The sequence below is a fragment of the Streptomyces sp. KPB2 genome (assembly GCF_003950055.1).
GTDB classification, from domain to species: domain Bacteria; phylum Actinomycetota; class Actinomycetes; order Streptomycetales; family Streptomycetaceae; genus Streptomyces; species Streptomyces salinarius.
In genome coordinates this window covers 2,865,706-2,923,376 of sequence record NZ_CP034353.1, presented here as the reverse complement: position 1 = coordinate 2,923,376, position 57,671 = coordinate 2,865,706, and the positions used below count along the sequence as shown (strand labels likewise).

The following is a 57,671-nucleotide window of genomic DNA, read 5'->3' as shown; positions in this document are numbered from 1 at the left end:
CCGCGACCGGCCTCGACGTCGTCGCGCTGACCGACCACGACACCACCCGGGGCCACGCCGAGGCGGTCGCCGCGCTGCCCGAGGGGCTCACCCTCGTCACCGGCGCCGAGCTCTCCTGCCGCCTCGACGGCGTCAGCATGCACATGCTGGCCTACCTCTTCGACCCCGAGGAGCCCGCCCTGCTCGCCGAGCGCGAGCTGGTCCGGGACGACCGGGTGCCCCGGGCCCGGGCCATGGTCGCCAAGCTCAACGAGCTGGGCGTGCCGGTCACCTGGGAGCAGGTCGCCAGGATCGCCGGGGGAGGCTCGGTCGGCCGCCCGCACGTGGCCTCCGCCCTCGTGGAACTGGGCGTTGTACCGACCGTGAACGACGCCTTCACCCAGGACTGGCTGGCCGACGGCGGCCGGGCCCACGTGGAGAAGCACGAGACCGACCCCTTCGAGGCGATCCGGCTGATCAAGGGCGCGGGCGGGGTTGCCGTCTTCGCGCACCCGGCCGCCGTCAAGCGGGGCCGGACGGTGTCCGAGGCCGCGATCGCCGACCTGGCGGCCGCCGGGCTCGACGGCATCGAGGTCGACCACATGGACCACGACGCGGACACGCGGACCAGGCTGCGCGGGACGGCGAAGGAGCTGGGGCTCCTGGTGACCGGTTCGAGCGACTACCACGGCAGCCGGAAGACCTGTGTGCTCGGCGAGTACACGACCGACCCCGAGGTGTACGGGGAGATCACGCGCCGGGCGTTCGGGGCGTTCCCCGTGCCGGGGGCCGGCGGGGCCTGAGTCCCACTCCCGCGCGCCTGTGTCGCCCTTCCCCCGGGCCTCCTTCCCCTCTTTCCCCTCCTCCGCAAGGCCAGTAGCACACCCATGTTCGACGTCGCCGTCTTCGGCTCTCTCTTCCTGACCCTTTTTGTCATCATGGATCCCCCCGGGATCACCCCGATCTTCCTCGCGCTGACCGCGGGCCGTCCCGCCAAGGTTCAGCGCCGGATGGCCTTCCAGGCCGTCTGCGTCGCCGGTGGTGTGATCACGGTGTTCGGTCTGCTCGGGCACCAGATCCTCGACTACCTGCACGTCTCCGTGCCCGCCCTGATGATCGCGGGCGGACTGCTGCTCCTGCTGATCGCCCTCGACCTGCTCACCGGCAAGACGGACGAGCCGAAGCAGACCAAGGACGTCAACGTCGCCCTCGTACCGCTGGGCATGCCGCTGCTGGCCGGGCCCGGTGCGATCGTGTCGGTCATCCTGGCCGTGCAGAAGGCGGACAGCGCGACCACGCAGGTCTCGGTGTGGGCGGCGATCCTCGCGATCCACGTGGTGCTGTGGCTGGTGATGCGCTACTCGCTGCTGATCATCCGGGTCATCAAGGACGGCGGCGTGGTCCTGGTGACCCGCCTGGCCGGCATGATGCTCTCCGCGATCGCCGTGCAGCAGATCATCAACGGCGTCACGCAGGTGATCCAGGGCGCGTGAAACGACCGCAGGGCCCCCGCACGGTGTCGTTCCGTACGGGGGCCCTGCGCATGTGTGAAGGGTCCGCGCTACAAGGCCGAGGTGTCGGCGGGGCGGATCCACAGGCGCTGCCCGATGGCGGCGGCCTGCTGAACGATGCGGTTCACGGAGGCGGCGTCCACGACAGTCGTGTCCACGGGGGTCCCGTCGACGTCGTCGAGTCGCATGACTTCAAAGCGCATGGCCTCTCCCTTGATCTGGTCATCCTCCTGCGGAGAACTACTGGTGTGGTTCCTGGGTCGTCGGTGCCCGGGCTTCCGTAGTGGTCAACGGGATGCCCTCTGCAAACATTCCCTACGCTAAGGAAATTTTTCGCACGACTAATTACTGACAAGTAAGTCGCTTGTTACGGGGCGATGGGCGAGGGAGGGAGTGGTTCGGGTCGATAGGTGTCTGATACAAGACTGACCGGGACCGGTTGTGTTCGTAGCGTGACGGCCGGGACAATGGGAAGCGATGAACGACGACCTCGCGCCCCTCCACGCTCGCATCGATCGCACGAACGAGCTGCTCCAGCGCATGCTCGCCGAGGTGGCGAAGACTCCCTCGACCCACGCGATCTTCGTGGACGCCGGCTACCTGTACGCGGCGGCGGGGCGGCTGGTGGCCGGGACCGAGGACCGCAGGGCCTTCGACCTGGACGCCGAGGCCCTGATCGAGGCGCTCATCGACAAGGCCCGCAGCGTCTTCGCGGACAGCCGTCTGCTGCGCGTGTACTGGTACGACGGCGCCCGGCGCCGCATCCACACCGCCGAGCAGCAGTCGATCGCCGAGCTGCCGGACGTCAAGGTCCGCCTGGGCAACCTGAACGCGAACAACCAGCAGAAGGGCGTCGACTCCCTCATCCGCTCGGACCTGGAGTCCCTCGCCCGGCACCGCGCGATCAGTGACGCGGCCCTGCTCGGCGGCGACGAGGACCTGGTGTCGGCGGTCGAGGCCGCCCAGGGGTACGGCGCCCGCGTCCACCTGTGGGGCATCGAGGCCCCCGAGGGGCGCAACCAGGCCGACCCGCTGCTCTGGGAGGTCGACAGCCAGCGCACCCTCGACCTCGACTTCTTCAAGCCGTACGTCTCCCGGCACACGACCCACTCCGTCGAGGGGACGGTCGCGCTGCGCCCCGCCCGCGAGGACGTCCGCTTCGTGGGCGCGCAGATCGCGGCGAAGTGGCTGGCGGCGCGGGGCCGCGACGCGCTGCTGGAGCTGCTCCCCGGCCACCCCTACCTCCCCGGCTCGGTGGATCAGGACCTGCTGGTGGAGGCCGAGGGGCTGCTCCAGTACTCGCTGCGCGGCCAGGCCGACCTGCGACGGGCACTGAGGGACGGCTTCTGGGAGCACCTGCGGGCGCAGTACTAGCGCCTGCCAGTCGTCGCGGGGTGGCGCGGGGCGGGGCGGGCATGGCCCATGACCGGCCGGGCCCCGGGGACGCGTCTCAGGGGGCGTGCGGCAGCCGGGCCCCGGGGGACGTGTCTCAGGGGGCGTGCGGCCGGTCCGGCGCGGGGTGGTCGTCCCAGAAGTCGGCGAGGGCGCGGGCGGTCGGCAGGGGCTGGTCGGTGTTGGGGGAGTGCTCGGCCCCCGCGACGACCGTCCGGCGCGCGTCCAGTCGTACGGCCATCTCGTCCAGGAGCGGCACGGGCCAGGTGTCGTCGTAGGCGCCCGACAGCACGTGGAACGGCAGCGGCACGGCGGCGAGCTCGGCGACCCGGTCCGGCTCCGTGCACAACTGGTGCCCCGTGGCGAGCAGTTGCGCCGGCCTGGTGCCCAGCCAGCGGTCGCGCAGCCGTACCGGATCCTCCGGGCCGTGGGCGGGGGCCGGGGCGCCCGCCTCCTCCGGCGGCCCCATGGCCTGCATCACGTCCCAGACCTCGGCCATCGTCATCGTGGCCAGCGCGTCGCGCAGCAGCTTCACCCGCTGACGCTGGGACTCGGAGATCCGCGCCGGGCCCGAGGACATCAGCGTGAGGGACAGGAACGGCGCGTGGTCGAGCAGGACGGCGGCCCGTGCGATCTGACCGCCCAGCGAGTGCCCGACGAGATGCACGCGCGTCCCAAGGGCGGCGACCTGCGCCAGCACGTCCCGGGCCAGCTCGGGCCGGGCGTACGCGGCCTCGTCGTGCTCGGGTCCGGCCGACTCGTACTGCCCCCGTCCGTCCACGGCGACCGTGCGGTACCCGCGCGCACCCAGCGGCCGGTGCAGCAGCGTGAAGTCCTCCTTGCTCCCCGTGAACCCGGGCAGCATCACGACCACGCCCTTCGGCGCGACTCCGTCGGCCACCGGCGAGTCGACGACGGCGAACTCGCCGCGCGCGGTGCGCAGCCGGTACGCGCGGGCGTCCGGGGGCGGGCTGAAGGCGGCGTTCCTGCTCACGGGCAGAGGTTATCGGGCGGAGACCGCCGGACGGAGGCACGGGTGCGGCGCGACGACGCCGTCGGCCCGGCCCCGCGTGGATCGCGGGACCGGGCCGACGGTGCGGGACAAGCGGCGTGGATCAGCTCTCGCCGGCCTCCGCCGACTGCGTGGCGGCCGTGGCCGCCTTGCGGGTGCGGCGGGCCTTCGGCTTCGCCTCCGCCGTGTCGGCGGCCTCGGCGGGCGCCTCGACGGCGGCCGCGGCCTTACGGGTCCGGCGCCGCGGTGCGGCCTCCGGCTCCTGCGAGGCCTGCGCCGGAATCTCGGCGGCGGCCTCGGTGGCGGCGGTCTTCCGGGTACGGCGGGCCTTGGGCTTGGCCTCCGCGCCCTCGGCGGTGTCGGCGGCGCCTTCCGCGGCGGCTTCGGCCTTGGCGGCGGCCGTCTTGCGCGTGCGACGCGGCTTGGCCTCGGCCTCGGTCCCGGCCTCCGGAGCCGGTGCGGCGGCCTCGGTGGCGGCGGTCTTCCGGGTGCGGCGGGCCTTGGGCTTGGCCTCCGCGCCCTCGGCGACGGCTTCCGCGGCGGCGTCGGCCTTGGCGGCGGCCGTCTTCCGGGTGCGGCGCGGCTTGGCCTCGACCGCTTCCGGAGCCTGGGCCGCGACGTCGACCGCGGCCTCGGTGGCCTCGGTGGCCTTGCGGGTGCGGCGGGTCTTCGGCTTGGCCTCCGTGCCCTCGGCGGTGTCGGCGGCGGCCTCGGCGGCCGTTTCGGCCTTGACCGCGGCCGTCTTGGCGGCGGCGGTCTTCCGGGTGCGGCGCGGCTTCGCCTCGGCCTCGGCCGTGGCCTCGGCCTGCGTCTCCGAAGCCGGTGCGGCGGGCTCGGCGGCCTTGCGGGTGCGGCGGGTCTTCGGCTTGGTCTCCGCCGACTCGGTCGCGGGCTCGGTCGCTCCCTCGGCCGTGTCGACCGTCGCCTCGGCGGTCGTGGCCTTGCGGGTGCGGCGGCGCGGCTTCGCGGCGGGAGCCTCGGCAGCCGGGGCCTCGACGGCCACCGATGCCTCGGCAACCGCCGGGACCTCCACGACGGCCTGGGTTTCCACGGCCGTCGACTCGGTGCCGGCCGGAGCCTCCGCGGACTTGCGGGTGCGGCGGCGGCGCGGCTTCGCCGGGGCCTCCACGGCCTCGGCGGCCTCCGTCACCACGTCGACCGCGGCCTCGGCAGGCGCCGGCGCGCTGTCCTCGGCGGACTGCGGCGCGGGAACGTCGGTCGTCGTGGCCGACTCGGGGTGGCGCGACGGCTCGCCGCCGCGCGTACGGCGCCGGCGGCGCAGCGTGCGGGGACCCTTGGCGGCGTCGGTGCCCGCGTCGGCGGCGCTGTCCGCACCGCCGGTCACGGCCTCGGCGGTCGCGGGGCTCGCGGCGGCCTCCGCGTCCACCGGCGCACCGCCGCGCATCCGACGGCGGCGGCGCGGCGTACGGGACGAACGGTCGCGCTCGCGGTCACTGGAACGCGAGTCGTCGCGCCCGCCCCGGCCACCGCGGTCACCGCGACCGCGGCCACCGCGGCCGCCCGTCTCGCCCAGGTCCTCCAGCTCCTCCGCGTCGAGCCCGGCGCGGGTGCGCGCGGAGCGCGGCAGGACACCCTTGGTGCCCTCGGGGATGCCGAGGTCGGTGTACAGGTGGGGGGAGGTGGAGTACGTCTCCGGCGGGTCGTTGAAGCCCAGGTCCAGCGCCTTGTTGATCAGCTGCCAGCGCGGGATGTCGTCCCAGTCGACCAGCGTGATCGCCGTACCCTTCGCGCCCGCGCGGCCGGTGCGGCCGATGCGGTGCAGGTACGTCTTCTCCTCTTCCGGCGACTGGTAGTTGATGACGTGCGTGACGCCCTCGACGTCGATGCCGCGGGCGGCGACGTCGGTGCAGACGAGCACGTCCACCTTGCCGTTGCGGAAGGCGCGCAGGGCCTGCTCGCGGGCGCCCTGGCCGAGGTCGCCGTGGACGGCGCCGGAGGCGAAGCCGCGCTGCTTGAGCTGGTCGGCCAGATCGGCCGCCGTGCGCTTGGTGCGGCAGAAGACCATGACCAGGCCACGGCCGTCGGCCTGCAGTATGCGCGCCACCATCTCGGGCTTGTCCATGTTGTGCGCGCGGTAGATGAACTGCTTCGTGTTCGCGACCGTCGCACCAGCGTCGTCCGGCGAGGTGGCGCGGATGTGCGTGGGCTGCGACATGTAGCGGCGGGCGAGTCCGATGACCGCGCCGGGCATGGTCGCCGAGAAGAGCATGGTCTGGCGCCGGGCCGGCAGCATGTTGATGATCTTCTCGACGTCGGGCAGGAAGCCCAGGTCGAGCATCTCGTCGGCCTCGTCCAGGACCAGGCACTTGACGTGCTTGAGGCTCAGCTTCTTCTGGCCGGCGAGGTCCAGCAGGCGGCCCGGGGTGCCGACGATCACGTCGACGCCCTTCTTCAGGGCTTCCACCTGCGGCTCGTAGGCCCGGCCGCCGTAGATCGCGGTGACGCGGACGTTGCGCACCTTGCCGGCGGTCAGGAGGTCGTTGGTGACCTGCTGGCACAGCTCGCGCGTCGGGACGACGACGAGGGCCTGCGGGGAGTCGGTCAGGGACTCGGGCGCCGCGCGGCCCGCCTCCACGTCGGCGGGGACGGTGACGCGCTCGAGGAGCGGAAGGCCGAAGCCCAGCGTCTTGCCGGTGCCGGTCTTGGCCTGGCCGATCACGTCCGTGCCCGACAGGGCCACGGGGAGCGTCAGCTCCTGGATCGGGAAGGGAGTGGTGATGCCGACGGCTTCGAGGGCTTCGGCGGTCTCGGGGAGGATCCCGAGGGATCGGAACGTCGTAGTCAGGGTGCTGCCTCTTCTGTGTACGTGGTGCGAGGCGAGCGCGCGGGTCGTGCCGGACCGTGTCGGGGACGTCGGCTGCCTTACGGATGAGCCGTAGGACACGGGACCTCTGTCGACGCTCCAGCGCTCGTACCACTGAGGGTCCCCCTCCGGGCTCCGTACGCAGTTCGGCGTACGGCAGGAGGGCTGTCGGGTCGGAGCCGATCGGGCCACCGACCGGGCATCCTCATGCGTGCGGCCCGACGACGATGTCACGTACCCGTACGTCACATACTCGGCAGGCGCATTACCACCATACCCCGGATTCGCGCACATGCGATGGCCGATTTGCTCACGTAGTCGTCGTCACACTGACTGACCAGGGCCTTACCACCGCCGGGGAGCGGGCTATTGTGCGCTGCATGACGAGCTCTGACAAGCCTGGCACCGCCGCAGACGCACCCACCGAGACCGCTGCAACCGACGGAAACGCCGGTACCGCCGCAGCCACCCCGGTCGCCGCCCGCGACTGGGAGTCGGCCGCGGCCGACCCGCAGTACCGCGCCGCGGTCGTGGACCTGCTCGGCGCGCTCGCGTACGGCGAGCTGGCGGCGTTCGAGCGGCTCGCGGAGGACGCCAAGCTGGCGCCCACGCTGGCGGACAAGGCGGAGCTGGCGAAGATGGCGTCCGCGGAGTTCCACCACTTCGAGCGGCTGCGCGACCGGCTGGCCGAGATCGGCGAGGAGCCGACCGGAGCCATGGAGCCGTTCGTGGCCGCCTACGACGGCTTCCACAAGCAGACCGACCCCTCCGACTGGCTCGAAGGGCTCGTCAAGGCCTACGTCGGCGACTCCATCGCCAGCGACTTCTACCGCGAGGTCGCCGCCCGCCTCGACACGGACACCCGCGAGCTGGTCCTCGCCGTGCTCGACGACACCGGGCACGCCGGTTTCGCCGTGGAGAAGGTGCGCGCGGCGATCGACGCCGACCCGCGGGTGGGCGGACGGCTCGCGCTGTGGGCCCGGCGGCTGATGGGGGAGGCGCTCTCGCAGTCCCAGCGGGTGGTGGCCGACCGGGACGCGCTGTCGACGATGCTCGTGGGCGGGGTCGCGGACGGCTTCGACCTGGCGGAGGTCGGCAAGATGTTCTCCCGGATCACCGAGGCGCACACGAAGCGGATGGCGGCGCTGGGGCTGGCCGCCTGACCTCCGTCGCCTCTGCCGCCCCCGGACCTCGATCCGCCGCGGGCGGCTGCGTCAGCGGGTCGCCGAGCTGCGGCGGCTGCGTCAGGCGGTCGCCGAGCTGCGGCGGAGTCTTCCCGCGGGGCGCAGCAGCAACGACAGCGAGGCCGCGCAGAGCGTCGCCGAACCCAGGAGAACCAGCAGGAAGCCCCCGGCGCCCAGCGCGGTGTGCGTGACGAACGCCCCGAAGAGGGCCCCGGCGACACCGGTCGGCAGGACCAGGAGGCGGGCGGGCAGGCGGTGGGGCAGACGGTGCGCGGCGGCCCATGCCAGGGCAAGGCCGAGGATTGCGGCGCTGAGCGCTTCCAAGAGCATGTCGGGGTCCCTCCCACATGGCCGGCCTGCCCCAAACGGTCACAGCCGACTTACCCCTGACCTGCGGAACACAATCCTCCCCCTGTGGGTGAACTGTGCTCGGTCCGTGGACGGGAGTGGGTACCGGCACGGGAACGCGGAAGCGGGTGGGGCCCGGCGGAGATCTCCGCCGGGCCCCACCCGCCTGCGTGTGTCGTCCGCGTCGCCGACTACAGAGCGCCGAAGCCCACCTTGCGCGGAGCCGGCTCACCGATCTCGACGTAGGCGAGACGGTCGGCCGGCACCAGGACCTTGCGGCCGTGCTCGTCCACGAGGCTCAGCAGCTGCGACTTGCCGGCCAGCGCCTCGCCCACCACGCGCTCGACCTCCTCGGCGCTCTGACCGCTCTCCAGAACGATCTCGCGGGGCGCGTGCTGCACGCCGATCTTGACCTCCACGGCTATGTCCCTCCGACGGTCATCAAGTGCGCGATCTTCCGCGCCGTACCAGCACACATTAGCCCGGTGAGGGGACGTACACGCGGCGCCGGAGAACGCCAGGAGCGAACAGCCGGCGGGAACAGAACCCGTCCTCCGCGCTCAGTGCTGCTCGGTGCCGTGCAGCGGGAAGCCCGCGATGCCCCGCCAGGCCAGCGAGGTCAGCAGCTGGACCGCCTGGTCGCGGGGGACGCTGCGGTCGCTGTGCAGCCAGGAACGTGCCACCACCTGCGCGAGGCCGCCCAGCCCCGAGGCCAGCAGCATCGACTCGGCGCGCGAGAGGCCGGTGTCCTCGGCGATGACGTCGCAGATCGCCTCGGCGCACTCGTTGGTGACCTTGTCCACGCGCTCGCGCACGGCGGGCTCGTTGGTCAGGTCCGACTCGAAGACCAGGCGGAAGGCGCCGCCGTCGTCCTCGACGTACGCGAAGTACGCGTCCATCGTCGCCCGGACGCGCTGCTTGTTGTCGGAGGTCGACGCGAGCGCGCTGCGCACGGACTGGATCAGCGCCTCGCAGTGCTGGTCCAGCAGGGCGAGGTAGAGGTCGAGCTTGCCGGGGAAGTGCTGGTAGAGCACCGGCTTGCTGACGCCGGCGCGCTCGGCGATGTCGTCCATCGCGGCCGCGTGGTAACCCTGGGCGACGAACACTTCCTGTGCGGCGCCCAGCAGCTGGTTGCGTCGGGCTCGGCGGGGAAGGCGTGTGCCCCGCGGGCGTACCGCCTCTGTCTGCTCGATGGCTGTCACGCCGCCTCCCATAGTCGTCCTCGTGCGGTGTGCGCCGCGTCGACATCGTACTTTTCGGTAACCGTGGTGTGGGTGCTGCGAGCGCAGAATTTCACGGACCGGACGGTGGCGAAAGCCGCACAACAGGTTTCAAAAGGACTCAGGCCGGGCAAAGATCGGCCTCCCTTGCTGTCCGACGAGACCGTCCGGCGGGGCCCGTCTCAGCGGTAGTCGTCCTCGTCCTGCGAGACGACCCGGGCCTGCTCGGCCAGGTCGGCCTCGTTGGCGCGGTCCGGCTCGACGCCCGTCAGCGGTTCGTCGCGCTCCTGTCCGACGTCCGCCCGCTGCTCGGCCGTGTCGGCGTCCGGTGCCTCCACGTCGCGTTCCTCCGCTTCCGCTGCCTCGTGGTCGAAGGTCTCGGGGTCGGTCGGGTCGACGGTCATCCTGGGCTCCCTTCCTACGAACGTCCCTGGGATGCAGGGGCCACACGCGGGTGCCCACTTCACGAGCGTAGGAGACACCCGATCCGGACGCCATGCGTCGCCAGGTATCCGGACGGCATGCGTCGCCGGTATCCGTACCCCGTCCGTACCCCGTCCGTGCGCCGTCGCGGCATCACCTGTGACTGCGAACACATGAGCCACTGCGTGATCGTCTCGTAACATTGGCACATGCCTTCGACCGAGCCGCCGTCCGTGCCGCCCGCCAACGCGCTGCCGAAGGTCGCGGCCGTCGGGGTCGCGGACGGGGAGCGGCTGCGGTCGGTCCGCCTCCCCGGAATCACCCTGACGGTGCGGTCGAGGCCGCCCGCCCGGGAAGGCCTGCCGCCGGCTCTCTACGTCCACGGCCTCGGCGGCTCCTCGCAGAACTGGTCCGCGCTCATGCCGCTGCTGGACGGCGTCGTCGACAGCGAGGCCCTCGACCTGCCCGGTTTCGGCGACTCCCCGCCGCCGGACGACGGCGACTACTCGATCACGGGCCACGCGCGCGCGGTCGTCCGCCATCTCGACGCGGCCGGGCGAGGCCCCGTGCACCTCCTCGGGAACTCGCTCGGCGGCGCCGTCGCGACCCGTGTCGCCGCGGCACGGCCCGACCTGGTGCGGACGCTGACCCTCGTCTCGCCCGCGCTGCCGGAGATCCGCGTGCAGCGCAGCGCCCTGCCGACGGGACTGCTGGCAGTGCCGGGGGTGGTGCAGCTGTTCAACCGGCTCACCCGCGAGTGGACGGCCGAGCAGCGGGTCCGCGGCGTGAGGGCGCTCTGCTACGGCGACCCGGGGCGGGTGACGCAGGAAGGTTTCCGTGCTGCCGTGGAGGAAATGGAGCGGCGGCTGCGGCAGCCGTACTTCTGGGACGCGATGGCGCGTTCCGCCCGCGGGATCGTCAACGCGTACACGGTGGGCGGCCAGCAAGGACTGTGGCGACAAGCCGAGCGGGTTCTCGCACCCACGCTCCTGGTCTACGGTGGACGCGACCAACTCGTCGGCTACCGCATGGCCCAGCGGGCTGCCCGCGCGTTCCGCGACTCCCGGTTGCTGACCCTGCCGGACGCGGGACACGTGGCGATGATGGAGTATCCGGAGGCCGTGGCCACGGCGTTCCGTGAGCTCCTCGCGGACACCGCGACGGCCGCGACCACCGCGGACGCCGCGGACGGCTCGGGTGCCGTGGACAGCGGGAATCCGGCGGGTGGCGAGAGGACCGACGGGGCCGTCGACGGCGAGCCCGCCAACCAGACCACAGGAGGCTGAGGCGCGACGTGGGACGCCACAGCCGTCGCGGGCCCGCCCCCAAGGCCGACGCGGCGGACGACGCCGCAACACGCCGGAACCGGGCCGCGCGGGCCCCTGACCCGCGGCGCCCGGACGGGACGCCGCAGCAGCCGCAGGGGGCGCACGGGCCCCAAGGGGCCAACGGGTCGCATGAACCGTACGGGCCGCGCGAGCCGCAGAGGTCGCGCGAGCCGCTTGGACCGCATGGGCCGCAGGAGTCCTTTGGGTCCTACGGGCCCCGCGGGGCGCAGGGACCGCACGCGAGGTTTCCCGACGGTACGCCCGCCCGCGGCGTACCCGGGTACCCCGACGGCACCCCGGCGCAGGGTGTGCCCAGGGTGCGGGGCGGTCACCCCGAGCAGCGTGAACCGGGGGGCGGCTGGGGCGAGTTGGGCGGCCGGACCGGTCCGGGGCACGGAACCGGGACGGGGCCGCGCGCCGGCGCCGTCCCCGGGTCCTTCGCACCGGCGTCGCCCCAGGGGCCGTCCGCTCCGTCCGCGCCCTTCCCGCGGCAGCGGCAGGCGCCCCAAGGGGGGCCGCGGCAGGACTACCTCGACGCCTTCGACGAGGGCGACGACGTCTTCGCGGCCCGCCCCACGCGTCGTACCCCCGGCGTGCCGCCCGCCGATCCGTACGCCTCCGTCACCGACTGGAGCGCCGCCGACGCGGGCTCCGACGGGCACGGGGACGGCGGCGGCGGGGTCGCCGACGATGCCGACGACCCGTCGCCCACGGGTGAGCCCGCGCCGACCAAGGGCGCCAAGGGCCGGACCTTCACCGGTATCGCGGCGGCCGCCGTCACCACCGTGCTGGCCGTCGTCGTGGCCGGCCAGGTGGCCGACGGGTCGGACGGGGACGACATGCGCTCCCAGTCCGCCGCCGAACAGGCCCGGGGCGCCCACGACCCCGCGTCACGGGACGACGAACGGCCGACGCCCTCCGCGTCGGCGTCCGCGAAGCCGCTGACGTACGAGCAGAAGATGGGCCGGACGTACCCGCTCAGCGCCACGCTCAAGGGCTCGGGGAAGTTCGACGCGATCCCGGGCATCGCCAAGGGGACCGGGAAGGGGGAGCGGTACACCTATCGCGTGGACGTGGAACAGGGGCTCGGCCTCGACGGCCAACTCTTCGCTGACGCCGTGCAGAAGACGCTCAACGACAACCGGAGCTGGTCCCACAACGGCGCCCGCACCTTCGAGCGCATCGAGTCGGGGCAGCCCAGCTTCGTCATCACGCTGGCCAGCCCCGGGACCACCGCCGAGTGGTGCGCCAAGTCCGGCCTGGACACCACCGAGGACAACGTGTCCTGCGACTCGGCCGCCACCCAACGGGTGATGATCAACGCCTACCGGTGGGCGCAGGGTGCCGAGCCCTACGGTGACGCGATCTACGCGTACCGCCAGATGCTGATCAACCACGAGGTCGGTCACCGCATCGGGTTCAACCACGTGACCTGCGACAAGGACGGCGAACTCGCCCCGGTCATGCAGCAGCAGACGAAGTTCATCGACCACGACGGAATCGACTGCCGTCCGAACCCCTGGGCCTTCCCCAACAGTTGACCGGACGGGTCGGGCCTGGGCATCACATTAGGTGACCACATGATCTCTTAGCGCGACCGAACGCGTATCGCACGGGAAAGTTACGACCGTTCACCCCTTTTGGTGGCGCGATGGACAACCGTCCATCGCGCCACCTCCTTGTCCGCATACGTTCGTCCCGCTGCGAGCCGCCGGGCCAACGGCGGCTCCCCAAACGGGAGATCGGGGGTGCGCGCGTGCGCATCGGACTGCTTACGGAGGGTGGCTATCCGTATGTGAGCGGTGAGGCCGGGCTCTGGTGCGAGCGGCTCGTGCGCGGGCTGGAGCAGCACGAGTTCGACGTCTACGCCCTCAGCCGCAGTGAGCGGGAGGAGGCCGAGGGCTGGGTTCCGCTGCCGCCGCAGGTCGGCCGGGTGCGCACCGCTCCGTTGTGGGAGACCGTGGACGACGGGATCGTCCACGGACGGCGCGCGCGTCGGCGCTTCGCCGAGTCCTACGGCGAGCTGGCCATGGCCCTGTGCACCGGCGCCCCCGGTGACCCGTCCGCAGGTCTGCCCGGAGACCCGGGCGCTCGCCTGTCCGGAGACCCGGGCGCTCGGCTGGGCGGAGGCCGGGGCGACGGCCCGGGCGGGGAGTCGGCGGAGGCGTCGGAAGACCGGTCGGCCCTTGAGGCGGACCGTTTCGCCAGTGCGCTGTACGGCCTCGCCGAACTCGCCCGCGACGAGGGCGGGCTGCCCGCCGCACTCCGCTCGGAGACCGCCGTACGCGCCCTGGAGCGCGCCTGTCGCGCGCCCGGCGCCCACCGCTCGGCACGCGAGGCGCGCGTTCCCGACCTGCTGACCGTCGCCGCCCGCCTCGAACGCGCCCTGCGCCCCCTGTCGCTGGACTGGTACGAGGACGACGACCTCGGCTCGGTGGACCTGTGCCACGCGGCCTCCGGCGGCACCGCCGCCCTGCCCGGCCTGCTCGCCCGGCACTTCTGCGACGTCCCCCTGCTCGTGACCGAGTACGGCGTACGGTTGCGGACGCACTACCTGACGGAACCCGATTCCTCGCCCGCGATACGGGCCCTGCTCGCCGCCTTCCACGGTCGGCTGGCCGCCGAGACCTACCGCCGCGCGGCCGTGATCACCCCCGGGAACACGCACGCACGCCGCTGGCAGGAGCGGTGCGGGGCCGACCGCGCCAAGCTCCGCACGGTCCACCCGGGTATGGACGCGACCCCCTTCGCGGAGGCCGGAGAGTTCCCGGAGTGCGCCGACCCGCAGACCCTCGTCTGGGTCGGACGCGTCGAGCCGGCCAAGGACCTGGTCTCGCTGCTGCACGCCTTCGCGGAGATCCGCAGGGCGGAGACCGCGGCGCGCCTCAGGATCGTCGGCACCCCCTCCGGGCCGGAAGGCGCCGCCTACCTCGCCCACTGCAAGGGGCTGGCCGCGCAGCTCTTCCCCGACGAGGCCGACGGCCCGCACGCGGTAGGCCGCAACCCGGTCTCCTTCGAGGAGATCGGAGGGCCCGAACTGCCGTCCCGTGCCGACGCGTACGCGGCGGGCGCCCTGGTGGTGCTCTCCAGCGTCGTCGAAGGGTTTCCGTCCGGGCTCGTCGAGGCCATGTTCTGCGGCCGCGCGACCGTGTCGACGGACGTCGGCGCGGTGGTGGAGGCCATCGGCGGCACCGGACTCGTCGTGCCCCCGCGCAACCCGCGGGCGCTCGCCGAGGCGTGTGTCGCGCTGTTGCGCGACCCCGAGCGCCGGGAACGACTGGGCGCCGCCGCGCGTGCCCGCGCACTGGAGCTGTTCACCGTCGAGCAGAACGTCGCGGCATTTCACGGCATTTACCTGGAGATCCTCTCGCGTACCCCGGTACGCCGAGTCGTCCTCGACGACACCGGCGAGCCCCTGCCCTTCGGTGTCCCCGCCGAGGCCCACGTCCCCGGCCGCTGGAGCGATCCCGTGGCCCGGGTCGCGGCCAGGGGTGGTGCCGGTGAGCCCCGGAACGGTCCTCCGGGCTGGGCCACGGACGGCCCGGTCCGCGCCACGGCTCCGGTACCGGCGCCCGAGGGGGCGGCCCGATGAGCGGCATCGGCCGCTCCGCCGCGGACCCCGTCAAGGGGCTGCTGCACCGGCACCGCGACCTGTGCGAACGCGCCGTGGACCCGCTGGAGATCGCGGCGGGTCTGGAGGCGCACGGCGTCACCGACCGCACCGCCGCGCGCTTTCGCCACCGGGACGTCTTCTCCCTCGCCGAGGAGATGTACGCCCGTGTCCCGCGCGACGGCGACACCCCGGCCCGCACCGAGGACGCACCGGCGCCCCGGCCGAGCGGGCCACGTGCCGCCGGGTTCGTCCTCGCCGTGCTGCCCGGCGTGGTGTGCGCCGCCGCCGTGGCCGGCCTGCGCCTCAGTGACGGCAGGCCGCGCCTGATCGCCGCCGCCGTCGGCGTCCTCGCGGTGGCCCTGGTCCTCGGCGCGGCACTGCGGCGCGGGCCGCTGAGTTCCGCGACGCGCGGCACCAGCGCCTGGACCTGCTGGCTCGTCGGCTACGCCCTCCTCGGCGACGGACTCCTCCGCAACGCCGTCACCGGCGGACCCGACGGCCTCCCCAACGGCTCCGCCGCCGGCCCGTGGCCCGTCACCGTCGTTCCCGTCCTGGCCCTTGCGCTGTCCTACGCGCCCGCGGTCGGATGCGCCCACCTCTTCGTCGCCGGCGCACGCCGCAAGCTGGCCTCCAGCCGGGGCCTGGCCGACTTCTCCGCCTCCGTACGGCCCCTGCTGCTTGGGGCGTTCGCCCTGTACACGGGAGCCCTCGCGGCGCTGCTCGCGCTGACCGGCGCCGCGCTCGGCGAGCCCGCCGCCCATCCCCAGGCCCTCACCCTGGGCGCCCTGCTGCTGCTCGCCCGGCTGCTCACCGTGCACGGTCACGCCCACGCCGCCACGCTCGTCCTCACCGCCACGGCCGCCGCCGAGGCGGCCGCCCTGGCCACACTCTTCGCCGGCCGCCTTCCCGGCTTCGGCCTCCTGAGCGCCCCCGTGGAGGCGCTGGTCGCCGCCTGCGGCGTCGCCGGCGTCCCGACGGCCGCCTGCGGGATCGGCGCCCTGACCCTGCTGGTCCACGCGTCCCGTCGGCTGACCAGGGCCTCGGCCCACGCGCCGACGGAGCGAACGCCGTGAGCGTGCGCACCGACCGCCACGCACACGTCCTCGAAACCCTCGCATCCCCCCCTTGAAGGAGCCCCCAGATGACCACCTCCCGACCCGACGCCTCGGCACCGGGAGCCGCCCGATGAGAGTCCTGCTGATCGGAGCCAACGGCTACATCGGCCGCTTCGTCGCCGACCGTCTCCTCGCGGACCCCGCCGTCCAGCTCACCGCGCTCGGCCGCGGTGACGACGCCGACGTCCGCTTCGACCTCGCCACGGGCAGCCCCGGCGCCCTCACGCGGTTCCTCGACGCGGTCCATCCCGGAGTGGTCGTCAACTGCGCGGGCACCACCCGGGGCGGGGCCCGCGAACTCACCCGGCACAACACCGTCGCCGTCGCCACCGTCTGCGAGGCCCTGCGCCGCAGCGGCTGCGGCGCTCGCCTCGTGCAGGTCGGCTGCAGCGCGGAGTACGGCCCCAGTCAGCCCGGCTCCTCCACCGCGGAGGACGCCGTGCCCCGCCCGGGCGGCCCCTACGGCGTCAGCAAACTCGCCGCGACCGAACTCGTCCTCGGCTCCGGTCTGGACGCCGTGGTCCTCCGTGTCTTCTCGCCCGCGGGTCCCGGCACGCCCGCCGGCTCCCCACTCGGCCGCCTCGCCGAGGCCATGCGGCGTGCGATGCAGTCGGGCGACGGAGAACTGCGCCTCGGCGGCCTCGGCGCCCAACGCGACTTCATCGACGTCCGCGACGTCGCCCGCGCGGTGCACGCGGCCTCGCTCTCGGCCGCCCAGGGCGTCATCAACATCGGCTCCGGCCGGGCCGTCCGGCTGCGCGACGCCGCCGCCACCCTCGCCCGGGTCGCCGGCTACGGCGGCGCCCTGCACGAACTCGACGGACCTCCCGGTGCCCTGCGGCCCACCATCGGCCACCCCCGCGCCGAGTCCGTCGGCCACCGCGTCGACGCCCTCGGCCACCACCGGGCCGACGGCCTCGGCCACCACCGCCCGGACGCTCTCGGCGGCCGCGGCGAGCGCAGCGAGCCCGAACACGCGGCACCGGCACCCCACCCGTACCCCGACGGCTGCGGCAGCTGGCAGCAGGCCGATGTGCGCACCGCACGCGACCGGCTCGGCTGGCGGCCCCGGATCGCCCTCGAAGAGTCCCTCGCCGACATCTGGATGGAGGCGGCATGCCGCATCTGACCAGCACCAACACCGGTACCACCGGCAGCACAAGAACAGGCGTCGCGAGCACCGGCGTGCGTACCGGGTTCGGTGTGCCGGGACTGGCCCACCCCCTCGTCGCCCCCGACGAGTGGGCCGGCCTCACCTGCCCGGGCACCCCGCTGCACTGGGTCGTCCTCAACGTCGCCGACGGGCCCGGCGCCCACCCCGACCCGCGCTGCCTGGAGGCCACCGGCCGTCTGCGCAACGCGGGCGTGCGCGTCCTCGGCCATCTCGACGCCGCCTACGGAGCCCGCAGCCTCGGCGAACAGATCTCCGACGCCCGCCGGTACCTCGACTGGTACCAGGTCGACGGCTTCCTCCTCGACCGCTGCCCGTCGGAACGCGCAGCCCTCCCCGAGGTCCGCCGCACGGTGAGCACCCTCCGGGCGATCCGTGACGATGCCCACATCGTCCTCGGTCACGGGACCCACCCGTACCCCGGCTACGCCGAGAACGCCGACCAGCTCGTCACCTTCTCCGGAACCTGGGCCGACTACCGCTGGTCCCAGGCGGCCGAGTGGAGCGCGGACTATCCGCCCGACCGCTTCTGCCACTTGGTCCACGGGGTGCCCCGCGGGCACCTGGAGGAAGCGCTGCGCATCGCCCGCTGGCAGGGAGCCGCGACGATCTACTTCACCGACCGCACGGACTGCGGCGGTCGCGCGGACCCCTGGGACACGATGCCCGGCTACTGGGACGAAATCGTCTCGCGAGTCGGGACGGGTGTCTCGGAATGAAAAAGGCCGTGGCAGTGTTACAGGCAGAACAACCGTAATTACTGACCGATCAACGGAGTCCCCGTGTCGCTGCCACCCCTGGTCGAGCCGGCTGCCGAGCTCACCGTAGACGAGGTCCGCAGGTACTCCCGCCACCTGATCATCCCCGATGTGGGGATGGACGGGCAGAAGCGGCTGAAGAACGCGAAGGTGCTCGCCGTGGGCGCGGGCGGCCTCGGCTCGCCGACTCTGATGTACCTGGCGGCAGCCGGTGTCGGCACGCTCGGCATCATCGAGTTCGACGAGGTCGACGAGTCGAACCTGCAGCGTCAGGTCATCCACAGCCAGGCCGACATCGGCCGGCCCAAGGCCGAGTCCGCCCGTGACACCATCAAGGGCATCAACCCGCTGGTGGACGTGGTCCTTCACCAGGAGCGGCTCGAGGCCGACAACGTGATGGACATCTTCAGCCAGTACGACCTGATCGTCGACGGTACGGACAACTTCGCGACCCGCTACCTGGTCAACGACGCCTGCGTGCTGCTGAACAAGCCCTACGTCTGGGGCTCGATCTACCGCTTCGACGGCCAGGCCTCCGTCTTCTGGTCCGAGCACGGGCCCTGCTACCGCTGCCTGTACCCGGAGCCCCCGCCCCCCGGCATGGTCCCCTCCTGCGCCGAGGGCGGCGTGCTGGGCGTGCTGTGCGCGTCCATCGGGTCCATCCAGACCAACGAGGCCATCAAACTCCTCGCGGGCATCGGCGAGCCGCTGGTCGGCCGCCTGATGATCTACGACGCCCTGGAGATGACCTACCGCCAGGTCAAGGTCCGCAAGGACCCCAACTGCGCGGTCTGCGGCGAGAACCCGACCGTCACCGAGCTCATCGACTACGAGGCCTTCTGCGGCGTCGTGTCCGAGGAGGCCCAGGCGGCGGCCGCCGACTCCACGATCACTCCCAAGCAGCTCAAGGAGTGGATCGACGACGGCGAGAACATCGAGCTCATCGACGTCCGTGAGCCGAACGAGTTCGAGATCGTCTCCATCCCGGGCGCCCGGCTGATCCCGAAGAACGAGTTCCTCATGGGCTCCGCCCTCGAGAGCCTTCCGCAGGACAAGAAGATTGTCTTGAACTGCAAGACGGGTGTCCGCAGTGCGGAAGTCCTCGCGGTCCTCAAGTCCGCCGGCTTCTCGGACGCCGTCCACGTCGGCGGCGGCGTGATCGGCTGGGTCAACCAGATCGAGCCGGAGAAGCCCGTCTACTGACCGGCTCCCGGATCCGCTTCCCGGACGGCGGGGGTTTCGCGCACCGCAGGTGCCCGAAGCCCCCGCCGCCGTCATGAGCAGACCTTGCCGTCCTTCGGCACCGTCCCCTTCAGCAGGTAAGCGTCCACCGTCGAGTCGACACAGTCGCTCCCGCTCCCGTACGCGCCGTGGCCCTCGCCCTCCCAGGTCAGCACCACTCCGACGTCCTTGCCCAGCTCGTCCGCCATCCGCTGGGCGCCCTCGTAGGGCGTGGCCGGGTCGCCCGTGTTGCCGACCACCAGGATCGGGGCCGCGCCGGGCGCGCTCACCTCCGGGGTCTCGTGCTGACCGGCCACCGGCCAGTCGTGGCACCATCCGGCCGTGTCCCAGCCGAGGAAGGCGCCGAAGACCGGCGAGACCTCCTCGAATTTCGGCAGCAGCTTCTTCGTCTCCGTCACGGTCGGCCGCTGCTTGTCGTCCAGGCACGATATGACCCGCTGCGAGTGGGTCGTCGTGCCGTAGCGCCCCGAGGGATCGCGCTCGTTGTAGCCGTCGGCGAGCGCCAGCAGCTCGGAGCCGTCGCCCTTCTCGGCCGCCTCCAGCGCACTGGTCAGCGCCGGCCAGCCGCTCTCGCTGTACAGCGGCAGCACGATGCCGGTGAGCGCGAGCGTCTGGGTCAGCTCGCGCCCCGGCGAGGAGGTGGGCAGCGGCTCCGCGTCCAGCCGCTTCAGCAGGTCGGCGATCTTTCGTGATCCCTGCTCGGGCTCCTGGCCGGTCGACTTCAGATAGTCGTCCAGCGCGCGCTGGAAGCCCCTGGCCTGGTTCTCGGCGTGGCCCATCGTGTCGGCGCTCGGGTCCACCACGGCGTCGAGGATCACGCGTCCCACGTGCTCGGGGAACAGGTGGGCGTAGACGCCGCCGAGTTCGGTGCCGTAGGAGATGCCGAAGTAGTGCATCTTCTCGTCGCCCAGGACGTGGCGCATCAGGTCCATGTCGCGGGCGGTGTCCGTGGTCGAGACGTGCTCCATGAGCTTGCCGGCGGCCTTCTCGCAGCCCTTGCCGAAGTCGGCGGCGTCCTTCAGATACGCCTGCTCCTCGGACGGGGTGTCCGGCGTGGAGTCCACCGACTCGGCGGCCTCGATCGCCTCGTCGGAGCGGCAGCGGACGCCCTCGCTGGCCGCCACTCCGCGCGGGTCCCAGCTCACCAGGTCGTACCGCTCGTGCAGAGAGGAGACGGTGTCGGCGTAGGACGGCATCATCGAGACGCCGGAGCCGCCCGGGCCGCCGAAGTTGAACAGCAGGGAGCCGATGCGGTCGTCCCCGCTCGCCCTGGACCGGATCAGCGCGAGATCGATCGTCTCGCCATCCGGATCGGACCAGTCGAGCGGCGCCTTGAGCGTGGCGCACCGCCAGTCGCCGTCCGGCGCCGGTGCGTCGTCGCTGCCCTTGCAGCGGGTCCAGTCGAGCGTCTGGGACGCCAGCGCCTTCGGCACTCCGGACGGCGCCGCCGCCGTGGGTCCCGCGCTGCTCCTGCCCCCGTCGTCCTTGTCCTCGTCGGACGAACCGCCGCCGCAGCCCGCCGTCAGCAGTGCCGCTGCGGCCGTCAGAGCCGTCCACCTCGTGAGACGCGCCATGTCCTCTCCCCCCTGGCAAGCCGTCCGCACCGTGCGGCGGACGGCATGGATGCCATGGTAGGTGGAGCGCGCAGCGTCCGCCGAAGCCTGTGGATAACTTTCTGACCTGCCATTTCACCGATTCGCCGGCGTCGTCCGCGGTCAGGAGCACACGGTTCCGGCCGCCGGTACCTTGCCGTCGAGCAGATAGCCGTGCACCACGTCCTGCACGCACCGGTTCTTGCTGTCGTAGGCTCCGTGGCCCTGGCCCTTGTAGGTCAGTTCCACGCCGACGCCCTTGCCCAGCGCGTCCGCCATCCGGCCCGCGCCCTCGTAGGGCGTCGCGGGGTCGCCGGTGTTGCCGATCACCAGGATCGGCGGCGCACCGGCCGCGCCGACGTCCGGATGGTCGGCGGCTCCGGCGACCGGCCAGTCGGTGCAGCTGAGCATGGACCAGGCGAGGAAGTCGCCGAACAGCGGGGACGCGTCCCGGAACTCGGGCAGCTTGCGTTCCACGTACGCGGTGTCGTACCGCGGCTTGTCGTCGGCGCAGTTGATGGCGACGTTGGCCGCGGTGATGTTGCTGTACTGGCCGTCCTCGTTGCGCCCGTTCAACGCGTCCGACAGGACCATGAGGACCCGCCCGTCCCCGTCGTACGCCTGCTCCAGGCCCTCGGTGAGGTACTCCCAGAAGTCCTTCGAGTACAGCGCCTGCGCGATGCCGCCGGTCGCTGCGGTCTCGGTGAGTTCGCGGGGGAAGACGCCCGGGATCGGTTTGCGGTCGAGGTCCTTCAGCAGTCGTGCGATGCGTGCCTTGACGTCGTCCGCCGTGTCCCCGATGGGGCAGTCCTCCGTCTTCGACACACAGTCCTCGGCGAAGTTGTCGAGCGCCAGCTGGAACCCCTTCGCCTGACCCAGCGAACTCTGCTCCGCCGTCTGCGTCGGGTCGACCACCGCGTCGAAGACGGCACGGCCCACGTGCTTGGGGAACAGGTGGGCGTAGACGCCGCCGAGTTCGGTGCCGTAGGAGATGCCGAAGTAGTACAGCTTCTCGTCACCGAGTACCTGGCGCATCAGGTCCATGTCGCGGGCGGCGTCCGTCGTGCGCACATGCGGAAGGATCTTCTTCGAGTTCTTCTCGCAAGCGGCGTTGAACTTCTCCGTGTTGTCCACCAACTCCGTGCGCTCGGCCCGGTCGTCGGGGGTGGCGTCCTGCTGGAAGTAGGTGTCGAGCTGCTTGTCGTCCAGGCACTCCACGGGGTCGCTGCGGCCGACACCGCGCGGATCGAAGCTGACCAGGTCGTAGCGGGTGCGCAGTTTCGCGTAGTCCTGGCCGAACGCGGGCAGTGTGGTGACGCCCGATCCGCCCGGCCCGCCGAAGTTGAAGACGAGCGAGCCGATCCGCCGGTCCGCCTCGCCGTCTGCCCCGGCCCGGATCAGCGCGAGGCCGATCGTGTCGCCCTCGGGATCGTCCCAGTCGAGCGGCGCCCTCATGGTGGCGCACTGCCACTCGTCGCCGTCCGGCAGCGGGGACGGGGCGGCGCCGCCACCCTCGGCCTCGGACGGTGCCGGGCAGTCCTTCCAGTCGAGCTTCTGGCCGGCCAGGTCCTCGTCGTCCTCCTGGGCTCCTCCGCCGCAGCCCGCCAGCAGGACGGACAGCGTGACGGCGGTGGCGGTCAGGGCGGCGGCGCGCAGCCGGGCGGGAATCGGCATGCGTCCATCGTGCGGTCGCGCGGGAGCACCTGCTCGGGGCCAGGGCCGTACGGGGTACGGAGCGCCTCTCCCGCGTCCGGTTACAGCGCCTCTTTGCGCGTGAGGTGGTTGAAGAACAGCCAGCCCGGCAGTACCGGCAGCCACAGGGTGAGCAGCCGGTAGAGCAGCACCGCGGGCGCGGCGACCTCCTTGGGGAGGCCGACGGCGATCAGACCGACCGTCAGCGTCGCCTCCACCGCGCCCACACCTCCCGGCGTCGGCGCGGCGGATCCCAGCGCGTTGCCCGCGAGGAAGACGACCGCGACGCTCGCCAGACTGATCGACGAGGAGTCGTCGCCGAAGGCGCGGATCGAGGCGTCCAGGCACATCACGAAGCAGGCGGTGAGCAGCAGCATGCCGCCGATGCCGGTGACCAGCTTCTGCGGTCGCTGGAGCACGTCCAGCATGCGCGGCACGACCCCGGCGAAAAGCGACCGCACGCGCGTGACGACGAATTTGCGCAGGAACGGCACGGACGTCACCACGAGGACCAGCACCGCCACGGTCAGCAGGCCCGCGATGACCGTCCGGGACGGCGACAGCGACGGCGTCTTCTCGGTACCGGTCAGATAGCCGAAGGACAGCAGCATCAGGATGTGACAGCCGAGCCCGAACAGCTGGGACGCGCCGACACTCGCCACCGCGAGCCCGGGGCGCACGCCCGCACGCTGCAGGAAGCGGGTGTTCAGGGCGACGCCTCCGACCGCCGCGGGAGCGACGATCTTCACGAACGACCCGGCGACCTGCGCGGCCACGGTCCGCAGGAAGGGCACTCGCTCGGGTACGAAGCCCAGCAGTGCCATCGCCGCCGCGACGTAACTCGCCGCCGAGAACAGCACGGCCGCGGCGACCCAGCCCCACTGGGCGTTCGAGATCAGAGGGCCGAACTCGATGTGCGTGAGCTGCGTCAGCAGGAAGTAGGCGCCGATCGCGCCGGCGATGAAGCTGATCAGCGTGCGCGGCCGCACCCGCTCCAGGCGGGCCGGTTCGACGGGAGCCTGCGGCCTGATGCGCAGCACCGCGTGGCGGATCAGGGTGAGCAGATCCTCCTCGCGAGCCTCCTCGATGGCCTCGTCCACGGCCCGCTTCTCGGCCCGCTGCTCGGCGCGTACGGCCTTCTTGTCCGGCTTGTCGGCCTGAGTCGACTTGTCGGTCTTCCCGGACGCGGGGCCCGTGGCGTCGTCGGCAGCCTCCGCGCGGGCCAGCTTGGCCTGGCGGGACGACTCCAGGACCGCCTCGCGCTCGCGCTGGGCCCGTTCCCGCGCCAGCCTGCGCAGGGTCGCGCGCGTGGAGCGGCTGAGCGCGATGGGCTGGAGCATGGGCAGGCAGTCCGCAACGGTGTCGGGACCGAGCACACCCACCGCCGACGCGACCGCCCGTTCGGCACCGACCCGCAGGCCGAGCGTCACCAGGAGCTGGGAGACGTCCATGCGCAGCAGCAGGTCGCCGGCGGCGATCTCGCCGATGCGCAGATCGGTGAGGATCACCGTGCCGGAACGATCCACCAGGATCGCGTCGCCCACCAGCCTGCGGTGCGCGATGCGCCGGGACTGCAGGGCCCGCACCTGCTCCCAGGTGTCGCGCAGCAGGTCGTCGGTGATCTCCTCGTCCGCCAGCGAGTCCAGGGAGCGCCCGCCGGTGTGCTCGTAGACCAGCATCACGGCGTCGGGACCCAGCTCCGACGTCGCGATCAGCTTGGGGGCGTTGGCACCGGCCGCGATGGCCGCGTAGGCGAGCAGCGCCTCCTGCTCCAGGGCCTGCCGCAGGGAGGGAAGGCTGCTGCGGGTGGCGAAACCGCGCAGGGTCAGATTGCGCCACGCGCGGTAGAAGAAGCCCTGCGCCTGCTGTTCCCGGTCGACCACCGTCACGTCGAGCGGCCGGCCGTCCTCCAGGGTGACGAAATAGCGGCGGCCGCGGTCACCGGTCTCGACGCTGTCCGACGGCGCCTCCTGCCGGGCGGCGGTCACCGGCCGGAAGCCGACGTGCCGCAGGCCCGCCATCAGCGTCCGGCCGGTGGGGCGGACGTTGGGGGAGCCGACGGCGTACAGGGTGCCGTAGGCGACGGTCCAGCCGATGAGGACGGTCAGGATGATCGAGAACGGCGTCGTGTACCCGGTGACGAGCATCGAGAAGGCGTCGAGGAGCAGCACGATCCACAGCACCGCGCGCCAGCGGGGTCTGCGGGACATGCCGACCGCCGTCATGTACGCGATGACCGGGGCGAGGTAGCCGTGCACGGGGTCGGTCAGCGCGTGGATGTCGCCCGGCGACGGCTGGGTGAGCGCCTCCTGGATCGAGCCGGGGGCGGCCTTGGCGACCCACAGGTCGGTGGCGAGGGTCACTCCGTGCGCGAGGACCGCCGCCAGCACGCCGTCGGCGATCCGCAGTCCGTCCCGTTTGATCAGCCGCTCGATCGCGAAGGCGACCGGCACCAGGAGGATCGCGATGCTGGAGGCCAGCCCCGCGATCTTGATGAGCAGGTCGGGGGCCTGCCCGGTGCCCTTGTTGATGTCCTGTTCGAGGCCCGAGGTGGTGCCGTGCGCGAAGGCGGCGATGGCGAGGAGCACGGCGACGGCGAGCACGCCCACCAGGAGGCGTACCAGGTCGGAGGGGCGGTGCACGCGCGCGGGGAGCAGCGGTTCGTCGCCCTCGACCTCGTCGATGTGGGCCACGTCCTCGGGGTCGGCGGCCGTCGCAGACGGGCCTTCGGCCGTCCGCTGGCCGGCCTTCCCGCCGTCCGCGTCCGCGGTGTCCGGGCGCGACGAAGAGTCAGAGGTGCCCTCGGCGTCCTCGGGGTGCACACCCTGCTGTCTCATCGCCTCTTCTTGCTCTCGTATCACTGGTCACCGCCCGCACGATGGTGGCATGCCGCGTCGGCCTCGGCAGGCATCAGGGTGCCCGTGCGGGCCGCACAGTCTGCCCGAAGCGCCGCTTCCGGGCGAGGGACGAGGGCCCTCGGGAGTGCGTCGCGTTGTCGGCGGAGTGCGGCACCATGGGGCGGATGAGCGAGCAGAGCCTTCCGGACGGCGTCCGTCCGGAGAACGCGGACGCGCTGCCCGAGTACGCCGAGCGGGTCCTCGACGTGACGGAACTGATTCCGCCCGGCCGTGTCATGACCTACGGAGACGTGGCCGAGTACCTGGAGGAGGGGGGACCCCGCCAGGTCGGCCGGGTGATGTCCCTCTACGGCGGAGGTGTCCCCTGGTGGCGTGTCGTCCGGGCGGACGGAGTCCTGCTCGCGGGGCACGAGCTGGAGGCGATCGACCGCTACCGCGAGGAGGGCACGCCCCTGAAGGAGGCGAGCAGGGCCGCTGAGGGGCACCTGCCGCGCCTCGACCTGAAGCGGGCGCGGTGGGACGGCGGCACGAGCGTCCAGGGGCACGGGGGACGTGCACCGGGGAACAGCGGACGCGCACGGGGTCACACCTGACAGCTTCCGCCATGCGACCGGCCGGTGTGTGACCTGTGATCCGTACGAGGTAAAGCGGGCGCTTCGGGCATGTCCGTGGCATGACGTACGTTCGTGGGGCAGGGGACGTCCGCGCCGCGAGTGACGAGAGGGAAGAAGGGGAAGCGCTGCTTCCGCCTCTTCCGTCGGCGTAGCGTCGGCCGCACGCGTCCCCCTCATCCCGCGGCCACCGCCCCGCCCGCGGCGCGGACGGCCCACCAGCACACCCACCAGGACCGGCGAACCACGTGAGCTCCTCTTCCTCCAGCGGACACCCGCCGCACCCCCAGGTGCGGCGGGGGAGCCGTGGCGCTTACCGACTGGTGCGTACCCCGCCGGCGCGCGTGGACCCCCCTCGTCTGGACGCCGCACAACGCGCCGTGGTTGACCACCGGACCGGACCGCTGCTCGTCCTGGCGGGGCCGGGCACCGGCAAGACCACCACCCTCGTCGAGTCGGTGGCCGACCGGATCGCCAGGGGCGGCGACCCGGAGCGCATCCTGGTGCTGACGTTCAGCCGCAAGGCGGCCGTCGAACTGCGCGACCGGATGGCAGTGCGCATCGGCGCCGCGCGGGCCCCCCGGGCGACGACCTTTCACTCCTTCGGCTACGCCCTGGTCCGCGCCCACCAGGACAACGACCTGTTCGTGGAACCCCTGCGGCTGCTCTCGGGCCCCGAGCAGGACGTGACGGTGCGCGAGCTGCTGGCCGGGCAAGCCGACCTGGAGCGGCTCGGGCTCGCCCACGTGCGCTGGCCCGACGAACTGCGCGCCTGCCTGACCACCCGCGGTTTCGCCGACGAGGTCCGCGCGGTGCTCGCCCGCAGCCGCGAACTGGGACTGGGCCCGGACGCGCTCGGGGCCTTCGCCCGGCGCATCGGCCGCCCCGACTGGCGTGCCGCCGCCGTCTTCCTCGCCGAGTACCTCGACGTCCTCGACCTCCAGGGCGTGCTCGACTACGCGGAACTGGTCCACCGCGCGGTGCTCCTCGCCCGCCGTCCCGAGGTCGCCGCGCGCCTGACCGCCCAGTACGACGCGGTGTACGTCGACGAGTACCAGGACACCGACCCGGCCCAGGTCAGGCTGCTGCACGCCCTGGCGGGCGGCGGGCGCACCCTCGTCGCCTTCGGCGATCCCGACCAGTCGATCTACGCCTTCCGGGGCGCCGACGTGAACGGCATCCTGAACTTCCCGGCCGCCTTCCCGCGCGCGGACGGCAGCCCGGCGCCGGTCGCGGTGCTGCGGACCTCACGCCGGTCCGGGGCCGCCCTGCTGGCCGCCACCCGGCTCCTGACCCAGCGCATGCCGCTGACCCGCCTCCCCGCCGACAAGGTCCGCGCCCACCGCGAGCTGACCCCGGAACGGGACGGCGGGCGCGTCGAGGCGTACACGTACCCGACGTCCGGCACCGAGCTGGACAACATCGCCGACATTTTGCGCCGGGCGCACCTGGAGGACGGCGTCCCGTGGCGGGACATGGCGGTCCTGGTGCGCGCCGGCGCACGCACCATCCCCACGCTCCGCCGCGCCCTCACCGCGGCCGGTGTCCCCCTGGACATCGACGGCGACGACCTTCCGCTGCGCCACGAACCCGCGGTGGCACCCCTGCTTACCGCACTGCGAGCCGTGGCGGAGGCGGAGACAGCGGCGGGGACGGGATCGGGGGAGCAGCCCGGGGCGGGCGCGGGCTCGGCGGGTGACGTGCTGCCCGACCCGGCCACGGGCACGCGCGACCTCGGCGAGGCCGCGCCCGCGGACCGTGCCGCCAACGCGCCGGGGACGACGGGTGCGGACGCATCGGGCACGACGGGTGCGGACGCGCCGGGTCGGACGGCTGCGGACGCGCCGGGCACGACGGGTGCGGACGCATCGGGCACTACGGCTGCGGACGTGCCGGGCACGACGGACGCCGATGCCGCCCCCGGCACGGCCGCGCAGGCCGAATCCGTACCCGTCCCCGCCTCCCACACCGACGCCGGCACCGAGGTGAAGCCCCCGCGCGGTGAACGCGAACACCGCGCGGACGATCCGTGCTGGCTCCCCACCGAGACCGCCCTCACCCTGCTCACCTCGCCCCTCGCCGGCATGGACGCCGCAGACCTGCGCCGTCTCGGCCGTGCCCTGCGCGACGAGCAGCGCGCCGCCGGCAACCCACTGCCGCCGCCCTCGGACGAACTGCTCGCCCGGGCGCTGGCCGAGCCGGAGCGGCTCGCCGTGCACGACCCCGCTTACGCGCGCGGTGCCCAGCGGCTCGGCGCTCTGCTCCGCAAGGCGCGCCAGCGACTGGCGGGAGGCGGCAGCGCCGAGGAGGCGCTGTGGGACTTGTGGAACGGCACCCCGTGGCCCAGCCGCCTGGAACGCTCCGCCCGGCGCGGCGGCGCGGCCGGACGCAATGCCGACCGCGACCTGGACGCCGTGTGCGCGCTGTTCGCGACGGCCGCCCGCGCGGAGGAGCGCACCGGCGGGAGGGGCGCCCTGAACTTCCTGGAGCAGATCGACGCCGAGGACATCGCGGCCGACACCCTCACGCGGCGCGCCGTCCGCCCCGACGCCGTCCGCCTGATGACCGCGCACCGTGCCAAGGGGCTGGAGTGGCGGCTGGTCGTCGTGGCGGGCGTCCAGGAAGGACTCTGGCCGGATCTGCGCCGCCGCGGCTCGCTGCTCGAGGCCGACCGGATCGGCCGCGACGGACTCGCCGAACCCCTCACGCCGGGAGCCCTGCTCGCCGAGGAGCGCCGCCTGTTCTACGTGGCCGCCACGCGCGCGCGGGAGCGGCTCGTCGTCACCGCGGTGAAGGCACCGGCCGACGACGGGGACCAGCCCTCCCGGTTCCTGACCGAGCTCGGCGTCGAACCCGCCGACGTCACGGGCCGCCCGCGCCGCCCCCTCGCCGTCGCGGCGCTCGTCGCCGAGCTGCGCGCCACCACCGTCGACCCCCGTGTCTCCGCACCCTTGAGAGAGGCCGCCGCCCGCCGTCTGGCCCGCCTCGCCGCCCTGGCGGACGAGGACGGCCGGCCCCTGGTGCCGTCCGCCCACCCCTACCGCTGGTGGGGCATGTGGGACCCGACCGAGAGCAAGGTCCCGCTGCGCGACCGCGATCAGCCCGTCACGCTCTCCGGCAGCGCCCTGGACCAGCTGGCCAACACCTGCGCCCTTCAGTGGTTCCTGGGCCGTGAGGTGAAGGCCGACGCGCCGGCGACCACCGCCCAGGGCTTCGGCAACGTGGTGCACGTACTCGCCGACGAGGTGGCCTCCGGACACACGCCGGCCGACCTCGCCGTCCTCATGGAGAGGCTGGACTCCGTGTGGAACGCGCTCGCCTTCGACGCGCCGTGGAAGTCGGAGCAGGAGAAGGCCAACGCGCGCGTGGCGCTCGAACGCTTCCTGAAGTGGCACGTCATGGACCGCGCCGGACGCACCCCCGTGGCGAGCGAGCACGACTTCGACGTGACCCTGGCGGCGGGCGACTACGAGGTCCGCATCCGCGGCCAGATGGACCGCGTGGAGACCGACGGCGACGGCCGCGCCTACGTCGTCGACTTCAAGACCGGCAAACAGGCGCCGACGTCCGCGGAGGTGGCCCGCCACCCCCAGCTCGCCGTCTACCAGCTCGCCGTCCGCGAGGGCGCGGTCGACGAGGCCTTCGACGGCGCACGCCCCGAACCGGGCGGCGCCGAACTCGTCCACCTGCGCCAGGGCGCGTCCAAGCGGGACGGCGGGGAGACCCTGCCCAAGGTCCAGGCACAGGAGTCGCAGGAGGGGCCGGAGGGCGAGTGGGTCGGCGACCTGCTGGCCACGGCCGCCGGCAAGGTCCTCGACGAACGGTTCACCCCGACCACGGGCCAGCACTGCACCCACTGCGCCTTCCGCGCGTCGTGCAGCGCACGGCCCGAGGGGCGGCACGTCGTGGAGTGAGCGCCGGCAGCCGGGAGCAGCCGGGGGGCGACGCCGGAGAGCCCGGGCCGGACGGCGGAGCGGAGCGGCCGGTGTGACACGTCGCACCACACGGGCTGACCTGTGCTTTTCTTGGCCTCCCGAGGACATCCGGCACCCGCTGTCAGTGACCGCCGCTAGCCTCTGTGACGTGCCCGCCCACCTCACCGATCCCGAGCAGCTCAAGGAGCTCCTCGGCATCCCCTTCACCCCGGAGCAGACGGCCTGCATCGTCGCGCCGCCCGCCCCGCAGGTGATCGTGGCCGGAGCCGGATCGGGCAAGACGACGGTGATGGCGGCACGCGTGGTCTGGCTGGTCGGCACCGGCCAGGTCGCCCCGGAACAGGTCCTCGGCCTCACCTTCACCAACAAGGCGGCCGGTGAACTCGCCGAACGCGTCCGCAAGGCACTGATCCGGGCCGGCGTGACCGATCCGGACGCGATCGACCCGGACCACCCGCCGGGCGAGCCGGCGATCTCGACGTACCACGCCTTCGCCGGTCGCCTCCTCACCGACCACGGCCTGCGCCTCGGCCTGGAGCCGACCTCCCGCCTGCTCGCCGACGCCACCCGTTACCAGCTCGCCGCGAGGGTCCTGCGCGAGGCCCCCGGGCCCTATCCTGCGCTCACCCGGTCCTTCGCCGACCTGGTCAGCGACCTCCTCGCCCTCGACGCCGAACTCGCCGAGCACCTGGTACGCCCCGAGGACCTGCTCGCCTGGGACGCCGGCCTCCTGGACACCCTGGCGGGCATCCGGCTCAGCAACGCCGACCTGCGCAAGGTCCCCGAGGCCGCCGCCGCCCGCCGCGCACTGGCCGACCTGGTGATCCGCTACCGGGCCGCCAAACGCCGGCAGGACCTGCTGGACTTCGGCGACCAGATCGCCCTGTCCGCGCGGCTCGCCGGGCTCCCCGAGGTGGGCCGCGTCCTGCGCGACGAGTACCGGGTGGTGCTGCTCGACGAGTACCAGGACACCTCGGTGGCCCAGCGGATCCTCCTGGCGGGCCTCTTCGGCGGCGGCACCGGCCATCCCGTGACCGCCGTGGGCGACCCCTGTCAGGCGATCTACGGCTGGCGCGGCGCCTCCGTCGCCAACCTCGACGACTTTCCCGAACACTTCGCCCACGCCGACGGACGGCCCGCGGCCCGGCAGGCGCTCAGCGAGAACCGCCGCAGCGGCGGCCGCCTCCTCGACCTCGCCAACGGCCTCGCCGAGCCCCTGCGCGCCATGCACGCGGGCGTGGAGGCCCTGCGACCCGCCCCGGGCGCCGAACGCGACGGCACGGTCCGCTGCGCCCTGCTGCGCACCCACGCGGAGGAGATCGACTGGATCGCCGACTCCGTCGCCCACCTCGTGCGCACCGGCACCGCGCCCGGCGAGATCGCCGTCCTGTGCCGCACCGCGACCGACTTCGCCGAGATCCAGGGCGCACTGGTCGCGCGCGACGTCCCCGTCGAGGTCGTCGGCCTGTCCGGGCTGCTGCACCTGCCCGAGGTCGCCGACCTGGTCGCCGTCTGCGAGGTCCTCCAGGACCCGGGCGCCAACGCCTCCCTGGTCCGGCTGCTCTCCGGCCCGCGCTGGCGCATCGGCCCGCGCGACCTCGCCCTCCTGGGCCGCCGCGCCCGGCTGCTCGTGAGCCACGCGCGCGTGGCGGGCGACGACGACCCCGACCGGCGGCTCGCGGAGGCCGTCGAGGGAGTCGACCCGTCCGAGGTGATATCGCTCGCGGACGCCCTCGACACCTTCCTGGAGACGCCGCTGGACGGCACCGGGGACGACGACGGGCTGCCCTTCTCACCGGACGCGCGCGTGCGGTTCGCGCGGCTGGCCACCGAGCTGCGCGAGCTGCGCCGGGCCCTGTCCGACCCGCTCATGGACGTCCTGCACCGTGTCCTCGCCGTCACCGGTCTCGAGGTGGAGCTGTCGGCCTCCCCGCACGCCCTGGCCGCCCGCCGCCGCGAGACCCTGTCCAACTTCCTGGACGTCGCCGCCTCCTTCGCCGCGAGCGACAACGAGGCCACCCTGCTCGCCTTCCTGGGCTTCCTGCGCACCGCGGCGCAGTACGAGAAGGGCCTGGACAACGCGCTGCCCGGCGGGGAGAACACCGTCAAGGTGCTCACCGCGCACAAGTCCAAGGGCCTGGAGTGGGACGTGGTCGCCGTGCCCGGGCTCGTCACCGGCACCTTCCCCAGCGGTCAGGGCCGCGAGAAGTGGACCGCCCAGAGCAAGGTGCTGCCGCACGGCCTGCGCGGCGACGCCGAGACCCTGCCCGACGTCGCCTCCTGGGACTCCCGCGGACTGAAGGCCTTCCACGAGGCCATGAAGGACCACCAGCACACCGAGGAGCTCCGCCTCGGCTACGTCACCTTCACCCGCCCCCGCTCCCTGCTCCTCGGCTCCGGCCACTGGTGGGGACCCAGCCAGAAGAAGCCCCGCGGACCGTCCGACTTCCTCACGGCCCTGTACGAGCACTGCGCCGCCGGACACGGCGAGATCGAGGCCTGGGCGGACGAACCGGCCGAGGACGAGGAGAACCCGGCCCTGCACCGGGCGATCGCCGACGAGGTCTGGCCCCTGCCCCTGGACGACGAGGCACTCGCCCGGCGCCGGGCCGCCGCGGAGACGGTCCTCGCCCACCTGGACGCCCTCGCCACCCGGCAAGAGGGTCCTCCCGAGGCCCCCGACACCTACGACGACCCGGACTGGCCGCCGCCCCCGGACGACGACGCGCCGCCCCCGGAGGAAGCGGATCCCGACTGGGCGGGCGACCCCGCCGACTGGGACACCTGGACCACGGACCGCCCCGCCGCCCAGGACCGTACGGCCGCCCGGAAAGACGGCCCCACCGCCCCGGACCGCCCCGCCGCCCGCAAGGACCGCCCCACCGTCCCGCACCAGGCGACGCCCCCCGAGCCGCCCCGGGGCGACGCCCCCGCGCGCCTCACCCCGGAGGAGGCCCGTACCGTCGCCTCCTGGGACCGCGACCTCGACGCGCTCACCGGCGAGCTCCTGCGCGCCCGCGAGAGCGTCACCGAGGTGCCCCTTCCGGCCTCGCTGACCGCCTCCCAGCTGCTGAGCCTGGCCGCCGACCCGGACGGGTTCGCGCAGGAGCTGGCCCGGCCCATGCCCCGCCCGCCCCAGCCCGCGGCCCGTCGCGGCACCCGTTTCCACGCCTGGGTGGAGGCCCGGTTCGAAGCACTGAAGCTGCCCCTGCTGGAACCGGAGGAGCTGCCGGGCGCCGACGCCGAGATCGCCGACGAACAGGACCTGGAGTTCCTGAAGGACGCCTTCGAACGCACCGAGTACGCCCGCCGCACACCGTTCCGCGTCGAGGCTCCCTTCCAGCTCTCGCTGGCCGGCCGGGTCGTTCGCGGCCGCATCGACGCCGTCTACAAGGAGGGCGACGGGGAGTCCGCGACGTACGAGATCGTCGACTGGAAGACGAACCGCGCCGCCACCGCCGACCCGCTCCAGCTCGCGCTCTACCGCATCGCCTGGGCCGAGCAGCAGGGCGTGCCGCCCACCTCGGTGACGGCCGCCTTCCTGTACGTGCGCACCGGCGAGGTCGTACGGCCCGGGGGACTGCCCGACCGCCCGGCGCTCGAGAAGCTGCTGCTGGCCGAGCCGGTCGGTGACGAACCGCACGATCGGGGTGTCCGCGCGGGCCGATAGGCTCGTAAGCATGAGCCACCCCGTTGACAATGCTGTCAGCGCTGTCCGCACGTACATCGAACAGCACCGCGCCGCCTTCCTCGACGACCTCGTCGACTGGCTGCGGATTCCGTCCGTGTCGGCGCAGCCCGACCACGCGACCGACGTACGCCGCAGCGCCGACTGGCTCGCCGCCAAACTGAAGGAGACCGGCTTCCCGACCGCCGAGGTCTGGCCCACCCCCGGCGCCCCCGCGGTCTTCGCCGAGTGGCCCTCCGGGGACCCGCAGGCGCCGACGGTCCTCGTCTACGGCCACCACGACGTACAGCCCGCCGCCCGCGAGGACGGCTGGCACAGCGAGCCCTTCGAGCCCGTCGTCCGCGAGAACCGTCTCTACGCGCGCGGGGCGGCCGACGACAAGGGGCAGGTGTTCTTCCACACACTCGGCGTCCGCGCCCACCTCGCCGCCACCGGCCGCACCGCCCCCGCGGTGAACCTCAAGCTGCTGATCGAGGGCGAGGAGGAATCCGGCTCCCCGCACTTCCGCGCCCTCGTCGAGGAACGCGCCGAGCGGCTCACCGCCGACGCGGTGATCGTCTCCGACACCGGCATGTGGTCCGAGGACACCCCCACGGTCTGCACCGGCATGCGGGGGCTCGCCGAGTGCGAGATCCGGCTGCACGGCCCCGACCAGGACATCCACTCGGGCTCCTTCGGCGGCGCGGTCCCCAACCCCGCCACCGCGGTCGCCCGTCTCGTGGCCGCCCTGCACGACGAGCACGCGCGCGTGGCGATCCCGGGCTTCTACGACGGCGTGATCGAACTCACCGACCGCGAACGCGAACTCTTCGCCGAGCTGCCCTTCGACGAACAACAGTGGCTGCGCACGGCCAAGTCGTACGCCGCCCGGGGCGAGGCCGGACACACCACCCTGGAGCGCATCTGGGCCCGCCCCACCGCCGAGGTCAACGGCATCGGCGGCGGTTACCAGGGCCCCGGCAGCAAGACGATCATCCCGTCGTCCGCCATGGTGAAGCTCTCCTTCCGCCTCGTCGCCGGCCAGGACCCGGACCACGTGGAGAAGGCCGTCCGCGCCTGGGCCGCCGAGCAGGTGCCCGTCGGCATCCGCTGCGAGATCACCTTCGGCTCGGCCACCCGCCCGTGTCTGACGCCGCTGGACCACCCGGCTCTGCGGTCCGTGGTCCGCGCGATGGGCCGGGCCTTCGACACACCGGTCCGCTTCACCCGCGAGGGCGGCTCCGGACCGGCCGCCGACCTCCAGGAGGTCCTCGGCGCCCCGGTGCTGTTCCTCGGCATCTCCGTCCCGTCCGACGGCTGGCACGCCCCCGACGAGAAGGTGGAGCTGGACCTGCTCCTCAAGGGCGTCGAAACCTCCGCCCACCTCTGGGGCGACCTGGCGGAGTACTGGCGTCACGCGCCCTGAGCACCGCGCACGGTCCGGGACCCGGCCGGCAGCGCGCGCGGCACACTGGAAAGGCCGCCGCGCACCGCCGAGCCGTCCCGGACCCGGTCACCACCCGCCGTACCAACCGCTGAACCGCCTGTCGAACCGAACCGCTCACCGGGGGAGTTGGAACCACTCGTGACCACCTGGACCGACCACACCGCCGACCGTCCCATCTCGCTCACCGCCCCGAGCGGCATCGACCGCGCCGCCCACCACCGCCTCGACGAGGCCTGGCTCGCGGCGGCGTGGAGCCACCCCTCGACGCGCTGTTTCGTGGTCTCCGGCGGCCAGGTCCTCATCGACGAGACGCCCGACGGGGCCACCGAACTCGTCATGACCCCCTCCTTCGAGGCCCCGCTCACCGAGGCGCACCGGTACTTCCTCGGTACCGACGAGGACGGGACCAGCTACTTCGCCCTCCAGAAGGACTCCCTGCCCGGCCGCATGGACCAGTCCGCCCGCCCCGCGGGCCTGCGCGAGGCCGGCCTGCTCCTGTCGGACCGCGACGCCGGACTGATGGCCCACGCGGTCGCCCTGGAGAACTGGCAGCGCCTGCACCGGTTCTGCTCCCGCTGCGGCGAGCGCACCGTCATCGCCGCGGCCGGCCACATCCGCCGTTGCCCCGCCTGCGGCGCCGAGCACTACCCGCGCACCGACCCCGCGGTGATCATGGCCGTCACGGACGGCGAGGACCGCATCCTGCTCGGCCGCCAGGTGCACTGGCCCGAGGGCCGCTTCTCGACCCTCGCCGGGTTCGTGGAGCCCGGGGAGTCCATCGAGCAGTCGGTGCGCCGCGAGGTCCAGGAGGAGGTCGGCGTCACCGTCGGCCCGGTCGAGTACGTCGCGAGCCAGCCGTGGCCCTTCCCGTCCAGCCTGATGCTGGGCTTCATGGCCCACGCCACCTCGACCGAGATCGACGTCGACGGCGACGAGATCCACGAGGCCCGCTGGTTCTCCCGCGACGAGCTGGGCGCCGCCTTCGAGTCCGGCGAGGTGCTGCCGCCCTACGGCATCTCGATCGCGGCCCGCCTCATCGAGCTCTGGTACGGCAAGCCGCTGCCGACACGTGGCGCCTTCTGAACCCGGCAGCACAAAGGGCGGCCCTCCCGTCGAGGGGAGGGCCGCCCTTCTGCGAGTACCGCGGCCGACCGGGCCGTGGCCGACAGAGCCGTGGCCGACAGGGCCGTGGCCTACCGGGCTACGCGCCGATCTTCTGCTTCACCTGAGCCAGCGACGGGTTCGTCAGCGTCGAGCCGTCGGGGAAGAGCACGGTCGGCACCGTCTGGTTTCCGTCATTCGCCTTCTCCACGAACGCGGCCGACTCCGGGTCCTGCTCGATGTTGACCTCGGTGTACGCGATGCCCTCGCGGTCCATCTGGCTCTTCAGTCGACGGCAGTAGCCGCACCACGTGGTGCTGTACATCGTCACAGTGCCCGACATGTCTCTCGTGCTCCTTCGGCGGCTCGGGAAGCGGCGGCTCGGGATGAGGTCGCAGCAGGAGAACATCCGCGGCGGCGCCACCATTCCCGCCTCGTGCATGCCGCGTGACGTCTGCCGCATCGGTACGACTATCGGTGCGTGCCTGTGGACAACCGACTCACCCGTCCCGCGAGACCTGGCAGCATGGCGGTGTGACAGCAGCAACGCACTCCACCCTCTTCCCGCAGGTACCGGACTCGGCCGACGCGGTGCTCGAAGGGCTCGACCCCGAGCAGCGCGAGGTGGCGACCGCCCTGCGCGGCCCGGTGTGCGTGCTGGCGGGAGCCGGTACGGGCAAGACCCGGGCGATCACCCACCGCATCGCCTACGGGGTCCGCGCCGGGATCCTCCACCCCTCCAGCGTGCTCGCCGTCACCTTCACCAACCGAGCCGCCGGGGAGATGCGCGGCCGGCTGCGCCAGCTCGGCGCGTCCGGTGTGCAGGCCCGCACCTTCCACTCGGCGGCACTGCGGCAGCTCCAGTACTTCTGGCCGAAAGCGATCGGTGGTTCGCTGCCCCGGCTCGTCGACCGCAAGATCCAGCTCGTCGCCGACGCCGCCGCCGCCTGCCGCCTCCGCCTCGACCGGGGTGAGCTGCGCGACGCCACCGCGGAGATCGAATGGGCCAAGGTGACCCAGACCGTCCCCGCCGACTACGCCCCGGCGGCGGCCAAGGTCGGCCGCGAGAGTCCCCGCGACCCGTCGGAGATCGCGCAGCTGTACGCCGCCTACGAGGACCTCAAGCGCACGCGCTCCGTCATCGACTTCGAGGACGTGCTGCTGCTGACGGTGGCCGTGCTCCAGGACCGGCACGACGTCGCCGAGCAGGTCCGCGCCCAGTACCAGCACTTCGTCGTCGACGAGTACCAGGACGTCAGCCCCCTCCAGCAGCGGCTGCTGGAGCTGTGGCTCGGGGACCGGGACGACCTGTGCGTGGTCGGCGACGCCAGCCAGACGATCTATTCGTTCACGGGAGCAACCCCCGACCACCTGCTCGACTTCCGGGTCCGTCACCCCGGCGCCACCGTCGTCAAGCTGGTCCGCGACTACCGGTCCACCCCCCAGGTCGTCCACCTCGCCAACGGCCTGCTCGCCCAGGCCCGGGGCCGGGCCGCCGATCATCGTCTGGAGCTGGTCTCCCAGCGCCCCGCGGGCCCCGAGCCCGTCTACACCGAGTACGCCGACGAACCGGCCGAGGCCGAGGGCGCCGCCCGCCGCATCCGGGAGCTGCTCGACTCGGGCGTCCCGGCCGCCGAGATCGCGGTGCTGTTCCGCACCAATTCCCAGTCCGAGACCTATGAGCAGGCGCTCGCCGACGCCGGGGTCCCCTACCAGCTGCGGGGCGCGGAGCGCTTCTTCGACCGGCCCGAGGTGCGCAAGGCCGGCAGCGCCCTGCGGGCCGCGGCCCGCTTCGGCGGCAACGACTCCCTCCTCGACGACGCCGTCGACCTGCCCTCGCAGGTACGCGCGGTGCTGTCCGGGGAGGGCTGGACGACCGAGCCCCCGGCCGGGTCGGGGGCCGTCCGGGAGCGCTGGGAATCGCTGGCCGCCCTGGTCGGCCTGGCCCAGGACTTCGCCGCCGCCAGAGCGGGAGCCACGCTGAGCGACCTCGTCGTGGAACTCGACGAACGGGCGGGCGCCCAGCACGCCCCGACGGTGCAGGGCGTCACCCTCGCCTCCCTGCACTCGGCCAAGGGCCTGGAGTGGGACGTCGTGTTCCTGGTCGGTGTCGCCGAGGGCATGATGCCGATCACCTACGCAAAGACCGACGAGCAGATCGAGGAGGAACGCCGCCTCCTCTACGTCGGGGTCACCCGCGCCCGGCAGCGCCTGCACCTGTCCTGGGCGCTGGCCCGGTCGCCAGGCGGCCGGCCGAACCGCAGGCCCAGCCGCTTCCTCAAGGGACTGCGGCCCGGCTCGGGCGCGGCGGGCGGGCGGGTGGCCGCCGGAGGTGCCGGGGGCGTGGAGCACGGGTCCCGGGGCGGCGGCGGTGGCGGTGCCGCGGCCCCCGCACCGAGACGGGCCCGGCGGACACCGGCCCGCTGCCGGGTCTGCGGGCGCACGCTCACCGACGCCGGGGAGATGAAGCTGATGCGCTGCGAGGGCTGTCCGTCCGACATGGACGAGGGCGTCTACGAGCGGCTGCGCGAGTGGCGGGCGGTGCAGGCGGAACGCAGCGGACAGCCCGCGTTCTGCGTCTTCACCGACAAGACGTTGATGGCGATCGCCGAGTCCGTCCCGGAGGACGAGCGGGAGCTGGCCCGGATCCCGGGGGTCGGGATGCGCAAGCTCAACCGCTACGGCTCCGACGTTCTGGCCATCTGCGCAGGCCAGGAAGGCGTGGGGCTTGACGAGGGCGACTGATACGAACTCGTCGAAAAAATAGTTTGCGCATGCCCCGGGAATCCCCATAGGTTCTTGGTCACGGGAGCAGCGGCCTTCCCGGAGGCCCTGAATCCGTGTTGTACTTGCATATCCGCGGACTGGTTCGTCCCAGTCCCCCGAGACGCCGAGAGGAGGCGAGTCCAGTGATCAGCATCAACAGCAGCTTCGTCGCCAGCTCCACCGCCAAAATGACCGATCGCTCGGCCGTCTCCCTGTGCATCCTCGGCGCTTCTCACTCGGGCACCGGTCTGTCCGGCATTCGTGCCGTGCGTCCGGCTGCCGCCTCCGTTGCCCCCGCGGGCCTTCCTGTCCGCGAGCGCAATGAGCGACCGACCAAGGCACTGGAAGCAGCAGTAGCGGCACAGGCGCAGGCCTATGCCTTTACCGCGACCGGTGCCGGATTCAGGAAGCAGACGACGCAGCACCACCTGATGTGGGCCTTCCGTGGGCCAGAACCCTGGAGTGATCCAGCCTGATCGCCGATCAGGCCGGCGCCTTCAGGGCCGCGGAACCCCACCCGGGATCCGCGGCCCTTCTGTTTGTCCCCGAACGGGGGCGACAGCACGAAGGAGCCTCGGGACAAGAAAAGAACCCGGTACCAAGCCGCCACCCGGTCAACCGGCCGGAACGAACAGACGAGGAAGACCACCCGTGCAACTCGAAGCGCACGCCCCGTCCGTACCGCCTTCCGACACGATCCCCAAGCCCTGTTCCACGGAGGACTCCACCTTGACCCCGCTCACCGCGCTCACCGCGCTCGACGACGCCATCGAGAACCTCGGCGTGCCCGTCCCCTGCCGCTCCTACGACCCGGAGGTCTTCTTCGCCGAGTCGCCGGCGGACGTCGAGTACGCCAAGTCCCTCTGCCGCACCTGCCCGCTGATCGAGGCCTGCCTCGCCGGTGCCAAGGAGCGGCGTGAGCCCTGGGGCGTCTGGGGTGGCGAGCTGTTCGTCCAGGGTGTCGTCGTTGCCCGGAAGCGGCCCCGCGGTCGCCCGCGCAAGAACCCGGTTTCGGCATGAACACCGCAGGAACGATCGACCGTCCCCTCACGTACGACCCCCAGAAGCAGGCCCCGATGAAGCCGTCCACCCACGACATCGCAGGCACCACGCCTGAAGACTTCACCACCAGCGGCGCGAAGGACTCGCGTCAGAACAGGACCCGTGAAATGCAACTCATCCCAGAAGCCCTGGCGCGTGCGCATATGCGCGACCGCCTGCATGAGGCCGAGCGGGAACGCCGGGCGCTGCGCCTGGCGACCGCTCGCCGGATGCAGCGCCGGGCGGAGCGCGCCTCGCTGCGTGCTCGGCGTGCGCTGGCCATGGCGGTCATGCAGTAACCGACACACCTGGAGCGATGGTCTCCCCCCGACGGGAGACGAGGCTTCGCGCGTGGGGGCCGGTCCGGCCGAACGGACCGGCCCCCACGGCGCGTTCAGCCCCGGGGCGCGTTCGCCGTCGCGGATCAGGCCTCCGCGGCGGCCTCCTCCGCCTCGTACACGGCTTCGGTTTCCCCGGCGTCGTCCTCGGCCGCTTCTTCGGCCGCGTCCTCGGCGACGAACCCGACCAGCCACTCCTCCAGCTCGTCGCGCAGCCGAACCGTCGCCCCCAGCTGACACAGCACCCCGATGGTGCTCAAGGTCACCCGGTGGATCAGCAGATAGGCCGGCGGCAGGTTGAGCTGCTTGGCCAGCTGGTACGCGGGGGAGCGGGGATCACCGATGCGGGCGGCCTGGCTCCGCATCCAGCCGCGGGTGAAGGTGAACGCGTCGACGCGGGCCGGCTCGATGATGGGCAGGAGATAGTCGAGAACGGCGTCGGGGTCCAGCTCTATCGACTCCTTGACGAACCCCTCCGCGCAGAGCATCTCGTAGACGGCATCCGCCTCGCCGTCCAGCGTCATGCGCAGGGCCTCGCCGATCGGCTCGGGCAGGCCGCCCGGGAGGCGGTCGACCGTGCCGAAGTCCAGCACGCCCAGGCGCCAGTCGTCCTCGCCCTCGGGCCCGCCGGGCAGCAGACGGAAGTTGCCGGGGTGCGGGTCGGCGTGCAGCAGTCCGGTGCGCGCGGGCCCGGAGAAGAGGAAGTGGGCCAGCAGCTGGCCGGCCCGGTCCCGCTGCTCCTGCGTGCCGTCGGAGATGATCTCCGACATCGGGATGCCGTCGATCCACTCGGTGATGAGCACCTGGTCGCACTGATGGACCACATCCGGCACCACGATGTCCGGGTCGTCGGCGAACACCTCGGCGTGGGTCCGCTGGGCCTCGGCCTCCAGGTCGTAGTCGAGCTCCTCCGAGACCCGGTCCTTCAGCTCGGTGATCAGCGGCTTGATGTCCATGCCGGGGACCAGCGGGCCGAGCAGGCGGGCGAAGCGGCTGAGCTGGTTCAGGTCGGAGAGCAGCGCCTCGCCGGCGCCCGGGTACTGCACCTTGACCGCCACCTCGCGGCCGTCGTGCCACACCCCCCGGTGCACCTGGCCGATCGAGGCCGCCGCGGCGGGCTTGTCCTCGAACTCCAGGAACAGGTCCTGCCAGTCCTCTCCGAGCCGCTCCGTCAGCACGGCGTGCACCGTGCGCGTCGGCATCGGCGGTGCCGCCTCCTGCAGCTTGGTCAGCGCCGCCCGGTAGGGGCCCGCGACCTCCTCGGGCAGCGCCGACTCGAAGACGGACAGGGCCTGCCCGAACTTCATCGCTCCGCCCTTGAGCTCGCCCAGCACCTTGAACAGCTGCTCCGCGGTGCGCTGCTGCAGCTGCTGGCCGACGATCTCCGCGGACTCGCCCACGATTCGCTTGCCCAGCCCCCAGGTGGCCCGCCCGGCGAAGCCGAGCGGGAGCGCGGCGAGCTTGGCGGTCCGGGTGACCGCCTTGCGCGGAAGATCAGACATGCGCCCTCCAAGTCCCAGCCGGCCGCGCCGGTTCCGCCTCGTGGCGTACTTCCGCTGACGGCCCTTGCCCAGCCATTGTCGCGCGCCACCCCCCGTCCTCGGGGATGTGTTCCTGCTTACCTTTTCCGGCCGCCCCGCAGGGGCACGCGGGGTGTGCGCGCACCGGACGGGCGTGCCAGTGCAGCGCGGGCAGCGAGACCTCCCAGCGCGCACCGATGCTCGAAGGCGTCCGGCCGTCCAGGAAGGCGAGTGCGTGAGCCGCCGCCACCCCGGCGACGGTCGCCGCGAGCGTGAGGTCGCAGGGAGGGACCCGGCGCTGTCGGCCGGAGCGCCACTGCGCCACCAGTCGCGGCCAGACCGGGTCCCGGTCGGTGCGGTCGGCGTGCAGGCAGCCGGCGCAGCCCGTCTCGCCGGGCAGCACGAGGGGGCCGACGACCCCGGTCCCCTCCACGACTCCTGCGTACAGATGGGGCGTGCCGGAGGCCATGAGGGATTCCGCGGTGGTGGGATCGGGCGTGTGCACCGCGACGTCGTCGCGCGGGGCGACGATCACCAGGGACAAGCCCGGCGAGGCCTCCTCGTGCGGAGTCGTCGGGCTCCGGCGAGGCGGCCGGTCGGGGGCCGCCCGGCGCACGACACGACGGGCCGTCTCGTCCCGGCGGTCGCCGATCGACTCGGCGGGCAGGCCGCCCGGAGCGACGTCCCACGGCTCGACGCGTCCGCTGTCGCGCACGTCGATCTCCCCGACACCCGAGCCCGACAGCAGGCCGGCCAGCACCGCACCCACCCGTCCCGCGCCCCGCACGCCCACCCGCAGAGCGCGTCGGGCGGCCAGGTGTCTCATCGCGTCGCCCGGGGCGGAGGTGGTCAGGGACAGCGAGGCGAGGTCGGGGCGGAGCCGGTCGAGAACCTCCTTCTTCTCCCGCAGGGCGTCGGCGGCCGGCCCGCCGCCTCGGGAGTCGTCGAGGAGACCGGCCCGCGCCAGCCGCTCCACCACCCGGTCCACGTGCCCGTCCGGCAGGTCCATGCGGTGCCCCTCCTCGCGCAGGAGCGCCGGGCCGCGGGTGCCGTTGAGCAGTTCCAGGAAGCTGCCCGTCGCGGTGTCCACCGGCGCCAGCGTCAGCGCGTGCGCCGGTGTCATCCCGAACTGCACGGTGTTCCGATCCCGCCAGCCGCGCCTGAGCGCGGGCTTCACCATCGGATGCATTCCAGGTCCCCCGTACGTCTTCCGGTGTCCGTGTGCGGTCCCGCTGTCGGTCGCGAAGCCGCCGGCGAGTGCCAGCATGCCCGGATGCGCGGAAAGGCGTCGAAAGTTGTCCACAGGGGGTGGGTATTCGTCGTACGAATCAGCCGGGCACCTCCCAGGACGAGTGGCGGATCGGCACGGAAGCGTCCCGGAGCCGGGACTTCCCCGTGTGCAGCGGGTAACGTCGTGGCGTGTCCGCCGACCCACTGCACCGCGCCGGGGCGCCCCCGCGCACACCGACGAATCCGCCGCCGAGCGGCCCGGGTACGAGCGCGATCGAGGTGCGCAGGAGCACCCGGCGACGCCGGACGGTCTCCGCGTACCGCGAGGGCGACCGCACCGTCGTGCTGATCCCCGCCCGGATGTCCGAGGCCGAGGAGCAACGCTGGGTGAGCGTCATGCTCGACAAGCTGGCCGCGCAGGAGAGCAAACGCGTCCTCGGCGACGCCGAGCTGGCCGAGCGCGCGGAGCGCCTGTCGGGTCAGTATTTCGACGGCCGGGCCCGGCCCGCCTCGGTCCGCTGGGTCACCAACCAGAACACCCGCTGGGGCTCCTGTACCCCGTCCGAGGGAAGCATCCGGCTGTCGCACCGCCTCCAGGGGATGCCCGAGTACGTCGTCGACTACGTCCTCCTGCACGAACTGGCACATCTGCTGGTCCCCGGGCACGGACCCCGGTTCTGGCGGCTTCTCGAGGCCTACCCGCGGACCGAGCGCGCCCGGGGCTACCTCGAGGGCGTGGTCGCCGCGGACCGGCTGCCGCACGTGCCCGGCGCCCGCAGCGAGTAGCCCGCGCGAGCCGGGCGGGCGTCCGCCACGGCCCCGCACGGGTTTCGTACCGGGTCTGTACCGGCTTCCTCCGGTGTCGGTGTTTGCCGTTAGCCTGTCGCGACGCACTCACATTCGGATGGGGGACGGTCGTAACGCATGGCCAGGGAATTTCAACGCGGCCACAAGGCCAGGATCAGTGATCTCACCGCGGGCACGGATCTGTACGTAGGCGTGCAGATCTCCGGCCCCGGGCTGAGCTTCGACATCAGCTGCTTCGGTCTCGACGCCGAGGAGCGATTGTCGGACGACCGGTACTTCGTGTTCTTCAACCAACCGAAGACCCCCGAAGAGTCCATCCAGCTCCTGGGTGCGCAGGCGGGTGACACGGAATCCTTCCGGGTCACCCTGGACAGGATCCCGCAGCAGATCCAGAAGCTCTCCTTCACCGCGACGATCGACGGCGCGGGTCAGATGTCGCAGGTCGGTCCCGGGTACCTCCGGATCGTCGCGGGCGGCGAGGAGGTGGCACGGTATCCGTTCAGCGGTTCGGAGTTCTCCACCGAGCGCGCCGTGATGCTGGGCGACTTCTATCTGAAGGACGTGTGGCGGTTCGCCGCCGTCGGGCAGGGCTTCGACGGCGGTCTCGATGCGCTGCTGAGGAACTTCGGCGGCGAGGTGGCCGAGGACGAGGCTCCCGCGCCGCAGCAGGCGCAGCAGCCCCAGTCCGGCGCCGCCCCGGGCTTCGCCCCGCCCGCCCAGGCCTCGGCGCCCCCGGCCTTCGGCGCACCCGCCGCCTCCGCACCGGCCCCGGCGCCGCAGCCCGCCCAGCAGGGCTTCGCGCCGCCGCCCGCGGCCACGCCGCCCGCCGCCCCGCCGCCACCGGCTCCCGCTCCGGCGCCCGCGCCGGACGTGCACGCCCAGCAGACCGTCATCGCGCCCATGAACACGCCGCCCGGCGGCGCTCCGGTGCCGCCCCCCGCCCCGGCGCCCGCGCCGTACGGCCAGCCCGGTCAGCAGCCGCAGTACGGCCAGCCCGGTCAGCAGCCGCAGTACGGCCAGGTTCCCGGCCAGACCGCGCCGCCGCCCCCCGGCTACGGCCAGCCCCAGGCGCCCCAGGCGCCGGCCCCGCCGCCCGGTTACGGCCAGCCGCCCGCGCCCGGCGGCTACGGGCAGCCCACCCCGCCCCCCGGCTACGGCCAGCCGACGCCACCGCCCGGCTACGGCCAGCAGCCGCCCCAGGGCGCGCCGCAGGGCGCCGGTGTGACCGCGGCGCTCCAGCAGTTCCGGGAGACCGCGACCGGGCAGCGCTGGACGCAGCAGAACAAGAAGCTGGTCCGCGTCGACCTCGGCGCGGAGGGCCAGCCCGTGCTCGCACGGCAGGGCAGCATGGTGCTCTACCAGGGCAAGGTCGACTTCAGCTACAAGGGCGCCGGATTCGCCGGCCGGGTCGTGGGCAACGCCACCGGCCAGGAGATGCAGCTGATGCGCTGCACCGGCAAGGGGCAGGTGTTCCTCGCGGAAAACTCCGCGATGCTCCACCCCATCGAGCTCCAGGGCGACGCCGTCTGCGTCTCCGCGGAGAACGTCCTCGCCTTCGACGAGAGCCTCCAGTACGAGGTCCGCCGCATCGAGGGACACGGCATCCCCGGCGGCGCGCTGTTCACGATGCAGTTCCAGGGCACCGGCACGATCGTCGTGAAGACGCGCGGCGTGCCCGTGGTGCTGCCGGTCACGCCCACGACGTTCGCCGACTGCAACGCCGTGGTCGCCTGGTCCGCCGCCGCTCAGGTGGTCGTCTCCAGCCAGGTGCGGATGCGTCGCAACTCCTACGCGGGCGACACCGGCGAGAGCGTCAACCTGCAGTTCCGGGCCGCGCCCGGCAGCTTCGTCGTCGTCCAGCCGTACGAGATCTGAGGGAGAGCCCGACATGAACCAGCCGCTCGCGGGCTACGCTCCCGCACCCGTCGCCGCCCGCATGGAAAACCACGGCAACCACATGCTGAAGGTCGCCATGCAGACCGGAAACGACCTCCTCGCACGCGTGGGCTCGATGGTCGCCTACGAGGGCTTCGTCCAGTACGAGCCCAACCCGCCGGCCGTCCGCCAGATCGCCAAGGACTGGATGACCGGCGAGGGCGCGCCCCTGATGAAGTGCTCCGGCGACGGACTGCTCTACCTCGCCGACTACGGCGCCAACGTCGTCGTCATCAACCTCAACGGCGACGGGATCTCCGTCAACGCCACCAACCTGCTCGCCTTCGACGCCCACCTCACCTGGGGTGTGGAGCGGGTCAAGGGTCTGGCGAAGTTCGCCGGGCAGGGACTGTGGAACACCAAGATCTCCGGGCAGGGCTGGGTCGCGCTCACCTCCCGGGGCAAGCCGATCGTGGTCGACTGCGGCGGTGGCGAGGACGAGACCTACGTCGACCCGGACGCGCTCGTCGCCTGGTCCCCGAACCTCAAGGTGAAGGGCAAGCGCAGCTTCAAGGCGCAGTCGCTGATCGGCCGCGGCAGCGGCGAGGCCTTCCAGATGGCCTTCTCCGGTCAGGGCATCGTCGTCGTCCAGCCCAGCGAGGACAGCACCGACCGCCTCCGGGTCCGGGGCTGAGGGGGAGCCAGAACATCATGCAGAGCCCGATTTTCGCCTACAACGACCAGCAGACCCAGGAAGCCTGGAGCCTGCAGAACAAGCACATGCTCCGCGTCGCCCTGACGGGCCACGACGACGTGCTCGCCCGCAAGGGCACGATGGTCGCCTACCAGGGGCTCGTCGAGTTCGACGCCGAGTACCAGAGCAACAGCCAGTCGCGCGCGCGTGCGCACACCGGTGAGGGCCTGGATCTGATGCGCTGCCACGGGCAGGGCACGGTCTACTTCTCCAACCTCGCCCAGTGCGTCCACGTGGTCGACGTCGACCAGGACGGTCTCACCGTCGACAGCAGCTATGTGCTCGCCATGGACTCGAACCTCCACCACGAGGTCATCGCGGTCGACAGCCTCTACGGCATCTCCGGCTCGGGGAAGTACCAGCTCAACATCACCGGCCGGGGCAAGGTGGCCCTGATGACCTCGGGCTCCCCGCTCTTCCTGCAGGTGACGCCCGACAAGTACGTCAACTGCGACGCCGACGCCATCGTCGCCTGGTCCACCGGGCTGCGCGTGCAGATGCAGGCCCAGACGCACTCCTCCGGTGTGTGGCGGCGCCGCGGGAACACCGGTGAGGGCTGGGAGCTGAGCTTCATGGGCAGCGGCTTCGCGCTCGTCCAGCCCAGCGAGCTGCTGCCGCCGCAGAACGCGCAGGTCGGCCCGGGTCTCGCCGCCCAGTACGGCATGGGCCAGCAGGGCGCCCGCGGCCAGAACCAGGGCAACGTCTGGAGCTGAACGCGGGACACGGCCGCAGTTCGGTAAGGGGTGATCGCAAGGGCGGTCACCCCTTACCGGTCACAGCCGGGCGCGGGTCGCCTCCAGCAGGCGCACGACCGACTCGTCGGCCACGTCCGAGACCTCCGCGTACGGGAACCAGCGCAGGTCGAGGGACTCGTCGCTGATCGTCTCCACGGCACCCTCGGGAGCCAGGGCCGCGTACTGGACGTCGAGGTGCCAGGCGCAGGGCGTGTGGTGGCGGTCCAGCCGCACGGGGCCGCCGGGGAGCAGCGTCAGCCCGGCGATGCCGGACTCCTCCGTGCCCTCGCGCAGGGCCGCCCGGGCCAGCGTCTCGTCGACCGGTTCGCAGTGGCCGCCCATCTGCAGCCACATGCGCATCTTCTTGTGCAGGGTGAGCAGGACCCGCCCGCGCGAGGGGTCGATCACCAGCGCGCTCGCGGTGACGTGCCCGTCCGCGCAGGCCTTCCACATGCCGTCCGGGTGCGTCGCGAGATGGTCCAGGTAGACTTGGCGCAGCTCGTCCTGGCCCTCGTGTCCCTTCAGGACCAGGACCGCGTCGTCGTGGAGGCTCACTCGCCCTTGTCGCCCTTGGCCTCGCCCCGGCCGTCTTCCCCGGTCCCGTCCTGGTCCTTCTTCTTCAGGTCGGGCTTGCCCGCCGCCTCGCCGAGCATCTTGTCCAGCTCGGAGAAGTCGAGCTGCTCACGGTGCACGAAGCCGTCCGGGTCGTCCAGGTCGGTCGTGGTCGGCAGCATGTCCGGGTGCGCCCACAGACCGTCCCGGCCGTCGACACCGTGCGCGTCCGTCAGGGACGCCCACAGGCGGGAGGCGTCGCGCAGCCGGCGGGGGCGCAGCTCCAGGCCGATCAGCGTGGCGAAGGTCTGCTCCGCGGGACCGCCCGAGGCGCGACGGCGGCGCAGCGTCTCGCGCAGCGCGTCGGCGGAGGACAGCCGCGGCTTGGCGGCCGCGTGCACCACCGCGTCCACCCAGCCCTCGACCAGCGCCAGGGCCGTCTCCAGCCGGGCCAGGGCCGCCTTCTGCTCCGGGGTGTCCTCCGGCTGGAACATGCCCTGCTGGAGGGCCTCCTGCAGCTGCTCCGGATTCTGCGGGTCGAACTGGCCGACCACGTCCTCCAGCTTGGCCGTGTCCACCTTGATGCCCCGGGCGTAGCCGTCGACGGCACCGAACAGGTGCGAGCGCAGCCACGGCACGTGCGCGAAGAGGCGCTGGTGGGCGGCCTCGCGCAGGGCGAGATACAGCCGGACCTCCTCCTGCGGCACGCCGAGGTCCTTGCCGAACGACTCGATGTTCGCCGGCAGCAGCGCGGCCTTGCCCGCCGGGCCCAGCGGAAGGCCCACGTCGGTCGAGCCGACGACCTCGCCGGCGAGCACGCCGACGGCCTGTCCGATCTGGGTGCCGAACATGGCGCCGCCCATGGACCGCATCATGCCGATGAGCGGGCCGGCCATGGCCTGCATCTCCTCCGGCAGCACGTCGCCCATGGCGTTGCCGACGCGCTCGGCGACCGGGTCGACCAGCTCGCGCCAGGCGGGCAGGGTCGCCTCGACCCACTCCGCGCGGCTCCACGCCACGGCGGTGCCCGCGCCCGAGGGCAGGGCGGTCGCGTCGTCCAGCCACAGGTCGGCCAGGCGCACGGCCTCCTGGACGGCATTGCGCTCGGCGGGGCCGACGCTGGCGTCCTTGCGGCCGTCCGGGGTGCCCTGGGAGACCGTCTGGCGGGCGATCTGCTTGGCCATGTCCCAGTTCACCGGGCCGCCCTCGTAGGAGAGCATCTGGCCCAGCTGCTGGAACGCGGCGCCCAGGTCGTTGGGGTTCATGGAACCGAACATGGCAGCGAACGGGTTGTCCGCGCCGGGGCCGCCCAGGCCTCCGGCTCCGGACATCCCGAAACCGAACGGGTTGGCCGGTCCCTGACCACCGCCGCTCTGCTGGTCCTTCTTCTTGCCCTCGTCGCCGTCGTCCGGCTCCTCCGGCGGAAGGCCGAATCCGAATGGGGTGTCACTCACGGGGTTCCTCGGCTGGTAGGGCCGCCGGTTCTTTCCGGCGGCACGGCTGCCCGACTTCACCACCCAGCGTAGACACCCGAAGCCGATCGGGCCTCGGTGCTTCGCCGACTGACGGCCTGCGGCAGGATGGATGCCACCTGGTACGCACGCGTCGCTCGCGCTCGTACTGAAGACAACCTCTGGAGACGCCCGGTGAGTTCCCCAGATCCGCAGGTTCGCGCAGCGCGAAACCAGTCAACCAGTTCCGCCCGCCCCGGCGCGCGCGGACCCGTCGTAGCGGTCACCGGTGCCGCGTCCGGGGTCGGGGCGCTGCTCACCGAGCGACTCGCCGCGTCCGACGAGGTCAGACAGGTTGTGGCCATAGACGAACGACGCGGTGGGTGCGAGGCGGCCGAGTGGCAGATCCTGGACGTACGGGACCCTGCCATCGCCGAGAAACTCCGAGGTGCGGACGTTGTGGTGCACCTGGCGCTCGACCTCGATCTGGAGACCGACGCGGCCGCTCGTACGGCTTACAACGTCCGGGGGACCCAGACCGTTCTGACCGCCGCCGCGGCGGCCGGTGTGCACCGGGTCGTGCTGTGCACCTCCGCGATGGTCTACGGGGCCCTCCCGGACAACGAGCTGCCGCTGTCCGAGGACGCCGAACTGCGCGCCACGGCCGAGGCCACGGGCGTCGGTGACCTGCTGGAGATCGAGCGGCTCGCGCGGCGCGCACCGCGGGCGCACCCCGGCCTCAACGTCACGGTGGTCCGGCCCGCCGTGCTGGTCGGCGGCATGGACACCGCGCTGACCAGGTACTTCGAGTCGCCCCGGCTGCTGGTCGTGGCCGGGTCCCGGCCGGCCTGGCAGTTCTGCCACGTCGACGACCTGTGCAGCGCCCTGGAGTACGCCGTCCTGGAGAAGGCCGACGGCGAGCTGGCCGTCGGGTGCGACGGCTGGCTGGAGCAGGAGGAGGTCGAGGAGCTCAGCGGCATCCGGCGCATGGAGCTGCCCTCGGCGGTCGCGCTCGGCGCGGCGGCCCGGCTGCACCGGATCGGACTGACGCCCTCCCCGGCCGGGGACCTGGCCTACACGATGTACCCCTGGGTGGTGAGCGGCAGCCGCCTCCACGACGCCGGATGGCGGCCGAAGCACACGAACGAGGAGGTCCTGGCGGAACTGCTCGAGGAGGTCTCCGGGCGGCACACGGTCGCCGGCCGGCGCCTCGGGCGCAAGGACGCCACGGCGGCGGGCGCCGCGGGCGCGACGGTGGCACTGCTGGGCGCCGCCGCGGTGGTGCGCCGCGCGCGCAAGGCCCGGCGCCGCATCTGAGGGGGCCCGCCGGCGTCCCCGCGGGAGGCCGCTGTAGGAGGCTCCAACGCCGCACGCGCGCGTGCCGGGCGATCACGCTATTCCGCGCCGTCCGCGGCGTGGGGCACGATGGACGCATGGCAACCACGAACGACCACCCCGGTGAGCGGGCCGCAGCCGACCCCGTCAAGCTGATCGGCATCCGTGAGACGCCCCTGTCCGTGGACGAGGTCTTCGGCGCGGTGGGGGACGACGCGTCGGGCGGTACCGCGCTGTTCGTGGGGACCGTGCGCAACCACGACGGGGGCACCGACGTCGACCGGCTCGGGTACTCGTGCCACCCGAGCGCCGAGGCCGAGATGCGGCGGATCGCCGAGAAGGTCGTCGCGGAGTACCCCGTACGGGCGCTCGCGGCGCTGCACCGTGTGGGCGACCTGGAGATCGGCGACCTCGCGGTGGTCGTCGCCGTGTCCTGTCCGCACCGGGGCGAGGCCTTCGACGCCTGCCGGAAACTGATCGACGACCTCAAGCACGAGGTGCCGATCTGGAAGCACCAGACGTTCTCCGACGGCACCGAAGAGTGGGTGGGCGCGTAGCGCTTTCGCCCCGGGCACCTCCGGTTGCGTAACCCGCCCCCCGGCGTGAGCGTTGTCACTGCGAATGGTTAATCTTCTGATCAGTCAGTCGCGGACGCTCATGGGGTTGGGAGGTCGGCATGGCAGCGCTTGCCTGGTTGCTGATTCCGCTGGTGGCCGCTGTCGGTGCGGGCCTGTGGGGCAGTTGGGCCAACCGGACCCGCAAGGCCCGGAGCGACGGTCCCGAGCTGGACGGGTACGCCCGGTTCCGTGAGGCGATGGAGAAGCCCCGCACAGGTGCCTGACGCCCGTCCGACGAGCGTCTGACGACCGCAGCCCTGACGGTGTTCCGACAGCCACGTCCCGTACTGTCGTGCCATGCCACGCCGCACCGCGACGATGCTCGCCTCCACCCTGATGCTGATCGCGCTCCTGTGCGCGGGTGTTTTCATCCCCGTGCCCTACTCGGAGATGTCCCCCGGGCCGACGGTGAACACGCTCGGGGACCACGACGGCGAGCCGGTGCTGCAGATCTCCGGTCACAAGACCTATGAGGCGAGCGGTCATCTGAACATGACCACCGTCCGGGTCACCAGCGCCGAGTACAAGATGAACCTCGTGGAGGCCGTCTACGGCTGGCTGGCGCACGACAACAGCGTGGTGCCGCACGAGACCCTCTACCCGGACGGCAAGACCGAGGAAGAGGCCACCCAGGAGAACGCGGAGGAGTTCAGCCACTCCCAGGAGACCGCGAAGGTCGCCGCCCTGAAGGCGCTCGACATCCCGGTGAAGTCCTGGGTGGTCGTCTCCACCGTGGTCAAGGACTCACCGGCGCAGGGCAGGCTGCACGCCGGGGACGTGATCAAGGCCGTGGACGGCACGACCGTCAAGAAGCCCGCGGACGTCGCCGAGCTGGTGACCAAGCACGAGCCGGGCGAGGACACCGTCTTCACGATCGTGCCCGCCAAGGAGCAGGCCGCCGCCGAGAAGGAGGGCCGGACAGCGACGAAGACGCAGCAGGTCACGATCACCACCGAGGCCTCCGAGGACGCGGGCGAGAAGCGCGCCATCGTCGGGATCTCCGCCGGGACCGATCACACCTTTCCGTTCGAGATCGACATCAAGCTGGCCGACGTCGGCGGCCCGAGCGCCGGCCTCATGTTCGCCCTCGGCATCTACGACAAGCTCACCCCGGGCGACCTCACCGGCGGCAAGTTCGTCGCCGGCACCGGGACGATCGACGACAACGGCAAGGTCGGCCCGATCGGCGGCATCGGCATGAAGACCATCGGCGCGCACGACAAGGGCGCCCAGTACTTCCTGACCCCCGCGGACAACTGCGCGGCGGCGGCCGAGGACACCCCCGACGGGCTCACCCTGGTGAAGGTCGACACCATCGACGACGCCCTCGGCGCACTGAAGGACATCCGCTCCGGGAAGACCGCCGACCTGCCGAAGTGCACCGAGGGGTAGTCCTCCCGGCACAGGCGTCCGGCAGCCCGGCGTCCGGGGGCCTACTCCGCGAAGGTCGCCGTCAGCGCCTCGGCCAGACCCGGCACCAGGTCGGAGCCCGTCAGGACCTCCGTCGCGGTGTCCTTCTCCCGCAGCCGCAGGGCCGAGTCGCGGGCGCCGTCCCGCAGGACCGCGACCGTCATGCGGACCTCCTGGCGGTCCGGGTGCTCCGCCACCCACTGGGCGAGCTTCTTGTCGTTCAGGCCTTGGGGCACCTGGGCCTCGGCCGAGGGCGGCAGCATCAGCCGCTCCACGGCGAGCGCACAGCCGACCACGGCGTCGGGCCAGGCGATGGTGCCCAGGAACTCGTCGAGCGCCTGGTCCGTTGAAATCTCGTCCTGCTCGATCGGGGTGAGGCCGGAGGACTCCGTCTCGTCCTGCAGACCGAGCCGGTCCGCGAGGGAGGGCTGGTCGGCCCTCAGTCGTGCGGTGTCGACAAGTGCGAAGAGGCGTGCGGGCTGGTCCCAGCCGAGGCCGGAGACGTACTCGTCGATCTCGAGTACGGCCCGGGTGAGGGGGCTCGCTGCCATGGGGGTGTTGGACATGGTCACAATCCTGCCTCGTTCATGGCCGGAATCGGGAACCGAGTAAACGATGAGTAAGTTGCATAAGTGTGGGCCCGCGATCACGGGGGCGCACGGGGGGCCCGCGAACCCGAGGGCCTGACGGATCAACAGCGAACTTCGAGGTGCGCACCTTGGCTTTCCAGATGCCGGACCGCGGCGGAGGCCCCCCGTCGGGGCCGCGGATCAGAGTGGGCCGCCCGTCCCGGCGTGTCCGAACCCTGCTGCTGACACTTGGTGTCCTCGCCGTGCTGCTCATGGCGTTCACCATGTTCGCGGGATTCTGGACGGACTGGCTCTGGTACCGGTCGGTCAACTACTCGTCGGTCTTCACGACGACCCTGTGGACCAAGATCGGTCTCTTCTTCGTCTTCGGCCTGCTGATGGCGCTCGCCGTCGGGTTCAACATCTGGTTGGCCCACCGCCTGCGGCCGCCGCTGAGCGCCATGTCGATGGAGCAGCAGAACCTCGACCGGTACCGGATGGGCATCGCCCCGTACAAGAAGTGGCTGCTGCTCGGCATCACCGCCCTGGTCGGCCTGATCGCCGGCGCCTCGGCCTCCGGCCAGTGGCGGACCTGGCTGATGTGGGTCAACGGCGTGCCCTTCGGACAGAAGGACCCCCAGTTCAAGCTGGACGTCTCCTTCTACGCCTTCGACCTGCCCTGGTACCGGTTCCTGCTCGGCTTCGGCTTCGCAGCCGTGATCATCTCCGTGATCGCCGCCGCGCTCACCCACTACCTGTACGGCGGGCTCCGCGTCACCAGTCCGGGCGCGCGCGCCACGGCCGCCGCCACCGGGCACCTGTCGGTGCTCATCGGCGTCTTCGTCGCCCTCAAGGCGGTCGCCTACTGGCTCGACCGGTACGGCCTCGCCGTGAAGTCCAGCGACTTCAAGGCGACCGACAACTGGACGGGCCTCAGGTACGTCGACGCCAACGCCTACCTGCCGGCCAAGACGATCCTGTTCTGCATCGCGGTCATCTGCGCGCTGCTGTTCTTCGCCACCCTGTGGCGGCGCACCTGGCAGCTGCCCGTGATCGGCTTCGGCCTGATGGTGCTCTCCGCGATCCTCATCGGCGGCCTGTACCCGGCGCTGGTCCAGAAGTTCCAGGTCCAGCCCAACGAGCAGGCCAAGGAGGCGCCGTACGTCGAGAAGAACCTCGCGGCCACGCGCGAGGCCTACGACATCCAGGGCACCCAGGTCAGCGAGTACCCGGGCAAGAGCGAGACCAAGGACAAGACGAAGCTCCGTGACGACGTGGACGCCGCGGCGTCCATCCGCATCATGGACCCGAACGTCATCTCGCCGACCTTCCAGCAGCTCCAGCAGATGCGCAACTACTACGCGTTCCCGACCAACCTGGACGTCGACCGGTACGCCAAGGACGGCAAGGACCAGGACACGGTCATCGGTCTGCGCGAGCTGAACCTGGCGGGCATCCCGAAGAAGAACTGGATCAACAACCACTTCCGCTACACCCACGGCTACGGCGTGGTCGCGGCCAAGGGCACCCAGGTCGACTCCGAGGGCCGCCCGGTCTTCACCGAGTCCAACCTGCCCTCCGAGGGCGACCTCGGCAAGTACGAACAGCGCATCTACTACGGCGAGAAGACCACCACCTACTCGATCGTCGGCGGTCCCCAGAAGGAGATCGACTACTCCGACGACACCGGGGAGAAGACGTTCAGCTACAAGGGCGACGGTGGTGTCGACCTGTCCAACCCGATCAACCGGGCGGCGTACGCGGCCGCGTTCAGCGAGCCGCAGATCCTCTACTCCGGTGCGATCGGCGACGGTTCGCGGATCCTGTACAACCGCACGCCCAAGGAGCGCGTCGAGGCGGTCGCCCCGTGGCTGACCATCGACGGCGACGCCTACCCGGCGGTGGTGGACGGCCGCATCCAGTGGATCGTCGACGCGTACACCACGACCAACGGCTATCCGTACGCCTCCCGCACGACGCTCGGCGACACCACGGCCGACTCGCTGACCGCGAACAACAACTCGCGCGCGGTGGTGGCCCAGCAGAACCAGGTCAACTACATCCGCAACTCCGTGAAGGCGACCGTCGACGCGTACAGCGGTGACGTGAAGCTCTACGAGTGGGACACCCAGGACCCGGTCCTGAAGACCTGGAAGAAGGCGTTCCCGGGCACGGTGAAGGACAAGAGCGAGATCTCCAAGGAGCTGATGGCGCACCTGCGCTATCCGCAGGATCTCTTCAAGGTCCAGCGCGAGCTGCTCACCCGCTACCACGTGAAGGACGCCAACACGTTCCTCAGTGGCAGTGAGGTGTGGCAGGTGCCGGACGACCCGACCAACAAGTCGGGCGACGCCGTGCCGCCGTACTACCTGAGCATGAAGATGCCCGACCAGAAGGCGCAGGCCTTCTCGCTGACGACGACGTTCACACCCAACGGGCGTGACAACCTCAGCGCGTTCATGGCGGTCGACGCCGAGGCGGGCACCAGTGACTACGGCAAGATCAGAATCCTGAAACTGCCGACGAGCACGACCGTCGACGGACCGAAACAGGTCCAGAGCCAGTTCAACTCCGAACAGGACATCGCCGAGTCCATCAGGCTGCTGAGAGGCGGCGACTCGGAGGTGGAGTACGGCAACCTGCTGACGGTGCCGCTCGACGGCGGGCTGTTGTACGTCGAACCCGTCTACGTGCGCGGTGGCGACCTCAAGTACCCCCTGCTGCGCAAGGTCCTGGTGAGTTACGGCGGCAACACCGCCTTCGAGAACACGCTCGACGAAGCCCTGAACAAGGTCTTCGGAGCCCAGGCCGCCGAGAACGAACAGCCACCGGCGGACGAGGGCGACGACGACACCACCCAGCCGCCGCCGTCGTCCACCAACCCGACGGTCCGGGAAGCGCTGAGCGATGCGCAGAAGGCCTTCGACGCGGGGCAGAAGGCCCTGGAGCAGAAGGACCTGGCCGCGTACGCCGAGGCGCAGAAGGACCTGGAGGAGGCGCTCCAGCGGGCCGAGGACGCACAGGCCAAGGCCGACCAGAGCGCCGGGGACAAGAACGGCGACAAGGACACCGGCGACAAGAACGGTGGGGACAAGGCCGGGGGCGACAAGGCCAGTCCGGACGCGACCCCGACCGGTGACGCCGGCGGAGGGTCGGACACCGGCTGACCGCATGCCTCGCGCCTGGCGTTCGCGTCAGGCGTTCAGGCTGGTCAAGGCCCATTCCGCGCCGTGCTAGGGTTGTGCACACAACGGCGCGGGGTGGAGCAGCTCGGTAGCTCGCTGGGCTCATAACCCAGAGGTCGCAGGTTCAAATCCTGTCCCCGCTACTGACGTCGTGAGCTGGTTGCGAACGACCACGAAGGCCCGGATTCCCACAAGGAGTCCGGGCCTTCGTGATGTGCGAACGCATGTACCGGCGGACACGACGGCCGCGCCGCCAAGGGGAGTTGGGTAGATCTGTGTTTGACTTGTCTCCCTGTGGGCATGTCGACAAAACGCTGAAGTGACCTCACTGACTGCGGTATACCGGATGTACCGAGGTTGCGGGTGGTGCGACGATGAACGTTATGGGGGACATGGCAAGTCTGTTCGGGACAGGGCGTTTTGCGCAGCCGTCCGGTCAGCCGTCGGATCAGGAGGAAGCCGCGGACGAGGCTCAGGAAGCAGCCGACGAAGCCGCCGAGGAAGTGCGTCTGCGGCTCGCCGTCGACGGCGGTGACGTCGAGGCCATGAGCGTGCTCGGCGCGCTGCTGCTGCGCCGCGGGGACTTCGACGGAGCCGAGTCGCACCTGCGCGCCGCCACCGCGGCCGGCGACCGGGCCGCCGCCAACAACCTGGGCGTCCTGCTGCACCAGCGGGGGTACGCCGACGAGGCCGCCGGATGGTGGCGCATCGCCGCCGTCGCCGGATCCGCTGCCGCCGCGCATGCGCTGGGCCGGCACTTCCGCGAACGGGGGGACGAGCCCGCCGCCGAGTACTGGCTGTGCCAGTCGGCCGAGCAGGGCCATGTGCTCGGCGCCTACGCGCTCGCCGACCTGCTGGAGCACCGCGGCGACGACACCGGGTCCGAGCGGTGGATGCGGGCCGCCGCCGAGCGCGGGCACCGGGAAGCGGCGTACCGGCTGGCGCGGACGCTGGACCGGCGGGCCGGGCGGCGCGACGGCGGTGACGACGAGGCGGCCGCCCTGGCCGCCGACGAGGCCGAGCAGTGGTACCGGCAGGCCGCCGCGCGCGGTCACCGGAGGGGCGCACTGCACCTCGGGACGATCCTGGAGAAGCGCGGCGAGCTCAAGGAGGCCGGGCGCTGGTACCTCACGTCCGCCAAGGACGGCGAGGCCCGTGCCGCCTGTGCGCTGGGCTTCCTGCTGCGCGACGCCGGGGACACGGAGAGCGCCGCCGTCTGGTGGCTGCGTGCCGCCCAGGACGGCGACGGCAACGCCGCCAACGCCCTCGGCGCACTGCACGCCGAGCGCGGCGAGACCCAGACCGCGGAACGCTGGTACCGGGCCGCGATGGACGCCGGCGACGACAACGGCGCCTACAACCTCGGCCTGCTCTGCGCCGAGCAGGGGCGCACCACGCAGGCCGAGCAGTGGTACCGGCGGGCCGCGTACGCCGGACACCGGGAGGCCTCCAACGCGCTGGCCA

Annotated in this window: 46 protein-coding genes and 1 tRNA gene (2 of these 47 only partly in view); 31 read left to right on the top strand and 16 right to left on the bottom strand. The window is 72.4% G+C overall.

All coding sequences use genetic code 11. The features are described 5' to 3' along the window. Nucleotides 1–782, top strand: the 3' portion of a protein-coding gene (locus tag D1J63_RS12595) for a PHP domain-containing protein (RefSeq protein ID WP_102931375.1). It extends 76 nt beyond the left edge of the window; only the last 782 of its 858 coding nucleotides appear in the window; its start codon lies beyond the left edge, outside the window; it ends in the stop codon at nt 780–782. A gap of 84 nt (nt 783–866) precedes the next feature. After that, on the top strand, nt 867–1,472 hold the full coding sequence (locus tag D1J63_RS12590; protein WP_125628952.1) for a MarC family protein: 606 nt from the start codon (nt 867–869) through the stop codon (nt 1,470–1,472). Nucleotides 1,473–1,540: 68 nt separating this feature from the next. Here the strand turns inward: D1J63_RS12590 and D1J63_RS12585 are convergent, their stop codons facing one another. Beyond that, complete coding sequence (locus tag D1J63_RS12585) at nt 1,541–1,693, bottom strand: hypothetical protein (RefSeq protein ID WP_007444413.1); 153 nt, start codon at nt 1,691–1,693, stop codon at nt 1,541–1,543. Between the two features lie 274 nt (nt 1,694–1,967). Here D1J63_RS12585 and D1J63_RS12580 point away from each other — a divergent pair, with 274 nt between their 5' ends. Continuing rightward, nucleotides 1,968–2,864 carry an NYN domain-containing protein gene (locus tag D1J63_RS12580; RefSeq protein ID WP_125628951.1) on the top strand — a complete coding sequence of 299 codons (897 nt, stop codon included), beginning with the start codon at nt 1,968–1,970 and terminating at the stop codon, nt 2,862–2,864. A gap of 115 nt (nt 2,865–2,979) precedes the next feature. Here D1J63_RS12580 and D1J63_RS12575 read toward each other — a convergent pair whose 3' ends face one another. Next, nucleotides 2,980–3,876 carry an alpha/beta hydrolase gene (locus D1J63_RS12575; protein WP_125628950.1) on the bottom strand — a complete coding sequence of 299 codons (897 nt, stop codon included), beginning with the start codon at nt 3,874–3,876 and terminating at the stop codon, nt 2,980–2,982. A 121-nt stretch (nt 3,877–3,997) separates the two neighbouring features. Then, a complete protein-coding gene (locus D1J63_RS12570; protein ID WP_125635420.1) occupies nt 3,998–6,607 on the bottom strand; it encodes a DEAD/DEAH box helicase in 2,610 nt (869 codons plus the stop codon). A 491-nt stretch (nt 6,608–7,098) separates the two neighbouring features. Here D1J63_RS12570 and D1J63_RS12560 point away from each other — a divergent pair, with 491 nt between their 5' ends. Beyond that, nucleotides 7,099–7,881 (top strand): ferritin-like domain-containing protein, encoded by a 783-nt coding sequence (locus D1J63_RS12560; protein ID WP_125628949.1) that lies wholly within the window; start codon nt 7,099–7,101, stop codon nt 7,879–7,881. 81 nt (nt 7,882–7,962) lie between these two features. Here the strand turns inward: D1J63_RS12560 and D1J63_RS12555 are convergent, their stop codons facing one another. The 4 genes from D1J63_RS12555 to D1J63_RS12540 form a co-directional block, all read right to left on the bottom strand. Then, the gene (locus D1J63_RS12555; RefSeq protein WP_102930306.1) at nt 7,963–8,232 is read right to left on the bottom strand and encodes a hypothetical protein; all 270 of its coding nucleotides are present in this window, start codon (nt 8,230–8,232) and stop codon (nt 7,963–7,965) included. Nucleotides 8,233–8,441: 209 nt separating this feature from the next. Next, nucleotides 8,442–8,669 (bottom strand): DUF3107 domain-containing protein, encoded by a 228-nt coding sequence (locus D1J63_RS12550; RefSeq protein ID WP_007444428.1) that lies wholly within the window; start codon nt 8,667–8,669, stop codon nt 8,442–8,444. 141 nt (nt 8,670–8,810) lie between these two features. Further along, entirely contained in the window at nt 8,811–9,452 is a 642-nt protein-coding gene (locus D1J63_RS12545) for a TetR/AcrR family transcriptional regulator (protein ID WP_030400709.1), read from the bottom strand. 200 nt (nt 9,453–9,652) lie between these two features. Beyond that, the gene (locus D1J63_RS12540) at nt 9,653–9,874 is read right to left on the bottom strand and encodes a hypothetical protein (protein ID WP_125628948.1); all 222 of its coding nucleotides are present in this window, start codon (nt 9,872–9,874) and stop codon (nt 9,653–9,655) included. Nucleotides 9,875–10,102: 228 nt separating this feature from the next. Between D1J63_RS12540 and D1J63_RS12535 the strand changes: the two genes are divergently transcribed. The 7 genes from D1J63_RS12535 to moeZ all read left to right on the top strand — a co-directional run bounded on the left by D1J63_RS12535 (nt 10,103) and on the right by moeZ (nt 19,081). Further along, nucleotides 10,103–11,179 (top strand): alpha/beta hydrolase, encoded by a 1,077-nt coding sequence (locus D1J63_RS12535; RefSeq protein ID WP_125628947.1) that lies wholly within the window; start codon nt 10,103–10,105, stop codon nt 11,177–11,179. 8 nt (nt 11,180–11,187) lie between these two features. Further along, complete coding sequence (locus tag D1J63_RS12530) at nt 11,188–12,762, top strand: DUF3152 domain-containing protein (RefSeq protein WP_125628946.1); 1,575 nt, start codon at nt 11,188–11,190, stop codon at nt 12,760–12,762. A gap of 215 nt (nt 12,763–12,977) precedes the next feature. Further along, a complete protein-coding gene (locus tag D1J63_RS12525) occupies nt 12,978–14,813 on the top strand; it encodes a DUF3492 domain-containing protein (RefSeq protein WP_125628945.1) in 1,836 nt (611 codons plus the stop codon). Further along, a complete protein-coding gene (locus tag D1J63_RS12520) occupies nt 14,810–15,907 on the top strand; it encodes a hypothetical protein (protein ID WP_125628944.1) in 1,098 nt (365 codons plus the stop codon). The genes D1J63_RS12525 and D1J63_RS12520 overlap by 4 nt, the downstream gene beginning before the upstream one ends. Before the next feature lie 112 nt (nt 15,908–16,019). Continuing rightward, complete coding sequence (locus D1J63_RS12515; RefSeq protein WP_125628943.1) at nt 16,020–17,078, top strand: NAD-dependent epimerase/dehydratase family protein; 1,059 nt, start codon at nt 16,020–16,022, stop codon at nt 17,076–17,078. Then, nucleotides 17,066–17,839, top strand: coding sequence for a spherulation-specific family 4 protein (locus tag D1J63_RS12510; RefSeq protein ID WP_125628942.1), 774 nt, complete (start codon nt 17,066–17,068; stop codon nt 17,837–17,839). The genes D1J63_RS12515 and D1J63_RS12510 overlap by 13 nt, the downstream gene beginning before the upstream one ends. A 63-nt stretch (nt 17,840–17,902) precedes the next feature. Next, nucleotides 17,903–19,081: an adenylyltransferase/sulfurtransferase MoeZ gene (gene moeZ / locus D1J63_RS12505; RefSeq protein ID WP_061442663.1), complete on the top strand. Its 1,179-nt coding sequence runs from the start codon at nt 17,903–17,905 to the stop codon at nt 19,079–19,081. 71 nt (nt 19,082–19,152) lie between these two features. Here moeZ and D1J63_RS12500 read toward each other — a convergent pair whose 3' ends face one another. From D1J63_RS12500 to D1J63_RS12490, 3 genes are all read right to left on the bottom strand, one after another. Continuing rightward, nucleotides 19,153–20,694: an alpha/beta hydrolase gene (locus tag D1J63_RS12500; protein ID WP_125628941.1), complete on the bottom strand. Its 1,542-nt coding sequence runs from the start codon at nt 20,692–20,694 to the stop codon at nt 19,153–19,155. 141 nt (nt 20,695–20,835) lie between these two features. Then, nucleotides 20,836–22,386, bottom strand: a complete 1,551-nt coding sequence (locus D1J63_RS12495) for an alpha/beta hydrolase (protein WP_125628940.1) — start codon at nt 22,384–22,386, stop codon at nt 20,836–20,838. A gap of 80 nt (nt 22,387–22,466) precedes the next feature. Further along, on the bottom strand, nt 22,467–25,241 hold the full coding sequence (locus tag D1J63_RS12490) for a lysylphosphatidylglycerol synthase transmembrane domain-containing protein (protein ID WP_125628939.1): 2,775 nt from the start codon (nt 25,239–25,241) through the stop codon (nt 22,467–22,469). Between the two features lie 185 nt (nt 25,242–25,426). Between D1J63_RS12490 and D1J63_RS12485 the strand changes: the two genes are divergently transcribed. The 5 genes from D1J63_RS12485 (at nt 25,427) to nudC (ending at nt 36,005) form a co-directional block, all read left to right on the top strand. Then, the gene (locus D1J63_RS12485) at nt 25,427–25,855 is read left to right on the top strand and encodes an MGMT family protein (protein WP_276323111.1); all 429 of its coding nucleotides are present in this window, start codon (nt 25,427–25,429) and stop codon (nt 25,853–25,855) included. 266 nt (nt 25,856–26,121) lie between these two features. After that, the gene (locus D1J63_RS12475) at nt 26,122–29,787 is read left to right on the top strand and encodes an ATP-dependent DNA helicase (RefSeq protein ID WP_206436766.1); all 3,666 of its coding nucleotides are present in this window, start codon (nt 26,122–26,124) and stop codon (nt 29,785–29,787) included. A gap of 169 nt (nt 29,788–29,956) precedes the next feature. Continuing rightward, on the top strand, nt 29,957–33,478 hold the full coding sequence (locus tag D1J63_RS12470) for an ATP-dependent DNA helicase (protein ID WP_164712819.1): 3,522 nt from the start codon (nt 29,957–29,959) through the stop codon (nt 33,476–33,478). Nucleotides 33,479–33,488: 10 nt separating this feature from the next. After that, on the top strand, nt 33,489–34,901 hold the full coding sequence (locus D1J63_RS12465) for a dipeptidase (protein WP_125628934.1): 1,413 nt from the start codon (nt 33,489–33,491) through the stop codon (nt 34,899–34,901). Between the two features lie 159 nt (nt 34,902–35,060). After that, nucleotides 35,061–36,005 (top strand): NAD(+) diphosphatase, encoded by a 945-nt coding sequence (gene nudC / locus D1J63_RS12460; protein ID WP_125628933.1) that lies wholly within the window; start codon nt 35,061–35,063, stop codon nt 36,003–36,005. 118 nt (nt 36,006–36,123) lie between these two features. Here the strand turns inward: nudC and D1J63_RS12455 are convergent, their stop codons facing one another. Continuing rightward, a complete protein-coding gene (locus tag D1J63_RS12455) occupies nt 36,124–36,366 on the bottom strand; it encodes a mycoredoxin (RefSeq protein ID WP_102927783.1) in 243 nt (80 codons plus the stop codon). Between the two features lie 191 nt (nt 36,367–36,557). On the opposite strand from D1J63_RS12455, the gene D1J63_RS12450 reads away from it, so the two are divergent. The 4 genes from D1J63_RS12450 (at nt 36,558) to D1J63_RS12435 (ending at nt 40,129) form a co-directional block, all read left to right on the top strand. Then, on the top strand, nt 36,558–38,768 hold the full coding sequence (locus D1J63_RS12450) for an ATP-dependent DNA helicase UvrD2 (protein WP_125628932.1): 2,211 nt from the start codon (nt 36,558–36,560) through the stop codon (nt 38,766–38,768). A gap of 164 nt (nt 38,769–38,932) precedes the next feature. After that, complete coding sequence (locus tag D1J63_RS12445; RefSeq protein WP_164414686.1) at nt 38,933–39,265, top strand: hypothetical protein; 333 nt, start codon at nt 38,933–38,935, stop codon at nt 39,263–39,265. A 175-nt stretch (nt 39,266–39,440) separates the two neighbouring features. After that, nucleotides 39,441–39,809 (top strand): WhiB family transcriptional regulator, encoded by a 369-nt coding sequence (locus tag D1J63_RS12440; protein WP_003973786.1) that lies wholly within the window; start codon nt 39,441–39,443, stop codon nt 39,807–39,809. After that, nucleotides 39,806–40,129: a hypothetical protein gene (locus tag D1J63_RS12435; RefSeq protein ID WP_102930963.1), complete on the top strand. Its 324-nt coding sequence runs from the start codon at nt 39,806–39,808 to the stop codon at nt 40,127–40,129. Before D1J63_RS12440 ends, D1J63_RS12435 begins: the two co-directional genes overlap by 4 nt. A 125-nt stretch (nt 40,130–40,254) precedes the next feature. On the opposite strand, the gene D1J63_RS12430 is transcribed toward D1J63_RS12435, so the two are convergent. Both D1J63_RS12430 and D1J63_RS12425 read right to left on the bottom strand, forming a co-directional pair. Beyond that, entirely contained in the window at nt 40,255–41,670 is a 1,416-nt protein-coding gene (locus tag D1J63_RS12430) for an AarF/ABC1/UbiB kinase family protein (protein ID WP_125628931.1), read from the bottom strand. Beyond that, nucleotides 41,663–42,877 (bottom strand): TOMM precursor leader peptide-binding protein, encoded by a 1,215-nt coding sequence (locus tag D1J63_RS12425; RefSeq protein ID WP_164712818.1) that lies wholly within the window; start codon nt 42,875–42,877, stop codon nt 41,663–41,665. Before D1J63_RS12425 ends, D1J63_RS12430 begins: the two co-directional genes overlap by 8 nt. Nucleotides 42,878–43,107: 230 nt before the next feature. On the opposite strand from D1J63_RS12425, the gene D1J63_RS12415 reads away from it, so the two are divergent. The 4 genes from D1J63_RS12415 (at nt 43,108) to D1J63_RS12400 (ending at nt 47,067) form a co-directional block, all read left to right on the top strand. Continuing rightward, nucleotides 43,108–43,704: a M48 family metallopeptidase gene (locus tag D1J63_RS12415; protein ID WP_164712817.1), complete on the top strand. Its 597-nt coding sequence runs from the start codon at nt 43,108–43,110 to the stop codon at nt 43,702–43,704. 138 nt (nt 43,705–43,842) lie between these two features. Then, a complete protein-coding gene (locus tag D1J63_RS12410; RefSeq protein WP_125628929.1) occupies nt 43,843–45,600 on the top strand; it encodes a TerD family protein in 1,758 nt (585 codons plus the stop codon). Between the two features lie 13 nt (nt 45,601–45,613). Continuing rightward, complete coding sequence (locus D1J63_RS12405) at nt 45,614–46,294, top strand: AIM24 family protein (protein ID WP_030145911.1); 681 nt, start codon at nt 45,614–45,616, stop codon at nt 46,292–46,294. A 17-nt stretch (nt 46,295–46,311) separates the two neighbouring features. Further along, the gene (locus D1J63_RS12400; RefSeq protein WP_125628928.1) at nt 46,312–47,067 is read left to right on the top strand and encodes an AIM24 family protein; all 756 of its coding nucleotides are present in this window, start codon (nt 46,312–46,314) and stop codon (nt 47,065–47,067) included. A gap of 60 nt (nt 47,068–47,127) precedes the next feature. Here D1J63_RS12400 and D1J63_RS12395 read toward each other — a convergent pair whose 3' ends face one another. Further along, the gene (locus D1J63_RS12395) at nt 47,128–47,643 is read right to left on the bottom strand and encodes an NUDIX hydrolase (protein ID WP_125628927.1); all 516 of its coding nucleotides are present in this window, start codon (nt 47,641–47,643) and stop codon (nt 47,128–47,130) included. Then, nucleotides 47,640–49,094 carry a zinc-dependent metalloprotease gene (locus D1J63_RS12390; protein WP_125628926.1) on the bottom strand — a complete coding sequence of 485 codons (1,455 nt, stop codon included), beginning with the start codon at nt 49,092–49,094 and terminating at the stop codon, nt 47,640–47,642. The genes D1J63_RS12395 and D1J63_RS12390 overlap by 4 nt, the downstream gene beginning before the upstream one ends. Before the next feature lie 192 nt (nt 49,095–49,286). Here D1J63_RS12390 and D1J63_RS12385 point away from each other — a divergent pair, with 192 nt between their 5' ends. From D1J63_RS12385 to D1J63_RS12375, 4 genes are all read left to right on the top strand, one after another. Next, nucleotides 49,287–50,408, top strand: coding sequence for an SDR family oxidoreductase (locus tag D1J63_RS12385; RefSeq protein WP_102931330.1), 1,122 nt, complete (start codon nt 49,287–49,289; stop codon nt 50,406–50,408). A 116-nt stretch (nt 50,409–50,524) separates the two neighbouring features. Continuing rightward, nucleotides 50,525–50,983: a molybdenum cofactor biosynthesis protein MoaE gene (locus tag D1J63_RS12380; RefSeq protein WP_061442644.1), complete on the top strand. Its 459-nt coding sequence runs from the start codon at nt 50,525–50,527 to the stop codon at nt 50,981–50,983. A 119-nt stretch (nt 50,984–51,102) separates the two neighbouring features. Next, complete coding sequence (locus D1J63_RS36710) at nt 51,103–51,267, top strand: hypothetical protein (RefSeq protein WP_007444545.1); 165 nt, start codon at nt 51,103–51,105, stop codon at nt 51,265–51,267. A gap of 73 nt (nt 51,268–51,340) precedes the next feature. Next, complete coding sequence (locus D1J63_RS12375) at nt 51,341–52,435, top strand: PDZ domain-containing protein (protein ID WP_125628925.1); 1,095 nt, start codon at nt 51,341–51,343, stop codon at nt 52,433–52,435. A 41-nt stretch (nt 52,436–52,476) separates the two neighbouring features. Here the strand turns inward: D1J63_RS12375 and D1J63_RS12370 are convergent, their stop codons facing one another. Continuing rightward, the gene (locus D1J63_RS12370) at nt 52,477–53,019 is read right to left on the bottom strand and encodes a PPA1309 family protein (protein WP_164712816.1); all 543 of its coding nucleotides are present in this window, start codon (nt 53,017–53,019) and stop codon (nt 52,477–52,479) included. Between the two features lie 164 nt (nt 53,020–53,183). Between D1J63_RS12370 and D1J63_RS12365 the strand changes: the two genes are divergently transcribed. The 3 genes from D1J63_RS12365 to D1J63_RS12355 all read left to right on the top strand — a co-directional run. Next, nucleotides 53,184–56,189, top strand: coding sequence for a UPF0182 family protein (locus D1J63_RS12365; protein WP_125635418.1), 3,006 nt, complete (start codon nt 53,184–53,186; stop codon nt 56,187–56,189). An 87-nt stretch (nt 56,190–56,276) separates the two neighbouring features. Then, nucleotides 56,277–56,350: transfer RNA gene (locus D1J63_RS12360), tRNA-Met, on the top strand. A gap of 240 nt (nt 56,351–56,590) precedes the next feature. After that, nucleotides 56,591–57,671: the 5' portion of an SEL1-like repeat protein gene (locus D1J63_RS12355; RefSeq protein ID WP_125628923.1), read on the top strand. Its footprint extends 749 nt past the window's final position; only the first 1,081 of its 1,830 coding nucleotides appear in the window; the start codon lies at nt 56,591–56,593; its stop codon lies beyond the right edge, outside the window.

Bases quoted from the DNA above. Each gene is read 5' to 3' on its own strand.
- D1J63_RS12585 (WP_007444413.1), bottom strand. From the start codon at position 1,693: ATGCGCTTTGAAGTCATGCGACTCGACGACGTCGACGGGACCCCCGTG.
- D1J63_RS12490 (WP_125628939.1), bottom strand. From the start codon at position 25,241: ATGAGACAGCAGGGTGTGCACCCCGAGGACGCCGAGGGCACCTCTGAC.
- D1J63_RS12405 (WP_030145911.1), top strand. From the start codon at position 45,614: ATGAACCAGCCGCTCGCGGGCTACGCTCCCGCACCCGTCGCCGCCCGC.
- D1J63_RS12540 (WP_125628948.1), bottom strand. From the start codon at position 9,874: ATGACCGTCGACCCGACCGACCCCGAGACCTTCGACCACGAGGCAGCG.
- D1J63_RS12425 (WP_164712818.1), bottom strand. From the start codon at position 42,877: ATGCATCCGATGGTGAAGCCCGCGCTCAGGCGCGGCTGGCGGGATCGG.
- D1J63_RS12555 (WP_102930306.1), bottom strand. From the start codon at position 8,232: ATGCTCTTGGAAGCGCTCAGCGCCGCAATCCTCGGCCTTGCCCTGGCA.
- D1J63_RS12495 (WP_125628940.1), bottom strand. From the start codon at position 22,386: ATGCCGATTCCCGCCCGGCTGCGCGCCGCCGCCCTGACCGCCACCGCC.
- D1J63_RS12465 (WP_125628934.1), top strand. From the start codon at position 33,489: ATGAGCCACCCCGTTGACAATGCTGTCAGCGCTGTCCGCACGTACATC.
- D1J63_RS12560 (WP_125628949.1), top strand. From the start codon at position 7,099: ATGACGAGCTCTGACAAGCCTGGCACCGCCGCAGACGCACCCACCGAG.
- D1J63_RS12435 (WP_102930963.1), top strand. From the start codon at position 39,806: ATGAACACCGCAGGAACGATCGACCGTCCCCTCACGTACGACCCCCAG.
- D1J63_RS12580 (WP_125628951.1), top strand. From the start codon at position 1,968: ATGAACGACGACCTCGCGCCCCTCCACGCTCGCATCGATCGCACGAAC.
- D1J63_RS12510 (WP_125628942.1), top strand. From the start codon at position 17,066: ATGCCGCATCTGACCAGCACCAACACCGGTACCACCGGCAGCACAAGA.
- D1J63_RS12535 (WP_125628947.1), top strand. From the start codon at position 10,103: ATGCCTTCGACCGAGCCGCCGTCCGTGCCGCCCGCCAACGCGCTGCCG.
- D1J63_RS12375 (WP_125628925.1), top strand. From the start codon at position 51,341: ATGCCACGCCGCACCGCGACGATGCTCGCCTCCACCCTGATGCTGATC.
- D1J63_RS12430 (WP_125628931.1), bottom strand. From the start codon at position 41,670: ATGTCTGATCTTCCGCGCAAGGCGGTCACCCGGACCGCCAAGCTCGCC.
- D1J63_RS12515 (WP_125628943.1), top strand. From the start codon at position 16,020: ATGAGAGTCCTGCTGATCGGAGCCAACGGCTACATCGGCCGCTTCGTC.
- D1J63_RS12455 (WP_102927783.1), bottom strand. From the start codon at position 36,366: ATGTCGGGCACTGTGACGATGTACAGCACCACGTGGTGCGGCTACTGC.
- D1J63_RS12520 (WP_125628944.1), top strand. From the start codon at position 14,810: ATGAGCGGCATCGGCCGCTCCGCCGCGGACCCCGTCAAGGGGCTGCTG.
- D1J63_RS36710 (WP_007444545.1), top strand. From the start codon at position 51,103: ATGGCAGCGCTTGCCTGGTTGCTGATTCCGCTGGTGGCCGCTGTCGGT.
- D1J63_RS12485 (WP_276323111.1), top strand. From the start codon at position 25,427: ATGAGCGAGCAGAGCCTTCCGGACGGCGTCCGTCCGGAGAACGCGGAC.
- D1J63_RS12590 (WP_125628952.1), top strand. From the start codon at position 867: ATGTTCGACGTCGCCGTCTTCGGCTCTCTCTTCCTGACCCTTTTTGTC.
- D1J63_RS12400 (WP_125628928.1), top strand. From the start codon at position 46,312: ATGCAGAGCCCGATTTTCGCCTACAACGACCAGCAGACCCAGGAAGCC.
- D1J63_RS12500 (WP_125628941.1), bottom strand. From the start codon at position 20,694: ATGGCGCGTCTCACGAGGTGGACGGCTCTGACGGCCGCAGCGGCACTG.
- D1J63_RS12380 (WP_061442644.1), top strand. From the start codon at position 50,525: ATGGCAACCACGAACGACCACCCCGGTGAGCGGGCCGCAGCCGACCCC.
- D1J63_RS12370 (WP_164712816.1), bottom strand. From the start codon at position 53,019: ATGTCCAACACCCCCATGGCAGCGAGCCCCCTCACCCGGGCCGTACTC.
- D1J63_RS12365 (WP_125635418.1), top strand. From the start codon at position 53,184: ATGCCGGACCGCGGCGGAGGCCCCCCGTCGGGGCCGCGGATCAGAGTG.
- D1J63_RS12410 (WP_125628929.1), top strand. From the start codon at position 43,843: ATGGCCAGGGAATTTCAACGCGGCCACAAGGCCAGGATCAGTGATCTC.